Raw genomic sequence first — 57,671 nt, 5'->3', positions numbered from 1 at the left:
TTTGGATATTCTGTATACTTTCATAAGCTATAACAGTAGCTGAAGTTACCAAAAAGGCTACTACCACAAAGGTGATTAAAGGTTCTATTTTTCCGTGTCCGTACGGATGGTTTTTATCTGCGGGTCTTTTCGCATATTTCAACCCTAATAGCACTAAAAGCGAAGAAAAAATATCGGTAGTAGATTCAATTGCATCTGCTATTAATGCGTATGAGTTTCCAAAAATACCTGCTAGTCCTTTAATAATTGCCAAACTAGCATTGCTAAGAATACTAAAATAGGTGGTTTTTATAGCTAACTCTTCTTTACTCATTGAATTATGATATTACAATCTCTTTTTATGAGGTATTACGAAGGTACTTGAAAAGTATTGAAAAACCCTAGATTATACAATAGAAAATCTATTACTAAAAAAAGACTCGCCAGTTAGCGAGTCTTTTGGATAGTTAATAAAACTACCACTTTAACAACAATTAATATTTAATAACGAATGAAAAAATTAGTTCCAGCCTCCTCCTAAGGCTTTATATACTTTTACGTTTGCTAATAATTGATCTCTTTTAGTTTCTATAATTTCAATTTTAGATTCTAATGCTTCTCTTTGCGTTAACAACACTTCTGTATATTCTGCCCTTGCCGATTTAAACAGACGAATTGAAAGGTCTATAGATTCGTTTAACGCTTCTACTTGTTGCTTTTTTAAATCATAACTGTTTTTCAAGTTATCAATTTTCGAAAGCTCGTTCGCTACTTCTAAATACGCATTTAAAATAGCTCTTTCGTATTCGTAAACAGCTTGTAATTGTTTATTGTTGGCTGTTTTATAAGCTGCTTTTATAGCATTTCTATTGATTAAAGGTCCTACAATATCACCTGCTAAAGAATACACTAACGATTCTGGTGTTGATGTTAAAAACTTAGGTTTAAATGCTTGTAACCCCACTCCTGCTTTTATACCGATTGATGGATAAAAATTAGCTCGTGCTATTTTAGTATTTAATTTGGCTGCTGCTAATTCGTATTCAGCTCTCCTTAAATCGGGTCTGTTTTGTAACAGTTGTGATGGAATTCCTGCTTTTACTCCTTCAATAGGTTTATCTATAAAATTATCTGAGTTTCTTTCTATAGGTTGTGGGTATCTTCCTACTAAAAAGTTAATTTTATTTTCAGTTTCTACTATCTCTTGTTGAAGTTCATATAGGTGACTTTGGTTTTTAAGTACACTCGCTTCAAACCTACGTACTGCCAATTCAGTTGTTCTTGCAGCTTGTTTTTGAAGCTTCACCATTTGCAATGCATTTTTTTGAATTTCTAAGTTTTGTGAAACCATAGATAATTCATTATCTAATGCTACTAATTCGTAATATGAATTTGCAATTTCTGAAACCAAATTAGTTACCATAAAGTTTTTTCCTTCAACACTAGCTAAGTATTCTAGTACTGCTGCTTTCTTCTCATTTCGTAACTTCTTCCAAACATCTAACTCCCATGAAGCAGAAAGTCCTATTGAAAAATCAGTTAATGGCTCTGGAAATTTTTCATCTTCGCGAATATTTAAATTTTCTTCAACGGCTCCATTTCTAGTATACTTCCCTACCTTTTCTACTTCTGCCCCGGCATACATATTTACAAATGGTAAATACTCACCTTTTTTTGCCTTGATATTATTTTTTGAAATAGCTACTTGTTGTAACATTATGTTCAACTCTTGGTTGTTTGATAAAGCTGTATCTATCAGAGAAATTAAATGTGAGTCTGAAAAAAAGTCACGCCATTTAATAGTAGCTGTATTTAATGAATCTGCAGGTTGGTTCTTAAAATTCTCTGGTACCGCCTTATTTTCTTCTCTTACTACTTGATTTGATACACAAGAGCACAAAACTAAGAGGGTAAGCACACTTAAAAAGTGTGCTTTTTTTATTACAAATAAACTTCTTTGTTTAGTTTTCATTGTTTTCTCTTTTAATTATTTTCTTTAGAAGTTTTTTAAGCTCTGCTATTTTAGCTTTTGTTTTACTTCCTTCAACTTCATTTATTCTTATAAACTCTTCAGAAACTGGTTCGCTCGATTCGTCTTTAATTAAGCTTCTTCCATCACTCATTTTAGCAAATATGTAATAGAGACCTGGTATAATTAAAACTCCGAAAATTGTACCTATTAACATTCCTCCTAAAGCCGAACCACCAATAGTTCTGTTACCAATAGCCCCAGCTCCATGAGCTATAACTAACGGTATTAACCCTGCGATAAATGCAAATGAAGTCATTAAAATTGGTCTGAATCGTTCTTTAGCTCCTTCAATAGCTGCTTCAAAAATTGTAGCTCCCTGACTTCGTTTTAGTACCGCAAATTCTACAATTAACACTGCATTTTTACCTAATAAACCGACCAGCATTATTATACCAATTTGTGCATATACGTCATTAGCTAAGCCCATTAATTTTAATAGTGTAAATGACCCGTACACTCCTACTGGAAGTGAGAAAATTACAGCTAATGGCAGTATAAAACTTTCATATTGTGCTGCTAATACAAAATATACAAAGGCTAATACAATGATGAAAATATACACTGATTCATTACCTCTTCTTGCTTCATCGTAGGTAAGTCCTTCCCAAGCTACATCATAACCTCTTGGTAATTCTTTTGCTGCTACTTCTTTAATTGCGTTAATAGCATCTCCACTTGTGTATCCTGGTGCTGGTAACCCTCTAATAGCTGCTGAATTATATAAATTGTATCGTGTTATCTCATTAGGTCCCAGTTTTTTTTCTAAACTCATGAACGCTGAATAAGGCACCATTTCTCCTTCTTCATTTTTAACATATAGTTTTTCTAAATCTGAAGGAATTCTTCTGTATTCTGGTGCTGCTTGTGTATATACTTTAAAGAATCTACCAAAACGAATAAAACCTTGTTCATAGGTACTACCTATTAAAATGTTTAGGTTTTCCATGGCTTTACCAATGGTCACTCCTTTTTGCATCGCTTTTTTATTGTCGATTTTTAATTCGTACTGCGGATAGTTTGCAGAATAAAAAGTAAATAACCCTGTAAGCTCTTTTCGTTTTGATAACGATTCCATGAATTTGTTATTGATACGTTCAAACTCGTGGTAGTCTGTTGAGTTTGTTTTATCTAATAAACGCATTGAGAATCCTCCTGAAGATCCAAAACCTGGTACTGCTGGTGGTTCAAAATATTCTATAACCGCTCCTAAGTCTTTAGTTTCTTCTTCTAGTTCTTCCATGATTTCATGAACTGAATGATGACGTTCTGACCATGGTTTCAAATTAATTAAACAGGTACCTGCGTTTGACCCTCTACCTTCGGTCATAATTTCATATCCTGCTAAAGATGAAACTGACTCTACTCCCTCAGTTTCTTCACAAATTTGTTGTAGTTTTCTTGCTACTTCGTTTGTACGTTCTAAGGTAGCACCTGGTGGTGTTTGAATGATTGCGTAAATCATTCCTTGGTCTTCACTAGGAATAAAACCTGCTGGTAATGTTTTATTGGTAATAAATATTCCTGCACAGAAAGCTAGTAATACTCCAAAGGTTAACATTCTTCGTGCTACGATTCTGTTTAACACTTTTACATATCTTCCTGTAAGCTTTTCAAATCCTTTGTTAAACCAATCAATAAATTTATCTACTATTGATTTTTTTCTTTCTTTTCCGTGGTTGTTCTTCAACATCATTGCACACAATACTGGTGTTAATGTTAATGCTACCACTGCTGAAATAATGATAGATCCCGCCATTGTTATAGAGAACTGTCTGTAGAAAACTCCTACTGGCCCTGTCATAAATGAAATTGGCACAAATACAGAAACCATAACCAATGTAATTGCTAAAATAGCACCACCTATTTCTCCTAATGCTGCTTTAGATGCTTGATAAGGTGTTAGATGTTCTTTCTCCATTTTTAAATGGACTGCTTCTACAACTACAATAGCATCATCTACTACAATACCAATCGCTAACACTAATGCAAACAGGGTAATTAAGTTTATTGAAAGTCCAAAAAGCTGCATTATAAAGAAAGCTCCGATTAAGGATACTGGTACTGCTATAATTGGAATTAAGGTCGATCGTAAATCTCCCAAGAATAGGAATACCACAATTGCTACTAAAATAAAGGCATCTCTAAGTGTATGTATTACTTGTTCTATAGAGGCGTCTAAGAAGTTAGAAACGTCATAACTAATTTGAAAATCAATTCCTGGTGGTAGATCTTCTTTTAATTCTTTTAGTTTTTCTTTTACCGATTCTATTACATCACTACCATTACTTCCAAAGGTTTGTTTTAAAACAATAGATGCTGATGGATGCCCATCTAAGTTTGAGTAAATATCGAAGAACTCACTTCCTAATTTTACTTCGGCAACATCTTTTAGCTTTAAAATTTCTCCTTCTTCATTTGCTCGAATAATAATGTCTTTGTACTGATCTGGTTCGTTATACCTGTTTTGATAGGTAAGTACGTATTCTAGTGATTGTGATTTGATTCCTGAACTTCTTCCCAATCTTCCAGGTCTTGCCAAAATACTTTGGTCTTCCATCGCTTCTAAAATTTCTTCCGCAGAAATATTATAGGCTCTCATTCGGTCTGGTTTTAACCAAACTCTCATCGCATATTTTCTACTTCCTAAAATTTTAGCACTGGCGATACCGTTAATACGTTGAATCTCGGGTATCATTTTGGTGTACGCATAGTTGTATAGGAACTTTTCGTCATTATGTTTTTCTTTACTAAAAAGGTTCACATACATTAACATACTTGGTTGTACTGGAGTTATAATTACCCCTTCTCGTTGTACTAATTCAGGTAATAAAGGCATTACTTGATCTACCCTTGTTTTTACCCTAACTACCGCTTGGTTGGGATCTGTACCTGGTTCAAAAATTACACGTAAGGTTCCTTCTCCTGCACTTGTAGCATCAGAAGCGATATAACGCATTCCTTGTACTCCATTGATTGCTGTTTCTAGAGGAATTAGTGTTGAGTTTACCAATACATCTGCGCTTGAACCTGGGTACGCTATAAATATGTTTACCGTGGTTGGTGCAATTTGTGGAAACTGTGATATTGGGAGTTGTTTTATTGATAACAACCCTGTAAAAACAACTATTATCGAAATAACAATTGCTAGTACTGGTCTTTTTATAAATTGACTAAACATGTTTTGTTGAATTTTAGTTTCTTATTACTCTGCATATAAGTCTAAACTAGACATTACAGCATTTGGCTCTTTAAACTCAACATGTATCTTTTGTTGGTCTTTTACCATACGGATTCCTTCTAACAATATTTTATCGTTTTCTGTAAGTCCTTTTTCTACTATAAATAAGTGTGGTAATTCTGCTTCTACAGTAATTTCTCGTTGCTTTACTGTATTGTTTTTATCTACTACAAAAACATATTTTTTATCTAATACTTCAAAAGTGGCTTTTTGTGGAATTATTAAGGCTCCTTCGTATGGAACTTCCATTAAAATACTTCCTGTTTCTCCGTGTCTTAAAATTCCATCTGGATTTGGGAAAGTTGCTCTAAAGGCAATATTTCCTGTTTCATTGTTAAACTCTCCCTCAATCGTTTCTACTATTCCTTTTTGATTGAATGGTTTGTTATTTGCCATTAAAAGTGTTACTTCTTTTTTCTTGTCTTTATCTTGACTCATTATGTAGTCTAGATATTCTGTTTCTGGCACATTAAAATATACCCACATTTTACTGTTGTCTGATAGTGTTGTTAGGAGTTCTCCTTCATCTAACAAACTTCCTTTTCTAACATGTAAGTGGTCCATTATACCGTTAAATGGTGCCTTAATGCTTGTAAAACCTAGGTGTGTTTGTGCTAGCATTACTTCAGCTTTTGCTTTTTCGTAGTTTGCTTTTGCTAAGGCTAATTCGTTTTTAGAAACTACGTTTCCATCTGCTAATAATTCCGTGTTTTTATATTCAATTTCAGCAGCTTTTGCTTCTGCTTTTGCTTTTTGTAAATCTGCTTTATAAACATTTGCTGATATTTGAAACATGTTTTGTCCTTTTTTTACATGTTGTCCTTCATCAACAAATACTTTCTTTAAATATCCTTTTTCTAGTGCCCTAAGTTCTATGTGCTGAATGGCATGTATTTGACTTACATAATCTTTAGTTATTGATGTATCTTTTTTAATAGGATTAGTTACAAGAAACTTTGTTTCTGGATGTTTAGATTCCTTTTTTGATTCGCAGCTAATGTTAATTAATAGCGCAAATAGGCTCATGAAAATGAAGATTTTTTTCATTTTTATATGTATTTGTAAAGTTAGAGTGAGTGTTTAACCATTGAAAACCAATGGTCATTCTAAAAATTTAATTAAATTCTTATGCGTGAATAAATAAAGTAAGCTAAATGATAGGTTTAGGCATACTTTACCGAAGAGGGTATCAAATTATAAAAACTTGAAATTTTACATGGAGTTTTACTATAGCACTAAAAGTGTACTCTTTAAAGCGTTGTGCTTTTTCTTTTACTACACAAAACTGGCACTCAAAAAACTGCGCATGTAAGATGGCTGATAAGTAACTTCCGAATTTTGATAAATTTTCATCTACTTCATTTTCGTCTTGGGTTTTGTCTTCAATCTCGCTGATTTCAAAATAATTCTCCCTTTCAGAATCTTGATGCTGTTTATCAAAAGCTAAGTTAATGGTGTTTTGAGTAACAATTTGGGTCTCTACACAGGCTGAATTTAAAACAGGCACTGATATACTCTTATTAAAATTGTTATGATCTGCATATGATGTAGACCATCCTTTTAATAAGAATATTAATAGAAAAAGATATTTGTTAAATGTATTACTCATTTCGGTCGGCAAAATTATATATATAAATTCATTTAACAAACAAATAATATTGTAAAATATTTATAAAACAAAAAAACTCGCCAAATGGCGAGTTTTAATATTGTGTATTTGAAGATTTTAGAACTACTCTTTATATACTCCCATATTGGCATATTTGTCCATACGTTGAGCTATTAAGTCTTTCTCTTTTATATCTTTAAGTTCTTTGTAAGCTTTTATGATTTGTTCTTGCACAGCTTTAAAAGTTCCTTCACGATCAGAATGTGCACCTCCTAATGGTTCTTTGATGATATCGTCTACTATTTTTAGTTTCATACCATCTTCTGCTGTTAACTTTAATGCTTCAGCTGCTTTTTCTTTCTCTGACCAGCTACGCCATAATATTGAAGAACAGTTTTCTGGTGAAATAACTGAGTACCATGAGTTTTCTAACATATATACTCTGTCTCCTACTCCTATTCCTAAAGCTCCTCCTGAAGCTCCTTCTCCTATAATTATAGTAATAATTGGAGTTTTTAAGCGCGTCATTTCAAAAATATTACGAGCAATTGCCTCTCCTTGTCCTCTTTCTTCTGCTTCTAACCCTGGGTAAGCTCCTGGAGTATCAACAAAAGTAACTACAGGAATACCAAATTTTTCAGCCATGCGCATTAAACGTAATGCTTTACGGTATCCTTCTGGATTTGCCATACCAAAGTTACGATACTGACGTGTTTTGGTATTGTATCCTTTTTGCTGCCCGATAAACATAAAAGATTGATCTCCTATCTTACCTAAACCTCCAATCATCGCTTTATCATCTTTTACGCTACGATCTCCGTGTAACTCCATAAAAGTATCTCCACAAAGTGCTTTGATATAATCTAAAGTATAAGGACGGTTAGGGTGACGAGATAACTGTACACGTTGCCATGCAGTTAAATTCTTATATATATCTTTTTTAGCTTTCTCTAATTTTTTTTCAATCTTCTCACATGTAGCTGTTACGTCTACATCGCTTTCTTTTCCTATATCAAAACATTTTGCCAACTGATCTTCTAGCTCTTTTATTGGCATTTCAAAATCTAAATATTCCATTGTATTCTTGTATATAGTTTGATTTTCTAATTTACTAGTTAGTTGTTTGTAAAGGCAAACATACTAAAAAATTGTACAGTTTACCTTGATCCCTTTTCTTAAAATACTATTTTTTTATAATTTTCTTTTTTATAGAAGAGGCATTTTTAAGTACTCCATTCAGCAACACTACTATTAAAACAATACAGGCTCCATAATAAAACTCTGGATTCATTTGTTCTTTTTCTCCAAATATTAATAGTGCCAAGATAATAGCGTAAATAGGTTCTAAATTAATAGTAAGCATTACTGTATAAGGAGTTAAATACCTCATTACTTGCACTGAAGCAATAAAAGCATATGCTGTACAAATACTACTTAAAATTAATAAATATATCCAATCACTTGCTTGTAAATGGAAAAATTCTACTGAAAATTTTTGTGTTAATAATAAGTAAATCGTTACTCCTAAAACTCCGAATAATAGTTGATAAAATGAAATTGTATTGGCTTCATGTTTTTTTATAAACACACCATTTAACACCGAAAATAATGCGGATAGAAAGGCTGAAATTAATGCATAAATAATTCCAAGTGTATACTGACTTTCAAAATTAAATATAATGTACAAGCCTACTATTACTAACAGTCCTAAAACTATTTCGATTAATTTTATTCTTCTTTTAAAGAAAAAAGGCTCTATAAATGAGGCAAAAAAAGCTCCAGTACTCATCATAACTAAAGCTACTGATACATTTGATACTTTTATTGCTTTGAAAAAAGTTATCCAGTGTACTGCTATAATTACTCCTGAAATAGCAAACTTAGCTAATGCCTTTTTATCAACCCTAAACGACTTCTTTCTTATTACAAAATAGATAGCTATAAAGCCTACTGCTAATAGCATTCTGTACCAAACTAAAGGAACTGCATCAATTGATATTAATGCTCCTAATATTGCTGTAAACCCCCAAATAAAAACGATTAAATGTAAGTGTAGGTAGTTTTTTAATTTATCTCCTTGCATTGAAATATAAATAAATAGCGTATAAACCAAATACTATATTAGGTATCCAAACATTTAACAGGGCATTTGCTCCTGCTACAGCTCCTAATACTTCTGCTACTTTTAAAAAGAAAACATAAATAAACATAACGCTAATACCTATGGCTAAATTAACTCCTATACCTCCTCTACTTTTCCTATGTGCTAGCCCCACAGCTATTAATGTTAGTATGTAGCTGGCAATTGGTAAACTTGTTCTTTTGTATAGTTCTACTAAGTAAGCGTTTAAGTTTTTTATTCCTCTTTTTCTAGACACTTCAATAAACTTAACCAACTCTGGAGAGTTCATTTCTTGTGCCATAATATTCTTGTAATTAAAATCTTCTGGTGTAAATGTAAATGTGGTATCTAAGCTTCTTCCTGAAAAGATACTATCTCTTTCTTTAAAAATTTTTCGTTCTTTCCAGTTATATAGTTTAAATGTACTATCCTTTTCCTTCCAATTAATATTATCAGCAGTAAGTTTTCTTTTTAACTTAATACCGTCATATAGATCAATTGAAAAATTATATCCTGAGTTTCGCTTTAAATCAAAGTTTTGGATATATACATAGGTACTATCGTTAAGCTGCAAACTAAATTCGCGGATAGTAGTATCTGAATATTTCTTTTTCTTTAAATATTTTTTTTCAAAAGCTTTTCTTGTTTTACTACTTGATGGTACAAAAAAGTGATTCATTGATAACGCTACCGCACAAACAATAGTTGCTCCAATAAAATATGGGTATAAGAATCGTGTAAATGATACTTGAGAGCTATTAATTGCTACAATTTCTGTGTTACTTGCTAGCTTTGAAGTAAATAAAATAACTGCTATAAACAATGCTAATGGCATAAACGTATTAGCATAGTAAATAATGAAGTTTTTATAGTAGTCGTTAACTATTTCAAACAGTGTTAGATTTTCTTCTCGTAAAAATTTATCAACCTTTTCTGCAATATCAATAGCTACTGCAATAGGTATTAAAATAAGTAACGTAAACAAAAAAGTTGTTAAGTAACGTTTTAATATGTACCAATCTAGTATTTTCAAATTACAAACGTTTATCCATTTGTTTTACCATCTTGTCTTTCCATGAAGCAAAGTCTCCTGCTATAATATGTTTACGTGCTTCACGAACTAACCATAAATAAAATCCTAAGTTATGAATAGATGCTATTTGTTTTCCTAACATTTCTCTTGAAGCAAATAAGTGGCGTAAATAAGCTTTTGAATACATGTTATCAACCCAAGTAATACCCATTTCATCAATTGGAGAAAAATCTTTTTCCCACTTTTTATTTTTAATATTTATGCTACCGTGTGCTGTAAATAACATTCCATTACGTGCATTACGGGTTGGCATAACACAATCAAACATATCTACACCTAATGCAATATTTTCCAAAATATTAATAGGTGTACCCACTCCCATTAAATATCTAGGCTTGTCTTCCGGTAAAATTGCTGTTACCACTTCAGTCATGGCATACATTTCTTCTGCTGGTTCTCCTACTGATAATCCTCCAATAGCATTTCCTTCAGCTCCTGAATTTGCTATATACTCTGCTGATTGTTTACGTAGATCTTTATAAGTACTTCCTTGTACAATTGGAAATAAAGATTGGCTATATCCGTATTTTGGAGGGGTATTCTCAAAGTGTTTTATACAACGATCTAACCAGCGATGTGTCATATGCATAGATCGCTTTGCATAATTATAATCACAAGGATATGGTGTACATTCATCAAAAGCCATGATTATATCTGCTCCAATAGTACGCTGTGTTTCCATTACATTTTCTGGTGTAAAGAAATGCGTTGAACCATCTATATGGCTTTTAAATTTTACCCCTTCTTCATTTATCTTTCTTCTCCCTGATAAAGAATATACTTGGTAACCTCCACTATCCGTTAAAATATTTCGATCCCAATTCATAAACTTATGCAACCCTCCTGCTGCTTCTAAAGTTTCTAACTTTGGACGTAAGTATAAATGATACGTGTTTCCTAAAATTATATCAGGATTTATTTCGTCTTTTAATTCTGATTGATGTACTCCTTTTACTGTAGCTACTGTACCTACAGGCATAAATATTGGAGTTTCTATAGTTCCGTGATCAGTTGTAATAACACCTGCTCGTGCTTTACTTTTAGGATCGGTTATTTTTAAGTCAAATTGCATAAGTGGCAAAGATACACATGTAAGTTGAATGTTTAAAAGTAGAAAGTTAAAAGTTTCTTATTACTGTTTTTTAATTCTTTCTTCTTCTTCCAAACTTGGATTTAAAATCTGCTTTTTTCTTTGATTGAATAGTTTTTTGAGGAGAAGTTTTTTGAGTATTTTTCTCTGCTCCTTCATATGTTTTTGATGAGCCTGCTACTAGTTTATTAATTTCATCCATTTCTTTAGATGATAATTCACGCCACTCTCCTACCTTTAAGTTTCCTAAAGTTACATTCATAATACGTGTGCGCTTTAGTTTTTTTACTTCGTATCCTAAGTATTCACACATACGTCTTATTTGACGGTTTAAGCCTTGTACTAAAGTTATTTTAAATACATTATCATTTACACGCTCTACTTTACATTTCTTTGTTACGGTTCCTAAAATTGGTATTCCGTTACTCATTCTCTTTATAAAGCGTTCATTGATTGGCTTATTAACTGTAACTATGTATTCTTTCTCGTGGTTATTTCCTGCGCGTAGAATTTTGTTTACGATATCTCCATCATTGGTTAAAAATATTAATCCTTCTGATGGTTTATCTAATCGACCAATAGGAAACAGTCGTTGTGGGTGTCCTACAAACTTTACTATGTTTTTACGCTCTTTACTATCTGTAGTACAAACAATACCTACTGGTTTGTTTAACGCTATATATATAGTTTTTGGTTTTGCTTTTAACGGTTTTCCATCAATTTTTACCACATCTCCTTCATTAACTCTATTTCCTAACTGGGTAGGTTTTCCGTTTATGGTTACTCTTCCTTCTGTAATAAAGCGTTCTGCTTCACGACGTGAACAAATACCTGTACTACTTATAAACTTATTAAGATTTATTGATGTGTCATTATTTTTTTCCATTAGTACAAAGAAAAAGAAAATCCTCAAGCTAACACTTGAGGATTTCATAATTTATATGTTTTTCTTATTAAAACATGATCATTTTTTGTGTACAACGTGCTAAACTTGGTCTTCTTTCATAGTCAAACCCAAGTGTTATCATATGTGTACCATAGTTATATTCTTGTGTCTTATTCATGTTAATACTAAATCCGTACGACAAGTATAGGTTGTTCTTTTTTAAACCAAATAATGGTGCAATAGCGTTTGGTTGAAAAAACTGATCGTTTAAGAATGTATAACTTACCCCAGCCCAAACATATCCGTCTCTAATTCCTTTTCTGGCTTTAACGTTCATATCTGTTCTAGATCGTTTATCTGCTTCTCTATACTCTACTAACATTGAAGGCTCTAATTCAAAATTTCTACTTAACCTTGTAAAAGTATAAGAAGTAAAAACTGTATACTTTCTTAATACTTCTGGTTCACCAGTTTGAAAATCTTCAATTTCCTTATTTAGAATATTTACCGCGTTAAGACTTATACTAAATCGTTCGTAACGATATAATAGACCTACATCAAAATTTGAGTTATTTAATGTTCTATTTGGTACTACTTGTCCTGAATTATTCTCAGAAGTATCAATACCAAATTGAATAAAACTATAACTTAAAGCGAATGATAAAAAACTATCGTGAAAGTCACTTAATGTTAAGTGACTTGCAAACGATAATTTTGCTCCTTTATGAGTTGTATATCCATTTTTATCATTAAATAAAGTAATACCACCACCAAAAGTGTCTGCTATACGAGCTTCAACTGTTAACGATTGCGTGTCTGGTGCATCTTTAACTCCAATCCATTGGCTTACTCCATTTAATCTAACCTGTAACCCAGTACCAATACCTGCATAAGTTGGAGATATTAAAAACGGGTTATCAGCTAAATGACTCACATATTGTGGTAATTCTACTTCTTGTGCAGTAACTTTTACACTACTTAATACTACACATAAAATTAATATTATTTTTCTCATTTCTGTTATTATCTATATAGTGTAAAGTGTCCCATTATTTTCTTCTCTTGACCAGATAACTCTTTAAAGTAAATTGTATACCAATAATCTCCAGATGGTAGTGGTGTACCTTCGTAAGTACCATCCCATCCTTCTACAGTACCTTTAAAGTCTGCAATATTACGTGCATATCTATCATAAATATATACTTTGATATCATGATAATCTTCTACTTCACGAGGATACCAGTAATCATTTATTCCATCTCCATCTGGTGTAAATAAGTTTGGAACAAAAATAGAAATATACTCTCCCCTAACAGTTAAGGTAACCTCACAACCTCTAGCATCTCTTACCGTAATGGTATAATCTTTTGTTTGTAAGATTAAGAACTCATTATCTGGTCCAAAATCACCTCCATCTACACTGTACTCATAAGGTGGTAAACCAAAGTCAGCATTTGCTATTAATGTATTCTTAACTGAATCATCAATTTCTAAGGTTAATGGTTGATAATCCACTATATCTATTGGACTAGTAGTAGAACTTTGAGAACAAGAACTTATTGTGTGGGTAGCTGTAACATAATAACCTGATCCTGCTGGTACATCAATAAATTCTCCTGTAGTATTTGTAGCTATTAGTGTATTTGCACCGTCATATAATGTATATGACATGTTATTTCTGTAAGCTTCGTCTACTATTGCTAAGATAATATTACCTGTTGGACAAGTATATTCAAAATCTACTGTTAATTGTATATCTACTGGTTCACCTGTAGTTACTCTTATAGGATCTACTACGTTACATCCTGCTTCATCTCTAACTGTGATAAAGTACGATGTACCTCCTTGAATGTTTTCATTTGCTCCTAATACTATTGAGTTTGTAGTGTACTGAGTTGGTAACTCAACATTATTAATACTTACATAATAAGGTTGTGTACCTCCTTGTACATTTAACTCAATTGTTGGTGTAGGATCATCAATACACACTTGTTCAGTAACTCCTACTAATGTTGCTGTAAATTCATCTGGTTGTGTTACTTCAACTCTTATAGGGTCTAAATAACATCCTACAACGTCTTTTACAGTAATCCAATACACACCTGCTCTTAAGTTTTCAAATACATTGTTTTTTACAAACTTAGTTTCAGGGAAGTCAGGACTACTTGGATCTGAAGCAATGTTGAACTCGTAATCATTGTTACCTCCTTCTGCATTAACTGTAATAGTACCATCGTTACCTCCAAAACATGTAACTGGTGTTGATCTTACTGTAGCTGCTAATATCTCTGGTTCAGTAATTGTGTGTTCACCTGTTATAGCATAACACTCTACACCAAATCTATTCGTACTTCTTACATTTATTTTATAAGTACCAACATTTAAATCACTAAATGTGTTTGATGGTTGCCAACTGCTTAAAGGTGCATCGTTTCCATCTAATAATTGGTATTCATAGTTTGCGAAACCTCCTTGTACATTAGCAGATAATACTGCATTACTATCTCCATTACAGGTAATAAATGCTGAATCTATGTTTAATGTCGCTACTAAAGGCTCATAAGCTCCAACTGTTACTGTAGCTGGTTCAGAAACACATAACTCACTATCTCTAACATAGAATTGGTGTACTCCTGCGTCTACATTAAATGTATTTGTGTTTCCAAAGGTTATTCCGTCCATACTATACATATAAGGACCTGTACCTCCTGCTCCTGTAACTTCTATAACTCCCTGAGGATCATTACATGTAATATCTACTGTAATTTCTGCTGAAGCAACTACTTCGATAGGATCTATGATATCTACTGGGCCTAAAAGACCATCACAAGAATATCCATCTGCTACTTTTACTGAATATCCAACTCCTGCTGGTAAATTTGTAAAGATAGGTGATGACTGACTTGCACTTTCTGTTCCATCAGGATATACTAACACATAACTATATGTTATACTAGGGTCTTGTGTTTGACCTCCAGCTATATTAGTTACTTCAATAGTTGCTGTATATTCTCCTTCACAAAGGTTCGGCGTGACATTTAAGTTTCCTGTAATCGTTGTTCCTGGTATTAATGTAAAGGTTGTTGTCTCTGTACATCCATTAACATCTCTAACAGTTGCTGTATAATCTCCTGCTGTTAAACCAGTAATAATTGCATTGTTATCAAATGGCTGAACTGTTAAACCTGAAGTGTTATTTACCAATTCATACTGATAAGCTCCCCAACCTCCATTAGCTGTTAACTTAACTCCTCCTGAGTTTGGTGGTGTACACTTTAAGTATGTTAAATCACTTGCTAATGTTAAATCGTTATCTGGTTGAGTAATCTCAAAGTTTACTGTTTGAGATGTACAGAATGGTGTATTTGGCATTGTAACCTGTACATAATACTCTCCCGGAGCTATACCTGAAATGGTAGTAGGTGTTCCTCCTGTTCCATTTCCTGTAATACCTGTTGATGTTCCTCCAATAGTGAACACCTCATAATCATACACATCTGTATAAGGAGTATCAGGACTAAAGTATATATCTACACTTCCTGTACCTCCAAAACATGCTCTTTCAATATTTGTTAAGAATATATCGAAAGAAGGAGTCTCTTGTACTGTATGATATGCTTCTAAAATACAGCCTGTTGCTGGATTTAAAATAGCTATTGTATAACTATCAGTTGCCAATCCTGTAAACACAGCTACATCAGTTGCTGTTGCAGGTATTACTGTTGTTGTGTACCCTGTATTAGTTCCTGTAATTGTATACTCTACATTCGCTATATCTGGATTTACTTTAACAGTAATATCTTCTCCTGTACTACAATCAATAGCTTTTGTTACTGTAATTGTAGCATCAGTCATTGATGTAAACGGATCGATAGTAACTACTCGAGACACAAAACAATCTGTGTTTTCATCATATACTTTTACAGTATAATCTCCTCCTGCTAAGTCAGTTGATATATAAGTAAAGTTACTATCATCTTGTAATACATTACCCGTTGCATCTTCAAAAACAACTCGTACATAGTTTCCTGTACCTCCTGTAATCGCTCCTTTATCTACTACTATTTTTGCAGTATTAACTGTATTACCTGTTGTACATGCAAACTGTGTTACTGTAATAGCGTTTGAGATATCGATCACTGGATTCTCATCTATTGTTAGACTCATTGTTGTATTACAACCATTAGAACCTGTTCCTACTATAGAGTAAGTTCCTGCTGGTAAGCCTGTAAATGTTACATTTGAGTTTGAAGATACTCCACTTGCTCCATTTGGATCAGGACTTATTGTATAAGTCAATGGTAAAATTCCATTATCTGTAGGTGAAACTGTAATCTCTCCATCTGAACTTCCAAAACAAATATCGTTTACAGTTACTGTTGGAGTAAATGTTGGTCTTATTTCTGGTTGAATTACGATATCTTTCGATACGTCACAAGCTGGTGTTGCATCTAAATCGCGTACCGTAACTGTATAAGTTTGCGGAGTGTCATTCGCACTAGGAATTGTAACCGTAAACGGATCACTTGTTACTACAACATTCGTCATCAACGATCCATCTACAGAACCTGAAACATCATACGTGTAATTGCTCGTTCCTGAAGTCCAATTCACTAAATCAACTGTTACAATTCCGTCTGGTGATACTGAACAATCTACTTTTTTAGTTTCTACTAATGAGAAGTTTACATCTGGATTAATTGTAACATCTGTTGGTGTACCTGCATCACATCCGTTTGAGTCTACCACATTTACAGTATACGTATCTGCTGGTAAATTACTAAAGGTATGAGTAGTAGCCGTTAAAATTTGAGTTTCTACAACACCTCCTGCATTTGATAAAGTATAGGTATAAGTTCCTGTACCTCCTGCTGCTGTTACCTCAATACTACCTCCTACAGATGTATCACATACATTATCATTATGAGTTACATTGAATGTTACTGGTGTTGGATTAACTACGGTTACCGTAGTGGAACGTGGACATCCGTTTCCATCTCTTACACGTACCCTATAATCACCTGGAGGGATTCCTTCAAATATATTATCACTACTATAAACAAAGCCTCCATAAGCTACATTAGGGGTAGATTGTAATTCTAATTGATACTCATAGTTACCCCAACCACCTGTTGCTGTTCCTGTAATCGTAGCATCAGAACCATTTGTACAACTTACTAATGGATTAACTACAGCAGAAGGTATTAATGATGCATCTGGTTGATAAATGGTAAATACTTCAGTAGTTGATTGACAATACGGAGAATTAATCATCGTAATCGTTATATAATAACTACCCGCTGGTAAATTATTTACTGGTGTTGGTGCATTAACTCCTTGATGAGGAATATTTAGACCTGTTGAACTTAAATCAATTGTAGTATTTGTTGTTGCATCAAATAACTCAAAATCGTATTGACCTCCATATGGAGTTGATGGACTAAACTCTAAAACAACACTTCCATCATCATTCTCTCTACAAGTTTCATTTTGAACATCTGTTACCAAAATATCAAACACTGGTTCTGGTTCAACGGTGTAATATGTTACTAACTCACATCCTGTTGTTGGGTTCTCTATCGTTATTTCATAATCTCCTGTTGGTAGATTATCAAAATCACCAGTGGTATTGGTTACTGGTCCGTATCCATTACTTGTTCCTTCAATAGTAATGTTAGCTACTACCGGTGTTGTAGATGTGTATGTTACTGTAATATCTTCTCCTGTTGAACAAGTTATTGCATTATCTAACGTAACTACAGGATTACTTAATTCATTAAATGGTTGAATTGTTGCTGAAGTTGTTCCTGAACATCCTTGATCATCATAAACTGTAATATCTACTGTTCCTCCTGAAGTATTAGTTGTTGTAAATATAAAGTTACTTGAATCTAATATCTCTGCTGACCCTGAATTTGGAGTGTACGTAAAAACAACTCGTGTATAAGTACCAGAACCTCCAGCTGTACCTGATGGCAACTCTACACTTGCAACGTTAACAGTATTACCTGTTGTACATGCAAATTCTGTAACATTTGGTGCACTTGGTGCTACTGGTGCATATTCAGTTACTACAATTCCAGTAATTGTTGTTGTACATCCGTTTGTTCCTGTACCTGTAATATCATACGTTCCTGGTGGTAAATCTGTAAATGTACTATCTCCGTCATAAGTTCCTGCTATAGGACTAATAGTATAGGTTATTGGTAAAATTCCATTATCTATAGCTGTTAATGTTATAATACCCGAATTATCTCCTGAACATAAACTTGCTGTTACTTCTGGAGTAAAGTCTGGTCTTATTTCTGGTTGAATTTCAATAGTTCTTGAAACATCACATATTGGTGTTGCATCTAAATCGCGTACCGTAACTGTATAAGTTTGCGGAGTGTCATTCGCACTAGGAATTGTAACCGTAAACGGATCACTTGTTACTACAACATTCGTCATCAACGATCCATCTACAGAACCTGAAACATCATACGTGTAATTGCTCGTTCCTGAAGTCCAATTTACTAAGTCTACAGTTACTTCTCCATCAGGAGATGCAGAACAATCTACTTTTTTAGTTTCTACTAATGAGAAGTTCACATCTGGATTAATTGTAACATTTGTTGGTGTTCCTGCATCACATCCGTTTGAGTCTACCACATTTACTGTATAAATATCTGCTGGTAAATTCGTAAATGTATAGGTTGTTGCTGTTAAAATTTGTGTTTCAACAACCCCACCTGCATTTGATAAAGTATAGGTATAAGTTCCTGTACCTCCTGCTGCAGTTACCTCAATGCTACCTCCTACTGAAGTATCACATACATTGTCAATATGATTAACTGTAAATGTTACTAGTGTTGGGTTTGCAACGATAACCTGACTACTTGCTTCACAATACGTTCCTGCTACTCCATCTTTATCCCTTACTACAACTGTATAATCTCCAGCAGGCAAGCCTGTAAAAATATTGTTAGAGCTATATGTGTTTCCTGCATAAGCGACTCCTGGGTTTGAAGTCTCCTCTAATTGGTATACATAAGTACCCCAACCTCCTGTTGCTGTTGCTGTAATGGTAGCATCTGAACCATTATTACAACTTACTACTGGGTTTACAACTCCTGATACCGATAATGGATTAATTGGTTCTGAAATTGTAAAGTTTGCACTTTGTGCCTCACAGAATGGAGAATTAGCTCCCATGTCTATTCTTACATAGTAAGTACCTGCTGATAATCCTGTAATTGTTGTTGGAGTACCTCCTGTACCTGCGCCTGTAACTGATGTTGCTGTTCCTGTTGAAGTATACACCGTATAGGTATAACCACTAGTGTATGGTGTACTTGGACTAAAGCTTAAAACAGCACTCCCATTACTATCTCCTTGACAATCTACATCTTCTATATCTGTTATAATAATATCAAAGGTAGGCTCATCATCAACAGTGTAGTATGTTACCAACTCACATCCTGTTGTAGGGTGTGCTATTGTTATTTCATAATCTCCTGTCGGTAGATTATCAAAATCTCCAGAAGTTACACTGTTTTGTGTTACAGCCGCATAACTATTACCATTAATTCCTTCAATTGTAATATTAGCTGCAGTGCCTAAAGTTGAAGTATATGTAACTGTAATATCTGCACCTGCACTACATGTAATTGCTGTGTCTAATGTTACAATAGGGTCTGAAAGCGCATCAAAAGGAGCAATCGTTGCAGTAGTTGTTCCTGTACAACCTTTATCATCATACACATCTATATTTACAGTTCCTCCTGCGGTATTTGATGTCGTAAATGTGAAGTTATTTGAATCTTGAATTTCATCAGCACTTCCATCTGCAGGATCATAAGTAAATACTACTCGTGTATAAGTTCCTGAACCTCCTGCAGTACCTGCTGGCAATTCTACACTTGCAACGTTAACAGTATTACCTGTTGTACATGCAAATTCTGTAACATTTGGTGTACTTGGTACTACTGGTGCATATTCAGTTACTACAATTCCAGTAATTGTTGTTGTACATCCGTTTGTTCCTGTACCTGTAATATCATACGTTCCTGGTGGTAAATCTGAAATTACATTTCCTGCAATTGTTCCTGCTGCTGGACTAATGGTATAAGTTATTGGTAAAATTCCATTGTCGGTAGCAGTTAATGTTATAATACCCGAATTATCTCCTGAACATAAGCTATTTTCAGTTACATAGGTAAAACTAGGTTCAACAGGATCTTGAACAGTAATTGCTTTTATTTCTGAACAGCCAGAATTCACATCTGTAACAGTTACATTATGTACTCCTGGGGCAAGTGAAACTACAGTAGTTGAAGTTGCAGGTGAGGTTATTGTTCCTGTTTCTCCAGTATCAAATGAATAATTATAATTTCCTCCAGCACCTGAAGTTACATTTATCTCTACCTCTCCATCATTACCTGGTATACAAGTAGCATTTTGAGTTACAGTTAAGTTAAAATCTATGTCAGGATTTACAATTATTCCATTTGAAGTATCTGTACACCCATTAGCATCTCTAACTACAACGTCATAACTTCCTGGAGTTAATCCTTGAGCTACATATGAAGTATTTGTTGTTGGTGATGTAAATGTTGTACCTCCGTCAATTGAATAACTATAAGGGGCCGTACCATTATTTACATTAATTGTTATTGTTTTATTTACATCACAGCTTGCTGGAATTGCAGAAACAATATTTGGTGAAGGGCTTAGAGTTAAAGCCACTGTACCTAAGCTTACTGGACCACAACCATTTGTATCTTGAACAAAAGCTTCAACTGTGACTGGTGAACCAGTTACAGTACCTGCTGCAACAGTTATTGTATTCCCAGATAAAACTCCTGTTCCATTTGTTACATTAAAAGTGTAAGTATATCCAGGGAAACCTCCTACTACATTTTCAATTCTTACTAAACCATCTACACTACATGTAATATCTCTTACTTTGGTTACTTGACCTGAGATTTCTGTTCCTTCTATAATCTCTACATCTTGAGCTCCAAACTCACAAACTACACCTCCAGTGTTTGATAAAACAATATAATATGTACCCGGAGCTAAACCAGTTACAACAATATCTGCAAAACCACTCTGAGCAATATTAGTATAACCTGCTACTGCTGAGCCTACATTTGTTGTTGCATCTCTTTCATACAATGTCCAAGTAAAATCATTCGATAAATCTCCACTAGTATTATCTATTGAATAAGTTATCTGTCCTGAATTTGCTCCAAAACACGCTTGGTTGTTTACGGTAGCTGTAATTGGTACAGTAGGTGTAAAATCAATATAAAGATCTTCATTATTTTTTTCAATACAGTCATCTGATGGATCAACTGTCCCTTTTGTATCTTTAACAAAAAATTCATACGTTAATCCTGGTATTAAGCCTGTAAAAGTATATGTTCTGTCTGGATCACCAAGTGTTCCATTATTAAGTGCATCAGGTCCAACCCAACCTGAAGGGGAGTTAATGGCAAATTCAAACTCACTAGTTACACCACCTCCTAATGCTTCTACAGTTACTGAAAAACCAACTGAACAGTTACTTGGGTTTGCTATAGGATCTACAATTAAACCAGTAACATTGTAAGCTATTTCATAAGGCCCATAAGGCTCTAAACATAGTGTGGTACCAGTTCCATCAATTGTTTGTAATACAGGGTGTACTACGTCTCCAGAGTTTAATCCTCTTATTTGACCATTCGTATCAGTAAAGTTTGTCCATGTAACACCATTATCTAAACTATACTGTAACGTATTAGGTAAATAAGTTGCAGGATCTATATTAATAAAATTAAACCCTGTTTGAGATGCATCAGCAATACAACCTGGTGGTAAAACATCTTCAATATCCATTACAATTGCTGGTGGATCTGTTAATGTTATTATTTCAGTATCCGTACAACCTAAAGTATCAGTTATTGTAATTGTATAAGTTTCAGGAGTTAAATTATCAAAACTTATACTAGACCCTACAAAATTATTAATTGTGTTTGTATATCCTCCTCCACTATCAGAAATTGTAATTGTATAAGGAGACTCTCCAGTATTTGCTAAAATCGATACATCAATACTTCCTGTATCTCCATTACAAGTTGGTTCATTTGCTGTTCCTGTAATTTCAACTGGTGTTACGGTGTCTATAACTACATTTTGAATAACATATTCACAATATGGCGCTACTCCATTATTGTCTCTAACATAAACATCGTAAGTATCTGCTCCTCTTACAACTGGATTTGTTGTACTAAAAGGTCCTGCCGGTGAACCATCAGTTACTACTGAAAACACGTAGGTTCCCGCTCCTGTTCCTCCTGAAGGATTTATTAGAATTTCTCCATCATTACAACTTGCATTCGTAACATCTGCAGTAGCTAATAATGTTGGATTTATAGTCACTGGTGTGCTAGCCGTACAACCTCTACCGTCTTGTACATATACTGTGTAATTACCATCCGATAATCCTGAAAAAGTATAGGTGTTTGATGTTAATGGTGTTGGTTGTTGCCATGTTGTACCGTTTAAACTGAAAATATAATCATCATTACCTGTAGTAACTGTTACTACAATTTGTCCATTAGTTCCATCATAACATTGAGGTTCAGCTGTAAATGTAATTGTTTCAATAGCATCTACTGTCACTGAAACCGGAGCAGATGTACATCCTAGCCTATCTGTTGCTACTACAGTATAAGTTCCTGCTGGTATATCTGTAAACTCTGTAGTTGTAGTTCCTTGTGAACCTCCTCCATTATCAAATAACTCATATGTATATGGTCCTCCATTTCCATTACTCGCTGTTGGGGTTATTGTTGCCCCTGTTGCTGGATTACACGTTACTTCTTTCGTTACAGGTGCTGTTACCGTAATCGCTGTTGGATCTGATAACGTAACACTTGCTAACGGTACATCACATCCTGAAGCCACTCCTGTTGGGCGTATTTGAATATTATGTGTTCCTGCTGAAAATCCTGGTATTGCAAATGGATTTGCTCCAGAATTTACCCAAGTAGCTCCTCCATCTGTTGAATAATCAAAAGAAGCTGGGGCTCCTGATGGGAAAGAAGCTTCAACTGTAATTGTTCCGTCTGAGTCTCCAATACATGTTGGGTTCGTTTGTCCTATAACTGCTGCCGTAAATTCTTGACTTGGCTCTACATTTACTGTAATATCTGTTGTACAACTACTTCCATAACCTACAGATATTGTATGAGCTCCTACAGATACATTATTAAATACATTATTCCCTGTTTGTGGTGTTCCTCCATCTAATGTATATGTATAAGTCGCATCTAATGGTGTTATTGTTATATTCCCTGTTCCATCACAATTATATGCTACAGAGCTACTTAATACTGGCTCTGTTGGTAAATCTAAAATAGTTGCTTGATTTAAGTCTAAAATACATCCATTGGCATCTACTACTCTAGTATCATATGTACCAGGTGACAAGTTTGTTACTGTTGTACTTCCTGCTTGTGTATAGTTAGTATCTGTCGTTAACTTATAAAAGTATAGATAATTTGGTGTTCCTCCTGTTGGAGCTGTAAAAGTAATGGTTCCTAAAACAGTTCCTGAAGGACTACACATTAAATCTGTTGATGATACACTTCCTCCTGTTAATGCTGATGGTACTGTAATAGTCTCTGTTGATGCTGCTGATGTACAGCCATTAGCATCTATTACAGTTACTTGATAAGTTCCATCGCCTAAACCTGTAAAGGTGTAATTTACATCTGTTAATGGTCCTTGTGCTGGTGGTGCTCCTGGTCCTGTTACTGTTACTGTATATGGTGCAGTACCATTGGCTACAGTTACATTAATTGTTCCTGTATCTGTACTACAGTCAGGTTGTACTGCTGATGTTGTAAGTGTTGGATCTGCTATTTGATTTACTGTTACTGTAGTCATAAACTCACAGTAATTAGCTCCTCCATTCTTATCTCTTACATATACAGTATATGTACCTGAAGGTACATTTACTGGACTTGTCGTTGTCGTTATTGGTGCAATAGCACTTGATGTCTCTTCTATATAATATTGATAAGTTCCATCACCTCCACTTGGGGTAATTACGATTTGACCATCATTACATGTTGCACTTACTGTAGTAACTGTTGCTGTTACCTGTGGAAGAATTGTTGCTGATTGTGTATCACTACATCCTTTACCATCTTGTACAGTTATATCATACGTACCATCGGTTAAGCCTGTAAATGTATATTCTGTTGGCGTTGCCGCATTAGGTGTTTGCCATGTAGTACCGTTATCTAAACTAAATTGGTAATCATCATTACCTGAAGTTACATTAATCGTTAATGTACCATTAGATCCATCGTAACAAACTACTGGTGTTACAGTAAAAGCAACTATTGTTACTGGGTTTACTGTCACTGAAACTGGAGCAGATGTACATCCTAGCCTATCTGTTGCTACCACAGTATAAGTTCCTGCTGCGACATCTGTAAATGGACTTGTAGTTGACACTGAAGTATTTGTTGAATCAAATAATTCATAGGTATATGGTCCTCCATTCCCATTACTCGCTGTTGGGGTTATTGTTGCCCCTGTTGCTGGATTACACGTTACTTCTTTTGTTACAGGTGCTGTTACTGTAATCGCTGTTGGATCTGATAACGTAACACTTGCTAACGGTACATCACATCCTGAAGCCACTCCTGTTGGGCGTATTTGAATATTATGTGTTCCTGCTGAAAATCCTGGTATTGCAAATGGATTTGCTCCTGAATTTACCCAAGTAGCTCCTCCATCTGTTGAATAATCAAAAGAAGCTGGGGCTCCTGATGGGAAAGAAGCTTCAACTGTAATTGTTCCGTCTGAGTCTCCAATACATGTTGGGTTCGTTTGTCCTATAACTGCTGCCGTAAATTCTTGACTTGGCTCTACATTTACTGTAATATCTGTTGTACAACTACTTCCATAACCTACAGATATTGTATGAGCTCCTACAGATACATTATTAAATACATTATTCCCTGTTTGTGATGTTCCTCCATCTAATGTATATGTATAAGTCGCATCTAATGGTGTTATTGTTATATTCCCTGTTCCATCACAATTATATGCTACAGAGCTACTTAATACTGGCTCTGTTGGTAAATCTAAAATAGTTGCTTGATTTAAGTCTAAAATACATCCATTGGCATCTACCACTCTAGTATCATATGTACCAGGTGACAAGTTTGTTACTGTTGTACTTCCTGCTTGTGTATAGTTAGTATCTGTCGTTAACTTATAGAAGTATAGATAATTTGGTGTTCCTCCTGTTGGAGCTGTAAAAGTAATGGTTCCTAAAACAGTTCCTGAAGGACTACACATTAAATCTGTTGATGATACACTTCCTCCTGTTAATGCTGATGGTACTGTAATAGTCTCTGTTGAAGCTGCTGATATACAGCCATTAGCATCTGTTACAGTTACTTGATAAGTTCCATCGCCTAAACCTGTAAAGGTGTAATTTACATCTGTTAATGGTCCTTGTGCTGGTGGTGCTCCTGGTCCTGTTACTGTTACTGTATATGGTGCAGTACCATTGGCTACAGTTACATTAATTGTTCCTGTATCTGTACTACAGTCAGGTTGTACTGCTGATGTTGTAAGTGTTGGATCTGCTATTTGATTTACTGTTACTGTAGTCATAAACTCACAGTAATTAGCTCCTCCATTCTTATCTCTTACATATACAGTATATGTACCTGAAGGTACATTTACTGGACTTGTCGTTGTCGTTATTGGTGTAATAGCACTTGATGTCTCTTCTATATAATATTGATAAGTTCCATCACCTCCACTTGGGGTAATTACGATTTGACCATCATTACATGTTGCACTTACTGTAGTAACTGTTGCTGTTACCTGTGGAAGAATTGTTGCTGATTGTGTATCACTACATCCTTTACCATCTTGTACGGTAACATCATAAGTGCCATCTGTTAATCCTGTAAAAATGTATTCTGTTGGTGTTGCCGCATTAGGTGTTTGCCATGTCGCTCCACCATCTAAACTAAACTGGTAATCATCATTACCTGAAGTTACATTAACCGTGAGTGTTCCATTACTACCATCATAACATGTTACTGGTGTTACCGTAAAATCTACAGAAGCTGGTTCTACTATAGGCACACTAACTGGTACACAGTTAGTTCTATTAATATTAATTTGTACATCATCAATAAAGTTTCCTACAGTGTTATTTCCTCCTGCTGTCGACAATGCATCAAATGCAATAACCGTAGTTGACTGTCCTACAGGAACAGTATATGTACCTGAATATACCCCCCATGCAGAAGTACCATCACTCATAGTTTCAACAACTGAAGCGGTAGCTAAATCACTTCCTATTTTTACAGTTGCTACATCCGTACCACTTCTACCTCTGTGTGCTACAGACCAATTGATTACGTCTCCTGGTTGTGTACAATACTCTTGATATAAAGAAGAAACCGCATTTGCATTTAATTCTGCAAAGGCATTACCTTCATGAGCAGAAACTCCATTAAAACCGTTATACCAAATTTCAATCAAATTATCTGAAGCTGTGGAATCCCAACCTGGAACTAAATCTTCATTCATTTGCTGGTATGTTGTTGCTGAATTAGCAGGTAACTCAAACCCTCCATTTTCAAATAAATTTGCCGTACACCCACATTCATTACAGCTTCTACTATCTCTAACCATTACAATGTAATCAGTTGCTCTTGGTGGTACATTTGAAAACACTGGAGATGACTGCCAAGTAGCCCCTCCATCAATACTAAACGTATAAGGAGGAATTCCTCCTGTAGCTGAAGCTGTTATTGTTCCTGTTGCTGTATTACAAGTTACTTCTTGAGTTGCTGAAGCAGAAAGTGTTAATTCCTCAGGTTGATTAATAACAACATTTCCTAAATCTATTGGACAAGTTTGCCCGTTAGCTGTTTCTCTTATAAATATGTTATATGTTCCTGCAGCCAATCCTACAACTCTATATGGATTATCAGCAGTCATTGACCAAGTTGTTCCTCCATCTGTAGAATACTCAAAGCTTCCTCCAATAACGTTATTAGCTGAAATAGTAACAGTTCCATTGTCTGATCCATAACATTCACTATCTGTAGATCCTACAATACTTCCTGAGAACTCATTTCCTGCATTTACTGTTACCGTTGTACTTTCTATACAGCTACCTCCATATGTTACTTCAACTGTATGTGCGCCAACAGCAACATTATCAAATACCCCTGTATTATTAGAGTTTCCGTTTAATGTATAGGTATATGTTCCAGCAGGTGTAGCTGTTATAGTTATGTTTCCTGTACCATCACAATTGTATACTACTGAACTCGTTACTCTTGGTGCAGATGGTAAACCATCTATTACTACATTATTTAAATCTAAAGAACAACCATTTGAATCTACTGCTCTTGTGTTATACGTTCCTGCAGAAAGTCCTGTAACAGGATTATTTGCTGCTAATGTATAAGTTGATTCGCTACTTAACTTATAATAGTATGTATAATTAGGTGTTCCTCCTGTAGGTACTGTAAAGGTTATAGTACCAGACGTAGTTCCACCAGATGAGTTACACTCTAAATCTGTTCCTACTGCACTACCTCCACTTAACGCTTGAGGTTCAGTAATTGTAGCACTTAATTGATAAGTACATTGATAGGTGTTTTTTGAGGCTCTAATATCAATAGTATAAGAACCAGCTGATAAACCTGAGAATACACCTGTATTATTCGTTGTAGAAAAACCATCTATACTATACTCTAAAGTATACCCTGTAGCATCTCCTCCTGTTAACGTTACTTGTATGGTACCATTATTATCTCCATTACATGCAATATTTGTTGGTGTTGCTGTAAACTGCAATGCTGGTTCAACTACAACAGTAGCTTCCGCTGTCGCACTACAGTTATTATCATCTCTTACTTCAAAAACATACGTTCCCTCACTTCCCATTGGAACTTCGTAGGTTGTGTCAGTAAAATACACTTTATCAACATCAGCAACTGGGTTACCATTTACTGAAATGACAGCATATTCGTATGGTGAAGTTCCTTCACTTGGTGTTAGTGTTATAATTCCTGAAGAACTACCATTTTCACAAGTAATATTTTTTGTGGTAATTGCTGACAATGTAATTGGCTCAGGTAGAGTTATTACTCTTGTTTCGTTTGCCGAACATCCACCTTCTGTGGTTACTAGAATTTCATACGTACCACTCTCAGTTATTGTATATCTTTGGTCATTACTATCAATAAAGCCATTAGACCCAGCCATATACACATTATCCTTTCTTATCTCATAAGAATATCTACCAGATACATTTCCTATTTGTACTGTAAGCTCTGATGCTCCTCCACATGTATCAATGTTTGTAAGTACATTTAAATCAATATCTAAGCTTTGTATATTTACACTATCTGTAACATAATTACAAGATCCGTTAGAACCAACCTGACGAATTGTTACAGTATAATCTCCTGGATTAGTTATTGAGAAAGTATTACTTGTTTGAAAAGCAGTCGTTGAACCATTGCCAGATAAACTATACTCATACCCATCAGGTACTCCATTAACTACAATACTTCCGTTTGTTCCACATAAAATATCTGTTGGTACAACAGTAGGAGTTAATGAGTTTCTAAATACATTAAAATAATATGTTCTTGGACATGTACCATCGTATAAAACTTCTAATTTATAAGCTCCTGTTTCACCGAAAGATTGAGTTAAATCTGTACCTAACGATCCCCAAGAGCAACCAGTAGATGTAGGTGCACAATCTTCTGTTTCAAAGTTATATCCACAACCACCATCACCGTTTAATTTAAACCATTCGACAGTTGTATTAGATCCTGCAAAAGGTAAAGTAATGTCTCTAGTTTCTGTTGTATTTCCACATAGATAAATTTCAGCTAACTCTGTAGTATTACTAGTACAAGAAGTATTGAATCTATCTGCAAAAGGTGGTGCCAATGGATTTGACACATTTGCAAAACTTATTACTTCTATGATTTCTGGCTTTGTAATACAACCCAAAGTAGTTGTTTTAGTTACTGTATATACACCAGCACTGCTAACTGTAATACTTTGAGTGCTTCCTAAAAACTGACCGTTTTCATCTTCCCAACTATAGGTATCAAAACCGTCACCTGCAGTTAACTCAATACTTCCGCCACAAAGTACTTCTTCTCTTCTGAAATCACAATCATCTAAATTAACTAAGAAGTTTGAAGAACCTACAATTCCAAAGTCACAACTATCAAAACCAGAATAACTAGGTTCATTGTTTACTACAACTCCACCTTTAACTCCCTCATATCTTGCGAAAGCTTGGTTTTGTACTACATTTGAACATACATCTCTTAACTCATTACAGTCAGAAACTACTTGTACATGCAAACGGATATTATATTCTGCTCCATTTTCTCGTACCATATCATCTGGTATACCAAACTCTACTTGCGCTCTAAAACCATTAGCCGCAGAAGGTCCTTCATAGCCTACAATTGATACTCCTGCTGGTAAATCGATGTCGAAACGCATACCGTTATATACTGTTCCTCCTGTAGAAGTTTCTAATAAATCTACATTTTTAGGTAATCTATCCGTTATAATCGTATTCGTAGCATCATCTGTACCTACATTTTGAAAACTTATATTATACCATAATTCACTACCTAAACCTACAGGTGTTCCTTGTATATCATTTCCACTCCCATCTAAAACCGATTTGACCATTTGCAATTCCGGTTCAATTATTTCAACCGCCAAAGCATTTAAAAAAGGCCAATAAACATCTCCACTTGTGGTAAATCTAACGTTAGCAGAATTTTGTCCATTTGTAATAACACTATTATTAGTATTACTTAGTTCATATAAGTCTACGTCAAAACCTAAGGTGTTTTCACTATCTGGAATACGAGAAGTTAAATATTGATCATTTATACTTATAGACCCATTAAAAAAGTTATAACTTGGATTTATATTTGGTGTTGATTGACTTACATAGTTACCATAAATATCCTCTATTTGAAATCTATCTCCTGAAATACTTCTATCTCCCTCTAAGGTCGCAGCTAACAAGCTAACTCTTACTGGTGCTGGGTTTGATGGATTTCCAACAGGTACCGTAGTAAAACCAGAGTATGATAATTCCACATCATTATTTCCATCAACATCAGCATAACCATCAAAAATAGCTATGTTTTTACTTGATAATGTTTGGTTTTCATAAATTACTACCATGGTCCAACCTGCAGAGCCTCCTAGACCATTTGGGTCATTACCTCTTGTAGCTCTGATGTTTGCCCCTACATAAGTACCATTATGTCCTTCTGGGTCAACAGCTGAAAGTCCCTGAATATCAGATGTAATATCCTTATAGTAAACATAACTAAAGCCTTGATCATAAACTGTTTCGTCTGCAGTAATATCTTGATAAACTCCCCCTGGTAATTTGAATTTAATTTGATTTGGATTTCCTGATCTATTATCATAATTCCATGTTTCATATGGATAAACACCAGCCCAGTATAACCCAGCATATACTACTCTTGAACAAGTAGGTAAACTTAAAACATCCGAACTTGATGAAAATGTAGACGCATCACTATCTATATCGATATATTGCATATTGAGATTTCCATTTGAACTAGAACCATCATACGGATACTCAGGATCATATTGATTACCTCTATCTCTACTTAGAACATTATTGGCTATAAATGTAATATCTCCTTTTATATTTATACCACCTGAAGTACCATCAGGTTTTATAGTACGTTGGTTAAAACCAGCTGCTAACTTGGCAGCTGTATTTTGAGTCTCTAATGATAAGGATGCTTTTAAGTTAGCATAACCCTTTGCCTCATTTATAACTCTTGAAGTTGTTTCTGGTTCTTCTTGCGAAAAACTAAAAAAGGTTTGTAATACAAGTATTAGTAAAGTAATTATTCTTTTCATAATTTCAATTGGGGGAATTAATTAATCAAGTTCTTAAGTTATGTATTCTATTTTATCTGTACGATTGCTTTACGATCGTAAAAGGCTCCATTTAAATTTGTATTGTACATTTTTATCGCTTCTGCTCTATCTGTTGTTTTAAAAATGTAAACATGCATAAACCCTGTTTTTGGATCAACAAAATAATCTGCATCTATATCATCATTTCGTAATTCATCTACATTTCTATCTGCTAATGCTTTTTTTGAGTTAACATATACTCTTAAATAGTATCCTGGTTCTACTCCTTCAGCCTCCATTGGGTAAACTTTGGCTGGCGGTTGTGTTTTTGGTTCTTCATAGCTACTCAGTGAGCCTCCTAAAGTAATTTTAACCACATAGACAGGATCTTTTGTTGCTTTTTTAACTTTTATGGTTGAATTATCTTTCTTCTCATCATTCTTTTCAAATAATCGAGTTTTATCATTAAAATTATCAACCTCTTCTTCTGCATCTTCTTCTTTTGCAAACCTATCGAGGTAAACATAATATAACTTTTTCTTAGGCTCAAATACATATTTTGCTTCAATATCTAATCGAGACCATTTATCTATTAGCGCTTCTGCATTTTCTTTACTTCTAAACTGGTCAGAAACTACATAATACATTGTACCTCCACCTCCTGAGCGCGTTATTGTACTCTTACGCCACGGTGTATTTAATCTTCTTTTTAACGAAGTATCTTTTGCTTGAACTGTATCTTTTATTATTACAGTATTTGTAGTTGTTTTTGGCGCTGGTTGATTTTTCAATAAACGTAACACTTCATCAACCTTTTTATTTAAAATATCAATAGAATCTTGCGCTTTTTGAATTTCATCAGATAAATCGTTGTGTTCTGGATTTTTATATTCAATTTCTTTCTTTGGAGCTCGTTCTGGAAGGTTTACTTTTACGTTACCAGTTCTTCTTTTAGGACGCTCTCTTGTAAACGATTTTTTTCCAAAATTATAAATCAACCCTATTTCATTAGTTGCAGCAAAACTGCTCTTTTCATAGGTAAAACCAATTGCTAACTTATCAGACAAGTTTACTCCAACACCTGCTGAGATACCGTACGTTTTATCATAACCTGCTTTTACCCAACCTGCTTTAGGTAAATCTACAATAGCATTTGCTCCATAACCAAATTCACCATCTCCTGGCTTTCTTGCCATTGCTAACATTCGTATATCAGCTCCTTCAAAAAGTCCTTTTGCATAGGTTAATTCATGTGAATACATTAAATGCCCTGAAAATGTTTTTTCTCCAAAAGAAGTAGCCATTTCACTCTTTTTCAAGTTAAAATCTACTAGATTCTCAAAAAACACTCCTACATCAAACTTTCCAATAGATAATGTTATAGCTGGTTGAAAATTAACGATAGGAAGATCTTGGTAATTTGAAATTTGAGGATCTGGTTCTGCTGAATTTACCTTTAAACCATCTGCACTTCTTCTACTATACAGGAAGTTAAATCCAAAAGTTAAATCCATCGTTTCATTTAACTGTAAACGGTGCGCATAGTTAGCTAAGGCACCAAAATCTTTAAAAACTCCAACTTCTTGTTGATAAATAGCAAGACCTGCTCCTACATTTTCCCGCATTTTTCCTGAGTATGTAGCCAAATATAATCTTGGATTATCTTCAAATTCTACATTACTATTTCTTACGATTGCAGAAAGCGATGTTTTATTTTCTCTTAACGCAGAAAAAGTCGGCACGGTTAAAAAGCGATTAAACTTCATGAAGTTACGTGAACTAAAGCTACTATATTGCTGTTCACCACCAGAAAATTGTGCTTGTACCACAAACACATTTAATACTAAAATAATAAGTAAAGTAATTTTTCTAATCATCTAAAATTTAATCTATTACTGATATCGTCCCTGCTTTAATCAGCTTGCCCTCTCTAATAATCTTATAATAAAATATTTTTTGATTGCCTAAACTCTCTACAGGCCAATCGTTTTTGTAATCAGTTGTTTTTAAAATTTCTTTTCCCCCTGAATTATACAATATTATCTCCACACTAGGTTGATATGCATATGAATTTGACAATTTCCAAGTATCATTAATTCCATCTTGGTTAGGAGACACAATATTAGGCACTATAATTTGTCCATCAGGTTCTACTACTTCTATTGTCTTATATAATGTACAGTTACCTACTTTTACTTGCACTGTATAAAAACCTAATTCAGTTACCTCTAACTGTTCTGTTGTTGACAACAAAGCTCCTGAAGTACCTTCTCCTTGATACCATTCGTAATTTTCTCCACCAGCTGCCACAACTATAGCTGAACCGCCCTCTTCCAACACAACAATTTCTGATGGAGTAACTGTTACTGCTGAATCATCAAAAGGAATTACATTTATAGGTGCTAATTCATTGTTACAGCTTGAATCTGAATATTGTAACACATACTCACCTACTTCAGTTACTACTAATGTTTGAGGGTCTGAAGGGGTTACATCTTCATCACCATCTTTTATCCATTGATAAGTATAACTCATATTAAAGTTATCTATTGTGTAAACAATAGAAGAACCTGCACATAAAGAATTTGAAGTTGATGTAGAAGATACCTGAGGTACCTCTACTAACTTTACATCAATAGCATTAGAATCACCACTCTTTCCAGTATTTGTACTTACTGTTAATATATATGAACCATTATCAGCATATGAATTGACAGTATACTCTTCACTTGTTCCTCCTGTAGAAACCCCACCTTTTTTCCAGTCAAAGTTTAGCATCGCTATTTGATCGGAAGTTAAATCATACTCGTTTCCATCTTCTGCTATAGCTTTTACACCTACCATACTTAACTTAGTAGTAGCTGAATTACACTCTTCATAATCTGTAGCAGTTCTAATTACTACATTAAGTGAATCTACAGCTAATAATACAAACTCTTCTGAATCAACTACTGCATCACAAGCCGACCCTGTACTTTTTGTAACTCTTGCAAAGTAAGTTCCTGCTGTTGTTGCATCAATACATAATTGATCTTGTACTGCTGTTCCTAATGTTTGTCCGTTTCTAAACCATTCAATAGTTACATCTTCAACAGGTGTAGCATCATGACTTATACACAGCTCTTTTGATTCTCCAAATAATATAACTCTTTTCAGTGCACCTTCATTAGTTACCGTGTATCCTGCATCTGTTTGTTGTTGTAGTACAACATCATTTGAAACTGTAGTACACGTTCCTGCTTCTATTTCTAAACGGTATGTACCAAATTGCCCTACAGTTGGTGTAGTATATGTTGGATCGTTTGAAGATTGTTTTAATTCATCATCTAAATACCAATTATATATATAAGTAGTATTGGTCGCATTTGCTTCAAATGTATGAGATTGGTCTCCACAAATTTCAATAGTCGAAGCCCCTTTAATTTGCGTATCTGCTCCACTAAGACCATCAACGGTTAAAAACCTTGACTTTGGCCCTCCACATAAACCATAATCAATCACAACATAATACACCCCTGTTTCTGCTATCGTATATTTAGGTTCTTGTGTAGTAGCTACCAACTCATCAGTACCACCATTTCTTCTATACCATAAATACTCTCCAATAACATCAGTATCTAAAGCTACTTCTCTAGTTTCTCCATTACATAATGTAAATGAATTACCATTATTTATAGATAATTCTCCTTCTACAAACATGTCATAATACGCTTCAAACGAAGCTGTTTGTACTGTTTGAACAGGTTCCTGACTTGTAGTTACACGTATTACATAATTCTTACCATAAGTTCCTTCTTGCAACTGAAAACTGATATTATCCATACCTTGACCTTTGTTATAGTCATTTGCAGCTGTACTGATAAGTGTTCTTAACGTTTTTACTTTAGATGGATCTGAAAAAGATCCATTTTCATCAGAAAGTTCTATTGTAAAAGTATTAGTATCTTCAAAAATTCCAGTAAAACTTATATCTAAAGAATAGTCTGCCCCTCCTACTTGATCACAAAGAGCTCTATTACTCACCCCCACTAAATCATTAACAACAACACTTTCAAGCACTTGAGCGCTTGAATTTATACACAGTAGAAATGATGCTAAAAGTAATAATATGCTTTTAGTGCTTCTTTTCATTTAAGGGATTCTTTTAAGGGTGTCAAATTTATAGTTTTTCTTAACAAAACTATAATAAAACTAATAAAATTAATAGGGAAATATATAAAATCTATTTTTAACAGGCAACTAAAGTTTTTTTCTCTATTAAAACATCTTAGTTTTTCATCGTAAATCTATACTAGCCAACACATTAAAACCACATCGTTGGTTAGTTCTTTTTGGACTAATAAACTCGCTACCTATATTAAAATTCTAATGTATATTTGCTATCTATTTTTTTGAATCATGACAAAGAAAATCACCATAGCCATTGACGGTTTTTCATCTACAGGAAAAAGCACTATAGCAAAGCAATTAGCCAAAGAATTGACCTATATTTATGTTGATACAGGCGCTATGTATAGAGCTGTAACTTTATATGCTATGCAGCATAATTATATTTCTGAAAATCATTTTAATTCAGAAAAGTTAATTGCTGACTTACATAATATTTCTTTGTCTTTTACATTTAATGAAGAACTTGGTTTTGCTGAAATGTTTTTAAACGGAACCAATGTTGAAAGAGAAATTAGAACCATTGAAGTTTCTAAATTCGTAAGTAAAGTTGCTGAAATTTCTGAAATTAGAAAAAAGTTAGTTCGTGAGCAGCAGGAAATGGGTAAAAACAAGGGGATTGTTATGGATGGTCGCGATATTGGAACTGTAGTTTTTCCTGATGCTGAATTAAAATTATTTATGACTGCTTCTGCCGACAAACGCGCTACGCGTCGCTACAAAGAATTATTAGATCGTGGTGATAATGTAAATTATGAAGAAATTTTACAAAATGTACAAGAGCGAGACAGAATAGATTCTACCCGAGAAGATTCTCCTTTAGTTATGGCAGACGATGCTATTGAGTTTGATAATTCTGATATGGGACTTAAAGAACAATTTGAACGCATTATGAGTTTAGTTAACGCTAGAATTCAATAAAAACTACTTTTAATTATTAGTATAATAAACCCACAAGAATTTTGTGGGTTTATTTTTGCTTTTTTTATGTAAAGTTGTAAATTTCTTACATGAAAAATCTTCGAAAAATAATCAACGTTACTCAAATACGAAAAGCTGACGAACACACTATTACTAAAAAAGGAATTACCTCTTTTGCTTTGATGGGGCAAGCATCTTTAGCGTTTGTAAAAGCCATTGAGCCTTTATTAAATCGCTCTCTAAAAATTGCCATTGTTAGTGGTGTTGGTAATAATGGTGGTGATGGATTTGCTATTACTAGAATTTTAAGAAGTAAAAAATATACTGTACAACCTTTTTTAGTTCAGTTTAAAGATACACTTAGCCCAGATTGTGATATTAATTTTCAAAAGCTTGATGATACCATTATTATAAAGTCTATTAGTGAAGTTCCTGATTTTTCTGAATATGACGTGATTATTGATGCTATTTTTGGTTTTGGGCTTTCCAAGCCTATTACTGGTTTTATAAAACATGTTATTGAAAGCATTAATAATGCTAAAAAAACTGTGTATGCTGTTGATGTTCCTTCAGGATTATATTGTGACAAGTTACCTGATTCAGAAACTGTTGTACAGGCAGATTTAGCCGTAAGTTTTCAACGACCAAAATTTTCTTTCTTTTTTCCTGAAAATGGAATGTTTGTAAAAAATTGGAAAACGGTTGATATTGGCTTAGATGAAGATTTTATTCAGCAACAAGAGAGCAACTATTACATTCTAAACGAAAAAATTACTGATCTTTTAATATCTCGAACTCGCCAATCTCACAAAGGAAATTATGGTCATGCAATGTTAATAGCTGGTTCTTACGGAAAAATGGGTGCTGCCGTACTATCTTCTAAAGCTTGCTTACGAAGTGGTGCAGGCTTGTTAACTAGTTATATACCTAAGTGCGGGTATCAAATTATACAATCTTCTATTCCAGAAGCAATGTGCCTAACCGATGAGAATGAAGAATTCGTGACCCAACTCCCAGAAATTTTCAAATACGACATTCTCGGGATAGGTCCTGGAATAGGTGTTAACGAAAAAACGACACAACTTGTGAAAAAATTAGTATCGGAAAGTAATAGTCCGTTAGTAATAGATGCCGATGCCATTAATATTATTGCTCAAAACGAAGAATTAAAATCGTTACTTCCTAAAAACTCTATCTTAACTCCACATATTAAAGAGTTTGATAGATTGGTTGGAAAATCTGACACCTCAACTGAACGTTTTCAGAAACAACTTGAGTTTTCTGCAAAATATCAATGTATCGTAGTTCTAAAAAATGCATATACTGTAATTTCTTCTCCTGAAGGAAATTTGTACTTCAACACTTCTGGAAACCAAGGAATGGCAACAGGTGGTAGCGGTGATGTACTCACAGGAATCATAACTGGATTATTAGCACAAAACTACACTCCTTTACACGCCGCTTTGTTAGGCGTATTTTTCCACGGAAAAGCAGGTGACGAAGCCGCTTGTAAAAAAGGATACAAAGCGTTAATTGCTTCTGATATTATTGATGCTTTACGAATAGAAAAAAGTTAGTTGTCTTTAGAAAATGTTTGGATTAGTGTTGCTAATAACATTACTAATCCACATCCTAAAGCATTTAACCATAAATAAGGTAGCAAGTCAATATACCAAACTACTATAATAATTAATTGTGTAATTATTGCTGCAACAAATACCGCATTCCCTTTTACATATTTTATAAAAAAGGCTAATAAAAAAATCCCCAGCACGTTTCCGTAGAAAATGGAACCTATAATATTTACGAGTTGAATTAAATTATCAAATAAATTAGCTACACAGGCGACTAAAATTGCTAAAATCCCCCAACCTAAAGTGAACCATTTTGACATTTTCACATAATGCTCTTCACTATATTCTATTTTGGTATTGCGTTTGTACAAGTCAATTGCTGTTGTACCTCCTAAAGCGTTTAATTCAGATGCTGTAGAAGACATTGCTGCTGATAAAATTACCGCTAATAGTAAACCTATTAATCCTTTAGGTAAATTATTTAGAATAAAGTGAATAAACACATAATCTTTATCGTTTGTTTCTACTAACGGATCTACTTCTGAAATAATAGTTTTCGCTTCCTCCTTTAGTACTTTATCTTGTTCATTAAACTCTTGAATCTGTGCTACATTATCAGGAGTTAACCCTTCAAAAATCAGCGCTTTTTTTCTTCCTTCAATAAAACGATGTTGCTCTTCTAATTTTACATATTGTTCTATTGTTTCAAGGTTGGAATTTGCTATTGCTTCTCCTGATTTTGGGTTAAAATTTAATGGTGACGGATTAAACTGATAAAATACAAACACCATTACTCCTACTAACAGAATAAAAAACTGCATCGGTACTTTTAACAGCCCATTAAAAATCAATCCTAATTGACTTTCTCTTAATGATTTCCCTGATAAATAGCGCTGTACTTGGCTTTGATCAGTTCCGAAGTAAGATAACATTAAAAATGTTCCTCCTAAAATACCTGTCCAAACAGTATAACGGTTATTTAAATCCCAAGAAAAGTCTAGTACTTTCATTTTATCAGAAGCACCTGCAATTTCTAGTGCTTTGGTAAATGTAATATCGTCTGGTAAATATTGTAATATCAAGTAAAAAGCAACAAACATTCCTGCGAAAATTACAGCCATTTGTTGTTTTTGAGTAACACTTACTGCTTTAGTTCCTCCTGAAACAGTGTAAATAATTACCAAAACACCTATTATAATATTTAGCGTAACTAAATCCCAACCTAAAACTGCTGACAAAATAATAGCTGGGGCAAAAATGGTAATTCCTGCAGCTAATCCACGTTGAATTAAAAACAGAATTGCAGTTAAGGTTCGAGTTTTTTGATCGAACCTTCCCTCTAAATATTCGTAAGCTGTGTAAACTTTTAATCGGTGATAAATAGGAATAAACACCAAACAGATAATTACCATTGCTATTGGTAACCCGAAGTAAAACTGTACAAAGCCCATTCCGCTATGAAACGCTTGTCCTGGAGTAGATAAAAAAGTAATGGCACTGGCTTGTGTTGCCATAACCGACAAACCAATCGTCCACCATTTACTTTCGTTTCCTCCTTTTATATAATCTTCTACATTTTTACTTCCTCTGGTTTTCCAAGCTCCATATAAAACAATAAACAATAAGGTTATTGAAAGAACAATCCAATCTACTATTTGCATGGTTTACTTTGTATATATGTTAGTGATTATATAAAATAACACGATGTATACTAAATTAGCCACTAAGACTAACGTGTATTCTTCTTTCCATACATACTTTTTATCCATACTTTGTTTGTTTATTAGTTGATTATTGTTTTGGTTTTTCGTAAAAACTATTGGCTAAAGATGCTTCGTTTAACAAAGGCATTTTAAACTGAATTGGTTCTCTTGCTGGTTCTGTTGGTTGCCCGTTTTCATCTTTAGCATACCAAGTTATGGATTTTGGCAACAACAAACCGTTAACATTTTCCCAATCGTTGTATCTTATAATTTTATACGCATCTGTTGGTTCTTTACTAAAAAAGGTAACCGTATACCCTAACCAAGCCATTTGTTTTGTTTCTGGATGGTAAAATATAAAATAATTATCATCTGGTGAAGTTCCAACGTTGGCTTTGTATGAAATTTTTATTCCTGGGTAGGTTACTCCTTTATAAATTAGTGGATTTGTTTCTGAATATACAATACCATCATCTGCTAACACAAAAGGCATTGCATAGAAATAAAAATATAGATTATAATAAAACTTAGGATTCCCTTTAAAAGCTGTTGAATCTTGTTGTTGTAACCACACTTCTTTTCCGTCAAATCCTAAAGAATATTCTGGTGAATTTACTACTGTTTTTCGTGAATGTAAATCTGTAGTATGCTCTTCATTTTTTAGTGTGAATGACAATGTTTTCATTTTCTTCCATTGTTCAATTCCTCCATGTTTTTTTAAAACCTCTTCTAAAGCTTTTGGATATTTTAACGTTGCTACTTCTTCTTTTTTACTTGTTTCCTTTTTAACTTCTTTTTTACATGCTATTGAAACAAGAGTTATAGCTATTAGTACTAGTATTTTTTTCATGATAATTGATTTGTTCTAATTGGTCGAAACTGCCACTAAAAATTACAGTAAAAATAAAAAACTCTCTAAAATACATTTAGAGAGTTTGATGTTAACTATAAAAATTGAATGAATTATTCATCCGTTAAGGCTTCCATAAAAGCTATTAGGTCTTTAATTTCTTTTTCTGACAAATTTAATTTATCTGATGGTAACGTTTGATTTGGAACTTTATACCCTAATCCTTGTCCACCACCTTTATTATAAAAATCAACTACTTGTTCTAAGGTTTCATATACCCCATTATGCATATAGGGAGCCGTTTTGGATACATTACGAACGGTAGAAGTTTTGAAAAAGTATTTTCGTTCTTCAGTTTTAAATATATTATAGGCACCTAAATCATCATCTAACTCTGTTTCTTCTAAATTTGGAACTCCTATAGACTCTACCTCAGTCTCAGTAAAATTAGGTGGAACTGTTCCGTTAAACACAGGTGGAAAGTGGCAGGTCGCGCATTTTGCTTTTCCCATAAAAAGGTTAAAACCATTGATTTCAGAAGTTGTTAAAGTGTTTTCTTTATTATTAATGTTTTTATCAAACTTTGAACTAAAGTCTCCTAAACTTCTAATGTAATTTGCCATCGCGTTTCTGATATTAAAATCAGTTACTTTTCCATATAAATCAGTAAATGATTTTGTATATACACTATCACTTTTTACAGTTTCTGCCAAGTTTTCTAAATTGGTATGAAACTCATTTTTATTTTCAACAACTCCAACAATTTGTCCTTCTAAACTTCCCGCTCTTCCATCATGAAAAAAAGTTTGTTGATAAGCTGCATATGGTAATGTTGGTGTATTTCTTTTTTGCTTCGAAAAAGTTGCTAATCCATCAGTAAAAGCTTTATCCTTAATATGACAAGTAGCACAGCTCATAACGCCATTTTTTGATAGGCTTTTATCATTAAATAACTTTTTTCCTAAAGCTATTTTCTCATCAGACATAGCTTTCTCTAACTGATGATAGTCATTAAAAAAATCAACATTAAATGTTTCTTTAGAAAATAATGAAGTAATGTTATTATTGAACGCCATAGTTAATGGAAATTTTACTTTCCAATCTTCTGAGGTTTTTACCAACAGCTCTAATTGTTTATGTATGTGATTTTTTATAAAATTATAGCGGTTAAACGACTCAAAATCGCCTTTTTGTAATACTTTTTGAGCTATTTGTAACTCATTTAAAAAATCGCTATATAAACTGTCTTTTGAAAACTCACTTTTATACGTATTTATAATAAAAAATAAGGTTTCGTAATTTGTTTTTGCTTCTATTAATGATTGTTCTAATACTGGTGAGTCAAAACCTGTAATTCCCACCAAAGCTATACGAGCAATTTGATCGCGTAACAACCACAAAATATGATGCTTTTTTAAATACAATGTATTGTTTGCCGCTATTAGTTTTAGTCTATTTTTGGTTATATTTACAGCATCTTTTAAAGCAACAACCTCAACTTCATTTTCATGCAACAACTCTTCTATAACCTGAAAACCAAAAGGGTTTCTTATGTTTATGTTTGTAGCATCTTCTTCATCTATTCTTAAAAGATTAGGACTATTTAAACTCTTATAATTTTCTTTATCAACGAATGATAAAATAGGCTCTATTAACTTAAACTCTCTTCTTGCTAATTTGTATTTTTTCAGTTTTTCTGAGACCTCTTCAACAGCATTAATTTCTTCTAAATTTGAAATACAGCTGTCAAGATGTTTTGAATAGTATTCCTGAACTCTAGCTACTAAAGCTTGATTATCAACTTTTGTATAACTCGCTGTTTTTTCTTGTTTACAACTAATTATAGATACTAGAAAAAGACACATGATAACATGTGCCTTTTTTATTTTTTTAAAATTGTTTGTCATTATCTATCTAATCCTTGAACTACATATAATTGACTTCCTTCCTTTCTTGTTTCTGCTGCGTCATTTGCCATAGGATCAGTAAACGCTCCTCCGTCGGCAGGTTCCCAACCATGATTTTGAGTAATTAATAAAAATGTATTGCTTACTCCGATAGTTTCAGAAATATCAATCATTCCTGTAATTTCCCAAGCTTTATCTTGATAAGATGCTCCATAACCTTTAGCAGATGCTGCAACTTGGTCACACTCTAACACCTTCTTTAACTCTCCAGTTTTTAAGTTGTATTGATATAAACTAGCTGCATGATTCTTTTCTCCATCAAAATATCCGTTTGGATCTTCTTGAATATATGCATAGTTTTCAGTTACTACAATATTATCAGGGCTATGGAAAAGTTTTGCTTTACCATCTAACTTATCACCATCTAATACACATGTAATTTTAGCTGTTCCAGTAGGGTCGTTTTCATTTAACTCTACTTTATAAACACGTCCATAAATAGTTCCTTTTCCTACTAAACCTTCTTTTTTACGACCTGTTACACAAAAATAAATTTCACGATTGTTTTTAGCTGAACCTCTTCTCCAATCAATATCTTCTAAACGAGAGAATCCCATCACTCCTTTTTCTTTAGCTTCAGCATCTAATAAATCGATATTCTTTTCAGTTAACTCAACAAAAGAAGCGTTATAAGTTGTACCCTCTTTCATATCTACTTCATAAGTAACACCTTCATTAGTTACTTTTAAACCATATAATTTACCTCCTTCTAAATCTCCTCTATCTCCTACATACATTCCTAATTGCCCTGAAGGAACCATATTATCTCCATGATCATCACCTATAAATACAACTGTTTTATCAGTATAAGCCTCTTTACTTAATGGCACTGCATTTTCAGTAACCCATTGCCCCATAGCTGTCAACATTCTTGGAGAACTTGCCGCTGAAGCTTCTTTAAAAGGATCGGTAGCAAAAACCCCTTGAGGTCCATCTCCCCATTCTCCTCCTGATAAATATAAAGGACCAAAACCATGTTCTTCTTGTGTTATTAACGTCCCTGAACATTGAGCAGAACCTCCTGTTGCTATAGCGTTTAAAATATACTCACCATGAACTGGTTTAAAAGTTTTATCTAATTTAATACGAGCAATAGAGTAATCTGCCTCAATATTATTTATTAAAGTATAAGTACCATCTGAGTTTCTCATTAATCCAGCCCCATCAGCCATAGAACCATACACAAAGTTTGGAGTATCTTCTAATTTATCTTCAGATGATAATAAAGGAAAAATGTTTACTCCAGAAAACTCTGATTCTAATTTTAAGAAGTTGGGAGTTTTAGAATGTGCTTTTAATTCTATTGAATCTCCATGGTTAGGTGTACTATCAGAGTCACACGATGTTAAAGCTATTGCACTACAAACACCTAAGAACCCTAATTTAAGTAAGTTTTTCATTATTCTGTTAATTTTTGTTTTATACCCGCAAATCAACAACACTAACTTTAAGAAGTTCTTAGCTGTAGTTTAAATCTATCTCATCAAAAGGTTATTAACTTTAACTAAACTTAAACAACTCTAAACAACAATTTTCGTAAAATCCTGTAAACACTAGTTATTACCATTACAGTCCTTAACCATCTCTTAACTTACTTAACTCATATTACTTCTTGGTACACCTCTTTTTCTAACAAAAAAAAAAAAAGAGCACCTTTAAAAGGTACTCTTAGTTTGCATCAAATTTTTACTTTGGTTAGAGTAAAAAAGTCATTTTGTTTTTCTTTTTCTTCATAGAACTTTCCCTACGACGTGATATAATTCCCCATTTTATATCTTAACCTTATTGAAGGTTTAAATTTTAACCGAGACAAAAATAAACCGTCTAATTTTCTTTTTGGTAAGTCAGTGACTTACTTTTAGTAAGTCACTGACTTACTTTTTCATCAAAATGGAGTAAAAAAGGTCCTAAAAGCTAAAAATATTGTTAAAACAATAATTATTTAAAATTTTATATATTTGCTTTTCATGAAAAAAATGAATTTACATATAGCACAAGAGCTTGTGAGCTTAACATGTGGTTTTCGCGGGAATCCTGATGAAGGAATCTTTCGAAACAGGACGTTGTATGTTAATTATAATGAAAACTCAAATATGATTTGATTATAAAAACTAATAATATATAAAGCGTCCAATTAATTTTGGACGCTTTTTTTTTATATTTTTTTGAAAAATGAAATTTTAATTTAAAACATATTAAAAACTCTTAATTGAACTCTAAGAACCTAACGTACAAAACGTTACAAAAACACTACTTATCTGGATATTATCCGGACAGCCTCCCCTTACCTTAAAATCAGTTTAACTACCTGATTATCAATATATTAAACAGCAAAAACACTTGTTTTATTGTAAAAATTTCGTATATTTGTACCATACTTATTAAGATATACTTAATTAGTATTATTAATAAATAATAATTTAAAACTATGGTATTAACTAACATAAACAGAAGTATCAGCTTAGCTTACAGAAAAGAGGCTGATTACATAACAAAAAAAGACAAGGATGTTTATTGTGGAGCAAAATATTTAATGAGGAATTAGCAATTATTCTACACTTATATATAACACAAAAGCGTCTTTTTAAAAAAGACGCTTTTTTTTTATTAAAAAACACATTTTTAACAAGTTAAAACTTGTATAATTCGTTTTTTTTCACTATATTAAGGAGACAAAATAAATGCTATGAAAACATTAAAATTGCACATACTAAATGAAAAAGGACGTTTACTCATTAAACAAGAACGCTTACTAAAATCATCTTCATTATTAATAATGTTGTCACTATTTTAGAATCAGAAATCAACTAGCGTTCATTTAAAAAAATTGCAAACGCTTCCTTTATGACAAAGTAGAATTCCCTGAAGTCTGTTGTACTCAATAGGCCTTAGTAGTAACGCATCTTCATGAATTGATGTTTCTATCAATTTAATTCTACCTACTACCCAAACACTTGGGTTAGATGACTATTGCCTCATTTAAAAAATGATGTAATACACACGAAAATTTATTTCGATGCTATACGAGCTGCACATGCGGCTAGGAAGACTATTGTCAAAATTTAAAAATTGAAATTATGAGAACTTTAAAATTTACACTACTAATATGCACGTTATTTTTGTTAACTACAAGTTGTACAGACTTAACAGAAGATATTGTACCAAACAACAACGATAATCATATAAAACTAGTTTCAGTAACAAGTCCACCTCCTTACTTAGGTGGAGATACAGGTGGTGGTAATGATGGAGGTGATGGTACAAAAGGAAATTAAACTTATATTTACAAGCTTTTAACAAAATGTTAGAAGCTTTTTTTAGTTATCTCAAAAAACAATACTCTTGAAACCTCTAAAAGTAAATTTATTCTTTTTATTTTTTATTCTAACAAGCTCTGTTTATAGCTTTTTCTTACCGTACTCTAAATTACAACAAGTAGACAGCATTAAAATATGGCTAAATTCAATTAATAATGAAAAGTTAGACACTGTTAGTAGGAGAAAAATATTATTCAAAGCGTATAACTATATCCAAAAGAATCAAAAGAGTCAAAATCACTTAAGCACCATATCTTACGAATACTACAAGCTAAAAGACTCAATATCTTTTCTCAAGATTAATCAAAAGGCTGTAGAGTCAGCAAACAAAACAAAGGACTATTACTCACTGGGTGACGCTCATTGGAATTATGCTACTTATTATGTAAAGCTGGGTAAATACAGTAAGGGTTATGCTCATTTTAATCTAGCCTATGAAGCTTTCGAAAAAGGTAACTTTGAATATGAAAAAGCTAAAATGTTATTTGGAATGGCACATATTAAAGGCCGCTACAGAGATTATTTAGGTAGTGAAATCTTAATTATTAAAGCTTTAAAAATTTATAAAAGCTTAAAAAAACATCAGGATTTATACTTATCATACAACCATCTTGGTCTTCTGCAATTTGATATTAAAGAATATGACAAAGCTATATTCTATTACAAAACAGCTCTAAAACATTATTCCAACCTAAGTAAAAAAAATAGAAGTAGAAAATACATAACTATTTTCAATAATATAGGAAATGCTTACCTTAAAAAGAAGAACTACAAAAAAGCTATAGAAAATTTCAAAAAAGAACTTGGTAATATATTAAAAAAAGAGCAATACGCAAGAGTATTAGACAATATTTCTTACTGTAAACTTCTAGCAAGAGACACCCTAGGTATAAAACAAAATTTTCACAAAGCTTTAAATATTAGAGATAGTTTAGGTAATAACGAAGGGATTCTAACTTCAAAAATCCATATTTCAGATTATTATAAATATACCAAAGATACTACTAAGGCTATGCAATATGCTAAAGAAGCCAATTTGCTTGCCAAAGAGTTAAAAAATGGGGGAGATTATTTAACTACTTTAAAACAACTTGCCAATTTAGACAAACAAAATTCTAAAAAATATTTAGATAGATATATAGTGTTTAACGATAGTTTAATTAGTGCTGAGCGAAGAATACAAAATAAGTTTACTCGTATTGAGTTTGAAACAGATGAATATATTGAAGAAACGGAGCGTTTAAGTCAACAACGTGTATGGATTATTGTAACTAGTTTTGCGGGTCTGTTAGTTCTTAGCTTACTATATTTTTTACGTGTACAAAAAGTAAGAAATGAAAAATTAAAACTAGAAGCAGAACAACAAAAAGCTAACGAAGAAGTATATGTGTTAACATTACAACAACAAGCTAAATTAGAAGAAGAGCGTGTTAACGAACGTAACCGTATTTCGGCTGAACTTCATGATGGTGTTTTAGGGAAACTTTTTGGTACTCGTGTTAATCTAGGCTTCTTGGCAATGCAAATGAAACCTGAAACTCAAGAAAAACATCAGGCTTTTTTAGATGAGTTACAAGAAATAGAAAAGGAAATTAGAGATGTTTCCCACAGGTTAAGTGATAATTTTGATAGTGCTAATATTAATTTTACAACTATTTTAACTCAACTCTTAAAAGACAGAAGTACCATTGGTAACTTTAGCTATCAATTTGATTTTGATAAAACTATTCCTTGGAGTGAAATTAGTGAGGTTACAAAAGCTAATGTTTACCGTATAATACAGGAAGCTTTACAAAACATTATAAAGCATGCAAAGGCAAAAAATGTTATCTTAGACGTCTCATTTAATAAAAAAGAGCTTATTATTTCGTTAAAAGATGACGGAATTGGTTTTAATACCGAGAAAAAGAAAAAGGGAATTGGTATAAAAAATATTACAGCAAGAGTAAAAAAACTAGGTGGTAATTTAGAGTTTATTTCTAAAGAAAACCAAGGAACTACGCTTGTCATTATAACCCCTTTTAATACGACAAATGGAAAACAAAAAGTATAACGCTTTAATAATTGACGATCACCCCTTAATATCAGAAGCTTATAAAAGCGCTTTTACTTATATTGAAAGTCAAGGTGAAAACATTTCTTTTCAGGTACAAATAGCAAATAATTGTGGTGCTGCTGATGAAATTATAGAGACATATTCCTCTTATAATCAACCAATTGAAATTATCTTTTTAGATATTAGCCTCCCTCCTATGGAAGAAAAAGGTATTTTATCTGGTGAAGATTTAGGTTTGATTATAAATGAAAAACTACCTGAATCTAAAATTATCATTTCTACTACTTTTAACGATAATTACCGAGTACACAGTATTTTAAAAAATGTAAATCCTGATGGTTTTTTAGTTAAAAACGACATTACTCCTGTAGAATTAGTACATGCTATTAAAGAAGTTCTTAGCGACCCTCCATATTACAGTAAAACTGTAATGAAAATGATGAGAAGTCAAGTTTCTAATGAATACTTTTTAGATGATTTAGATAGAAAAATCTTATATGAATTATCTATTGGTAATCGTGTAAATAAATTACCTAACATCCTTCCATTATCATTAGCTGCTGTTCAAAAAAGAAAACGACAAATGGCTAAAGTGTTTGGGGTTGATAATTCTGATGATCGTGATTTAATTTTAATAGCAAAAGAAAAAGGATTCTTATAAGAACCCTTTTTCACTATTTTTATAACCTGTTATCAATTATACTTTTTACAACCTCTGGGTTTAATAGCGTAGAGACATCTCCTAAATTATCTAATTCGTTGTGTGCTATCTTTCTAAGAATACGACGCATAATTTTTCCTGAACGCGTTTTAGGCAACCCTTCAGTAAACTGAATTTTATCCAACTTAGCAATTGGACCAATATGTTCCGTAATAATTTGATTTATTTCTTTGTATAAATTGTCTTGGTTTCTTGTTTCTCCTGCTTCTTTTAAAATCACATAACCATATAAGGCATTCCCTTTTACATCATGTGGAAAACCTACAATAGCACTTTCAGCTACGGCTGGATGTTCATTTACTGCATCTTCAATAGGTGCGGTTCCTAAGTTATGACCTGAAACTATAATTACATCATCTACCCTACCTGTAATTCGATAATATCCCACCTCATCACGAAGCGCTCCATCACCTGTAAAATACATATCATCGAATGCTGAGAAATACGTTTCCTTATAACGCTGATGGTTTCCCCATATAGTTCTTGCCATAGATGGCCAAGGATATTTTATGCACAATCTTCCGTCAACTTGATTTCCTTTTACTTCTTTTCCGTTTTCATCCATTAACGCTATTTGAATTCCTGGTAAAGGTAATGTTGCATAAGTTGGTTTTGTTGGAGTGATGTATGGTAATGGTGAAACCATTATCCCACCAGTTTCTGTTTGCCACCAAGTATCTACAATTGGGCTTTTCTTTTTACCTACATTATCGTTATACCAGTGCCACGCTTCTTCATTAATAGGCTCCCCAACCGTTCCTAAAACTTTTATTGAGGATAAATCGTGACTATCTACAAAATCCAAGTTTTCTTTTGCTAATGCTCTGATTGCTGTTGGTGCTGTATAAAATTGATTTATGTTGTGTTTTTCAACAATTTCCCAAAAACGACCAAAGTCTGGATAACTAGGAACACCTTCAAACATTACAGTTGTAGCTCCGTTTGCTAAGGGACCGTACACAATATAACTGTGCCCTGTAATCCAACCAATATCTGCTGTACACCAATACACATCGTTTTCTTTATAATTAAAAACATTTTTAAATGTATAAGCTGTGTACACCATATAACCAGCTGTAGTATGTAACATTCCTTTTGGACTTCCTGTTGAACCTGAAGTATATAAAATGAATAATGGATCTTCAGCGTCCATAATCTCTGGAACACAGTCTTGATAAGCTTCTTCTAGCAAAGGTTCTAACCACTTATCACGTCCTTCTTTTAACTTAATATCTGAATTAATTCTTTTGACTACTAATACATTTTCTATAGTAGGACAATTTTCTAATGCCTCATCAACAATACTTTTTAAATCAATTGTTTTAGCTCCTCTATAAGAACCATCTGAAGTAATTACCATTTTTGCTTCGCAATCATTAACTCTAGTAGCTAATGCTGTTGACGAAAATCCTGCAAAAACAACCGAATGCACTGCTCCAATTCGAGCACAAGCTAAAACTGAAATAGCCAATTCTGGAATCATTGGTAAGTAGATACAAACTCTATCTCCTTTTTTAATTCCATGGTCTTTTAACACATTAGCGAATTTACAAACACGTTTGTGTAATTCTTTATAAGATATATGTTCGGCTTCTTCATTTGGATTATTTGGTTCAAATAAAATGGCAGTTTTATCTCCTCTAATATGCAAATGACGATCTATACAGTTTTCTGTAATATTTAGTTTTGCTCCTTCAAACCATTTAAACTCAGTTTTCTCAAAATCATAGTCTAAAACGGTATCCCATTTTTTTCTCCAAACAAAGTGTTCTTCTGCTATTTCTTCCCAAAATAACTCTGGATTTCTTACGGACTTTCTATATACTTGAAAATATTCTTCTAGGTTTTTTACGTGGTAATTACTCATTCTTATACTTCTTTTATTTTAGCTTAAGCTACTAAAATAAATCATTTTTAATTGTTTATCAACTTATTAGTTCTTCTTCTTAAAACACATACTAATCTTCATCTTCTTGTTGCAATAATCGTGAATGCACGATAAAGCGAACTCCTAAAGGAATTTCTAATGAAAAACTTGATCCTCTTCCTTCAGTTATATCAATCGTTAAGTGCGTATGCTTCCAATATTCATATTGATCTTTATTCATATAAAAAGGAACTTCATCTAACACACCTAACAAAATATCACTTTCATCTAAATACATTTCATCTTTAGGAAAAATCATTGGAGACGAACCATCACAACATCCTCCACTTTGATGAAAAATCAATGCTCCATGCTGTTTTTTTAGTTTTTCAACTATTTCTTTTGCCGCTTCTGTTATTGCTACTCTTTGCATATTCTATTTTTAAATTATAAAATACTGGGCCTATATCAGCCCAGTATTTTCAAACAACTAAAAGAACCCTAACTTGTTTTTATCATACGATATCAACATGTTCTTAGTTTGACGATAGTGGTCCATCATCATTAAGTGGGTTTCTCTACCAAATCCTGATTTTTTATAACCTCCAAATGGTGCATGTGCTGGATATGAGTGATAACAATTAACCCAAACTCTACCTGCTTTAATAGCTCTTGGAATTTGATATAACTGATGTGCATCACGCGTCCAAACTCCTGCCCCTAATCCGTACATCGTATCGTTTGCTATTTCTAGCGCTTCAGCTTCATCTTTGAATTTTGTTACACATACTACTGGACCAAAAATTTCTTCTTGAAATACACGCATTTTGTTATGTCCTTCTAAAATAGTTGGTTTAATATAGAATCCATTCGCTAGTTCTCCCTCTAATTTATTAGCTCCTCCCCCGCATAATACTTTCGCTCCTTCTTCTTTTCCTATATTAATATAAGCTTGTATTTTTTCATATTGATCGTTTGATGCTTGTGCACCTACCATCGTATTTACATCGTACGGACTATTTTGAACAATAGCTTTTGTTCTTGCTACTACTCGCTCCATAAACTTATCATAAATATCCTCTTGTACTAAGATACGCGAAGGGCAGGTACATACTTCTCCTTGATTAAAAGCAAACAACACTGCACCTTCAATTGCTTTATCTAAAAATGCATCGTCTTCATCCATTACACTATTAAAGAAGATATTTGGAGACTTACCTCCTAACTCCATCGTTACTGGGTTTAAGTTTTTAGAAGCGTATTGCATAATTAACTGCCCTGTAGTAGTTTCTCCTGTAAATGCTACTTTATCTATTCTAGGGCTCGATGCTAATGGCTTACCTGCCTCTGGTCCAAAACCATGTATTACATTAATAACCCCAGGAGGAAAAACATCTGCTATTTTCTCCATTAAAAGTGTTGCTGATGATGGAGTTTGTTCTGCTGGTTTTAATATTACACAGTTACCTGTTGCTAGTGCTGGAGGTAGCTTCCATGACAACATTAAAAGAGGAAAATTCCAAGGAATAATTTGTCCAACAACCCCTAAAGGCTCTTTAATGTTCATTGATAAGGTATTTTGGTCAAGCTCGGTAGCACTACCCTCTTCTGCTCTAATTGCTGCAGCAAAATAACGCCAATGATCTGCTGCTAAAGGAACATCTGCATTTAATGTTTCTCGTATTGGTTTTCCATTATCACACGTTTCTACTAATGCAAACTCTTCTAAATTTGCCTCAATAATATCTGCTACTTTATTTAATAAAGATGCTCTCTCTGCAGCTGAAGTGTTCCCCCAGCTTTCTTTGGCTGCGTTTGCTGCATCCAATGCTAATTCAACATCTTCTTTTTGTGATCTAGGATATTTTGCTATAATGCTATTATCAATTGGAGATGTATTTTCAAAATATTCTCCTCCTAATGGAGACACAAACTTTCCATTGATAAAATTTGCATAAGTGTCTTTAAATTTTGGTTTCGTGTAACTCATAAAACTTTGTATTTTTGTTTTTTACTTAAATCAACTATCGAAATAACACTTCCTTAATTAACACATATTAAAAATGAATATTTCGTAATTTTTGTAAAATTAAAATATCATATAGTCAATATATTGAACGTATTTATTAAATTGTAACACATATCTATTATCTTAAAAAATACATAGATAGAATTTTGTACTATTGATTATGAACCATTTATTAAGTCGACATAAAGAAAGTAGAAAACTCACTACTTTAATTGAGAACAGAACTACGTATAATGCTGAATATGCTGAGTTGAATATTTTTGAGACTCATAAAAGTGCAGAGCAGATATCTTTAACTTTTGATTTTCCTGTTATTGCAAGTATGCTTACTGGAAAAAAAGTAATGCATTTAGAAGGTATGGAACCTTTTGATTTCTTTCCTGGTGAATCTGTAGTAATGCCGACTAACAAAGAAATGATTATCGATTTTCCTTTAGCTGAAAAGAATAATCCTACTCAGTGTTTGGCTTTAGGTATTGACTCTAATAAGATTGATGAGATAGTAGAAAAGTTTAATCATAATGTAGCTATTGAACGTGAAAACAATAATTGGAAGCTAAATGAAACTTCTTCTCACCTAGTACACAATACAGATATTAATCATTTAGTAGGACGTTTGGTACACACTTTTACTGAACAAAATAAGTCTAAAGACATTCTTCTTGATTTAATGATTCAAGAACTTATTGTGAGATTATTACAAACTAAGGCTAAAGCTTTTATCTTAAATGATCCTTCTGGCACGCTTACAGATACACGTATAGGAATGGTTATTAAGTTTATAAAAAACAATCTTACCAATAAAGATATTACTGTTGAATTGTTAGCTAAGAAAGCTTGTATGAGTACATCTCATTTTCATAAAAAGTTTAAAAACACCTTAGGAATTTCTCCTATTGACTATATAAACTCTGAAAAGATTAAATTTTCTAAGAAACTTATAAAACAATCTAAAAACCTGCGAATCTCTGAAATAGCTTACAAATCTGGTTTTAATAACATTAGCTATTTCAACAGACAGTTTAAAAAAATGGAGATGATTACTCCTCAGCAGTTTAAAAAGTCTTTTCTAAAAGAGTAAATCATCAACTTTTTTCAAAAAACTTTTATCGTTACATTTGTTTAATATGATGATATCTCTTTTTTTAGATGTTTTAAGTACTAATTGGTACATAATTTTACTTTTCTTTATCGTAGCTGTTCTATACTCCTCTGTAGGGTTTGGTGGAGGTTCTAGTTACTTAGCTGTCTTAGCACTTACTGGTTTACTTTTTACACAAATTAGAGCTACTGCTTTACTATGTAATGTAATGGTTGTTACGGGTAATGTTTTACTGTATATGCAACAAAAACAATATAACTGGAAAAAAGTTATTCCGCTTACTTTATTTAGCATTCCTATGGCTTTTTTAGGTGGCTATTTAAGAATAAGTCAAACTTTTTTCTTTATTCTCTTAGGTTTCACACTACTCTTTGCTGCTATTACCATGTGGATTTCTAACAAAGTAGTTACCAATAACAGTAAAACTAAAGATTTAAACTTGTCAAAAAATGCTGGTTATGGCGGAATCATTGGCTTTATTTCAGGAATGGTTGGTATTGGTGGTGGTATTTTCCTAGCTCCGTTACTTCATTTAACCAATTGGGATACTCCTAAAAAAATAGCTGCTACAGCAAGTTTTTTTATTTTGGTAAATTCAATATCTGGCTTGATAGGTCAGTATACAAATCCTGAGTTTTCTATTGATTGGACACTAACTTCTAGTTTGTTAATTACCGTTTTTATTGGCGGGCAAATTGGTAGTAGAATGAGTAATCAATTCTTTACTCCCTCTCAACTAAAAAAGGCAACCGCTATTTTGATTGCCTTTGTAAGTATTCGGATTTTAATTAAGTATTTATTCTAATTTCGCTTTTTAGCTCCTTTCATTGCCTTTAGCTTTGGTTATAGCTGTAGACATACCTTTTTCTTTTTTTATTCTGTTTTGAAAGATTGCTATTTTCTTTCCTTTTTTTTCTGAAAACTTATACGTGTAAAACCCGTCTTCAAAAGAAAACTCATTTGGTGAAGTTGGATAAATCTTAAATTTACTTGAACTCCCTTTTCTTTGACTATACAGTTGGTTATTTTCCATCGTAATTAAACGAATTCCTCCATCTTCAAATTTATAAGCACCTATCCATTTTTGCAACTCTTCTTTTGATAAAGAAACGGCATTATTACCTGAAGAAAAAGGTTTATTAATAGCCAAAGCTGCTATTTTTATAGTCAAAGCTGTTGGTGATTTACAACCACAATTAGAAAATACAATTACATACACATCTTCACTAGGTACATATACTCCCATAGATTTATATCCAGGAATTGAGCCACCGTGTTCCAAAGTTGGTACTCCGTTTATTTCGTTAAAACTCCAACCATATCCATAATTTATTTTCTTACCATTATTCAGTGTGTAATTGGTAAACGCTTTATCAATTGTTTCTTTTTTTACTAATGTATTATTACGAATGGCTGTTTGCCACTTTAACATATCATCTACATTAGACATGATTGAACCTGCTGCATAAGGTAATGTCATACTTATATATTGAGCATTTGAATATTCTCCATTTCTCTTTCGATAACCTGCTGCTCTGTTTTTAATTAATTTTGTATGGCTTCCGTAATAAGAAGAATTCATATTTAGCTTCTTAAAAATTTGTTCTTCAATAAATTTCGGATAACTCCTTCCACTTACTTTTTCAACAATATATCCTAAAATAAAATATCCAGAATTATTGTATTTATACTTTTCTCCTGGTTCAAAATCCATTGGCTCATTCTTAAAAAAATCAATAAATTTTAAAGGTTCTACATCTTTAGTTGTCACCTTTCCAAACTTTTGCATTGATGTATAACTTTTAATTCCCGATGTATGTGTTAATAAGTGATGAACAGTAATTTGTTTTCCGTTCGTTGGATAATCAGGTATAAACTTAGTTATATCATCTTCTAAACTTAGCTTACCTTCTTCTAAAAGCATTAATATTGAAACTGATGTAAATTGTTTTGTTATTGAACCTACTTCAAAAACATTTTCTGGCACCATATCCACATCAAGCTCTAAATTAGCTTTTCCAAAAGCTTTTCTATAAATAACATTTCCTTTTTTAGCAACCAAAGCTACTGCTCCGGTTTCATTACTTTTGAATTGTGTTTGTAAAATTTCATCAACCTTTGATGTCAAATTTTGAGCAGACACTAAACTTATTAATAAAAAGCAAAAAGAGAAGAGTAATATTTGTTTTAGTTGAATTCGGTTTTTCATTTGATTTGTTTTCATGATTATTACACTTAGGACGACATAAGCGAAAATAGGTTACATCATTTTTTACTAAAAACAAAAAAAAGCAACGTAAATACGTTGCCCTTTCATCCCCAAAACATAGATAACTATTTCTTAGCCTAACCAAGCATTCATCATCCACAATGTTTTTTCTTGTTCTGCTATAAAGTCACTCATCATTGAGTTTGTACCCTCATCTTCAGCTTTATCAGACAAATCAAGAATTGTACGTTCTATTTTTAATAATTCTGATAGTGAGTCAATAATTAACTTTACCGCTTCAACATCATTTGAAATATTTTTTCCTACTGGTACTCTTGATACACTAGTGTAATCTTCAAAAGTATGTAATGGCGTTCCTTGTAATGTTAAAATACGTTCTGCAATTAAGTCTACTTTTTCTTGTGCATCTGTATAAAATTCTTCAAACTTCATATGTAACTCAAAGAAGTTTTTCCCTTTAATATTCCAGTGTAACCCTCTTGCATTTTGGTAATACACTTGAAAATTTGCTAGTAATGTATTTAACTCGTTTACTAAGTTTTCGGTTTTTTGTTTATCTAATCCTAAAATTGTAGTTGACATATTGTTTTGATTTTAAGTTTTTTACTTTTTCTACTACAAATTTAGGGCAAGTTTTAACAGTTTTACTATAAAGGTAATCGATTGTTTTAATATCTTTATCGAAAATTATTATTGAAATGACTATAACACAATTAAAATATACACTAGCTGTTGCTGAATATAAAAATTTCACCATAGCGGCAGAACATTGCTTTGTTACACAACCAACGTTGAGTATGCAAATTCAGAAATTAGAAGAAGAATTAGATGCTAAGATTTTTAATCGCTCTAAAAAACCCATTGAATTAACTGAAGTTGGTAAGCGTATTGTAGACCAAGCCAAAGTTATTGTTGATGAGAGTAATCGTATTATAGATATTGTACACCAACAAAAAGGGTATGTTGGTGGTGAGTTCAGACTAGGTATTATTCCTACAATTATGCCTACGTTGCTTCCTATGTTTTTAAAAACTTTTAGCAAGAACTATCCTAAAGTTCAATTAGTTATTGAAGAGTTAACTACAGAGGAAATTGTTAGAAAATTAATGGATGGCTATATCGACGCTGCCATTGCTGCTACTCCATTAGAAAATGAAGCTATAAAAGAGCGTGTTCTATATTATGAACCTTTTGTTGGCTTGGTTCCTAGCGAACATCGTTTGTTTAAACAAAAGAAATTAAAAGTTGATGATTTAGAAGTTGATGATATTTTATTGTTAGAAGACGGACATTGTTTTAAAGACAGTGTAATTAATCTTTGTAGAACAAATAAAAGGAGTTCAACACATCACTTTCAATTAGAAAGTGGAAGTTTTGATACATTGATAAAGTTATCTAAAGACGGTTTAGGAATGACATTACTTCCTTACTTAAATACTTTGGACTTAAATGAACGAGACAAAACTCATTTAAGAGAGTTTGAAACTCCTTCTCCTGCACGTGAGGTTAGCTTGATTTATCATAAATCTCAATTAAAAATGCAATTGATAGAAGCTTTAAAAACTACAATTGATAGTGTTATTAGAGGTGCTATTGCTTTTAGTGATGTAGAAATTATAAGTCCACTTCAGAAAAAATAAACTTCTTTAAGCTAACATTTTAAATAACTGACCTAGCTATGGGATGGAAAATATCATGCGTAATTATTAACTCTAACAAAGAAGTAGAGAAAGAAAAACTCTTAAATAGTATCGGTTTTCATAATCTAAAAAAAATAGTTCCTAAAACGTTTGAAGAGGTTATGTTACCTCCAGATAATACCGTTTATATTACAAAATACAAAGGTAATTGGGTAATATGTGAACAAGAGTTGCCCATAAAATCATTTGAAGAAAACACTTCCAATGAGGAAAATACATTATCTGATTTTTTCCCTGATACTGAAATATGTTCTATTGCTCTTCAAAGCACTGTTAATTTTTGGGGGTATTCTCTTACTAAAAATAATCAAAAATTAAGAGTTAAAGGAGGAACATCAGAACTAGGCACTTTTATTGATTTCGGTAAACCTCTTAAAGAAGAAGAAAAACTATTATCTAAGTCAAAAATAGATGAAAATGGGAATAGACTTTATAATTTC

General features: G+C 33.0%; 32 protein-coding genes (2 of these 32 cut by a window edge). 9 read left to right on the top strand and 23 right to left on the bottom strand.

Annotation, left to right across the window (positions count from 1 at the left end; translation table 11 throughout):
- From VBY68_RS01125 to VBY68_RS01060, 14 genes are all read right to left on the bottom strand, one after another.
- A protein-coding gene (locus tag VBY68_RS01125) for a cation diffusion facilitator family transporter (protein WP_028891021.1) crosses the window boundary here: on the bottom strand, window positions 1-313 show its 5' portion. The gene continues 560 nt to the left of window position 1, outside the view; only the first 313 of its 873 coding nucleotides appear in the window; the start codon lies at window positions 311-313; the stop codon falls past the left edge of the window.
- Window positions 314-499: 186 nt separating this feature from the next.
- The gene (locus tag VBY68_RS01120; RefSeq protein ID WP_415268594.1) at window positions 500-1,951 is read right to left on the bottom strand and encodes a TolC family protein; all 1,452 of its coding nucleotides are present in this window, start codon (window positions 1,949-1,951) and stop codon (window positions 500-502) included.
- A complete protein-coding gene (locus VBY68_RS01115; RefSeq protein ID WP_415268593.1) occupies window positions 1,941-5,189 on the bottom strand; it encodes an efflux RND transporter permease subunit in 3,249 nt (1,082 codons plus the stop codon). Before VBY68_RS01115 ends, VBY68_RS01120 begins: the two co-directional genes overlap by 11 nt.
- A gap of 24 nt (window positions 5,190-5,213) precedes the next feature.
- Window positions 5,214-6,296, bottom strand: coding sequence for an efflux RND transporter periplasmic adaptor subunit (locus VBY68_RS01110; RefSeq protein ID WP_099216119.1), 1,083 nt, complete (start codon window positions 6,294-6,296; stop codon window positions 5,214-5,216).
- A gap of 142 nt (window positions 6,297-6,438) precedes the next feature.
- On the bottom strand, window positions 6,439-6,858 hold the full coding sequence (locus tag VBY68_RS01105; RefSeq protein ID WP_099216120.1) for a hypothetical protein: 420 nt from the start codon (window positions 6,856-6,858) through the stop codon (window positions 6,439-6,441).
- 123 nt (window positions 6,859-6,981) lie between these two features.
- A complete protein-coding gene (locus VBY68_RS01100; RefSeq protein WP_099216121.1) occupies window positions 6,982-7,935 on the bottom strand; it encodes an acetyl-CoA carboxylase carboxyltransferase subunit alpha in 954 nt (317 codons plus the stop codon).
- Window positions 7,936-8,041: 106 nt separating this feature from the next.
- Entirely contained in the window at window positions 8,042-8,941 is a 900-nt protein-coding gene (locus tag VBY68_RS01095) for a DMT family transporter (protein ID WP_099216122.1), read from the bottom strand.
- Window positions 8,928-10,013, bottom strand: coding sequence for an LptF/LptG family permease (locus VBY68_RS01090; protein WP_099216123.1), 1,086 nt, complete (start codon window positions 10,011-10,013; stop codon window positions 8,928-8,930). The genes VBY68_RS01095 and VBY68_RS01090 overlap by 14 nt, the downstream gene beginning before the upstream one ends.
- Window position 10,014: 1 nt before the next feature.
- Window positions 10,015-11,145: a tRNA guanosine(34) transglycosylase Tgt gene (gene tgt, locus VBY68_RS01085; protein ID WP_121147486.1), complete on the bottom strand. Its 1,131-nt coding sequence runs from the start codon at window positions 11,143-11,145 to the stop codon at window positions 10,015-10,017.
- 70 nt (window positions 11,146-11,215) lie between these two features.
- On the bottom strand, window positions 11,216-12,049 hold the full coding sequence (gene rluF, locus VBY68_RS01080; protein WP_273695325.1) for a 23S rRNA pseudouridine(2604) synthase RluF: 834 nt from the start codon (window positions 12,047-12,049) through the stop codon (window positions 11,216-11,218).
- A 67-nt stretch (window positions 12,050-12,116) separates the two neighbouring features.
- Window positions 12,117-13,064, bottom strand: coding sequence for a PorP/SprF family type IX secretion system membrane protein (locus VBY68_RS01075; protein WP_099216126.1), 948 nt, complete (start codon window positions 13,062-13,064; stop codon window positions 12,117-12,119).
- Between the two features lie 8 nt (window positions 13,065-13,072).
- The gene (locus VBY68_RS01070; RefSeq protein ID WP_415268592.1) at window positions 13,073-31,027 is read right to left on the bottom strand and encodes a T9SS type B sorting domain-containing protein; all 17,955 of its coding nucleotides are present in this window, start codon (window positions 31,025-31,027) and stop codon (window positions 13,073-13,075) included.
- Window positions 31,028-31,074: 47 nt separating this feature from the next.
- Window positions 31,075-32,904, bottom strand: coding sequence for a PorP/SprF family type IX secretion system membrane protein (locus tag VBY68_RS01065; RefSeq protein WP_415268591.1), 1,830 nt, complete (start codon window positions 32,902-32,904; stop codon window positions 31,075-31,077).
- A 7-nt stretch (window positions 32,905-32,911) separates the two neighbouring features.
- Window positions 32,912-35,158, bottom strand: a complete 2,247-nt coding sequence (locus VBY68_RS01060) for a T9SS type B sorting domain-containing protein (RefSeq protein ID WP_415268590.1) — start codon at window positions 35,156-35,158, stop codon at window positions 32,912-32,914.
- Between the two features lie 267 nt (window positions 35,159-35,425).
- Here VBY68_RS01060 and cmk point away from each other — a divergent pair, with 267 nt between their 5' ends.
- Both cmk and VBY68_RS01050 read left to right on the top strand, forming a co-directional pair.
- Window positions 35,426-36,115, top strand: coding sequence for a (d)CMP kinase (gene cmk, locus VBY68_RS01055; RefSeq protein WP_415268589.1), 690 nt, complete (start codon window positions 35,426-35,428; stop codon window positions 36,113-36,115).
- A gap of 89 nt (window positions 36,116-36,204) precedes the next feature.
- Window positions 36,205-37,692, top strand: a complete 1,488-nt coding sequence (locus tag VBY68_RS01050) for an NAD(P)H-hydrate dehydratase (RefSeq protein WP_415268588.1) — start codon at window positions 36,205-36,207, stop codon at window positions 37,690-37,692.
- Here the strand turns inward: VBY68_RS01050 and VBY68_RS01045 are convergent.
- The 4 genes from VBY68_RS01045 to VBY68_RS01030 all read right to left on the bottom strand — a co-directional run bounded on the left by VBY68_RS01045 (window position 37,689) and on the right by VBY68_RS01030 (window position 43,609).
- Window positions 37,689-39,350 (bottom strand): sodium:solute symporter family protein, encoded by a 1,662-nt coding sequence (locus VBY68_RS01045; RefSeq protein WP_273693815.1) that lies wholly within the window; start codon window positions 39,348-39,350, stop codon window positions 37,689-37,691. The two genes, VBY68_RS01050 and VBY68_RS01045, sit on opposite strands and share 4 nt — an antisense overlap.
- Before the next feature lie 130 nt (window positions 39,351-39,480).
- Window positions 39,481-40,242 (bottom strand): DUF6503 family protein, encoded by a 762-nt coding sequence (locus tag VBY68_RS01040; RefSeq protein ID WP_028891005.1) that lies wholly within the window; start codon window positions 40,240-40,242, stop codon window positions 39,481-39,483.
- Between the two features lie 113 nt (window positions 40,243-40,355).
- The gene (locus tag VBY68_RS01035) at window positions 40,356-42,107 is read right to left on the bottom strand and encodes a cytochrome-c peroxidase (protein WP_415268587.1); all 1,752 of its coding nucleotides are present in this window, start codon (window positions 42,105-42,107) and stop codon (window positions 40,356-40,358) included.
- A gap of 41 nt (window positions 42,108-42,148) precedes the next feature.
- Window positions 42,149-43,609 (bottom strand): alkaline phosphatase PhoX, encoded by a 1,461-nt coding sequence (locus tag VBY68_RS01030; RefSeq protein ID WP_415268586.1) that lies wholly within the window; start codon window positions 43,607-43,609, stop codon window positions 42,149-42,151.
- A gap of 1,677 nt (window positions 43,610-45,286) precedes the next feature.
- Between VBY68_RS01030 and VBY68_RS01025 the strand changes: the two genes are divergently transcribed.
- The 3 genes from VBY68_RS01025 to VBY68_RS01015 all read left to right on the top strand — a co-directional run bounded on the left by VBY68_RS01025 (window position 45,287) and on the right by VBY68_RS01015 (window position 48,243).
- The gene (locus tag VBY68_RS01025) at window positions 45,287-45,484 is read left to right on the top strand and encodes a hypothetical protein (RefSeq protein WP_415268585.1); all 198 of its coding nucleotides are present in this window, start codon (window positions 45,287-45,289) and stop codon (window positions 45,482-45,484) included.
- 67 nt (window positions 45,485-45,551) lie between these two features.
- A complete protein-coding gene (locus tag VBY68_RS01020) occupies window positions 45,552-47,579 on the top strand; it encodes a tetratricopeptide repeat-containing sensor histidine kinase (RefSeq protein WP_415268584.1) in 2,028 nt (675 codons plus the stop codon).
- Entirely contained in the window at window positions 47,560-48,243 is a 684-nt protein-coding gene (locus VBY68_RS01015; RefSeq protein ID WP_415268583.1) for a response regulator, read from the top strand. The genes VBY68_RS01020 and VBY68_RS01015 overlap by 20 nt, the downstream gene beginning before the upstream one ends.
- A 19-nt stretch (window positions 48,244-48,262) precedes the next feature.
- On the opposite strand, the gene acs is transcribed toward VBY68_RS01015, so the two are convergent.
- From acs to VBY68_RS01000, 3 genes are all read right to left on the bottom strand, one after another.
- On the bottom strand, window positions 48,263-50,170 hold the full coding sequence (acs, locus tag VBY68_RS01010; RefSeq protein ID WP_415268582.1) for an acetate--CoA ligase: 1,908 nt from the start codon (window positions 50,168-50,170) through the stop codon (window positions 48,263-48,265).
- 91 nt (window positions 50,171-50,261) lie between these two features.
- Complete coding sequence (locus tag VBY68_RS01005; protein ID WP_121147497.1) at window positions 50,262-50,603, bottom strand: DUF779 domain-containing protein; 342 nt, start codon at window positions 50,601-50,603, stop codon at window positions 50,262-50,264.
- A gap of 57 nt (window positions 50,604-50,660) precedes the next feature.
- A complete protein-coding gene (locus VBY68_RS01000; protein ID WP_121147498.1) occupies window positions 50,661-52,160 on the bottom strand; it encodes an aldehyde dehydrogenase family protein in 1,500 nt (499 codons plus the stop codon).
- A 199-nt stretch (window positions 52,161-52,359) separates the two neighbouring features.
- Between VBY68_RS01000 and VBY68_RS00995 the strand changes: the two genes are divergently transcribed.
- Both VBY68_RS00995 and VBY68_RS00990 read left to right on the top strand, forming a co-directional pair.
- Complete coding sequence (locus tag VBY68_RS00995) at window positions 52,360-53,280, top strand: AraC family transcriptional regulator (RefSeq protein ID WP_124590053.1); 921 nt, start codon at window positions 52,360-52,362, stop codon at window positions 53,278-53,280.
- 46 nt (window positions 53,281-53,326) lie between these two features.
- The gene (locus VBY68_RS00990; RefSeq protein ID WP_124590056.1) at window positions 53,327-54,106 is read left to right on the top strand and encodes a sulfite exporter TauE/SafE family protein; all 780 of its coding nucleotides are present in this window, start codon (window positions 53,327-53,329) and stop codon (window positions 54,104-54,106) included.
- A 9-nt stretch (window positions 54,107-54,115) separates the two neighbouring features.
- On the opposite strand, the gene VBY68_RS00985 is transcribed toward VBY68_RS00990, so the two are convergent.
- Complete coding sequence (locus VBY68_RS00985) at window positions 54,116-55,525, bottom strand: serine hydrolase domain-containing protein (RefSeq protein ID WP_415268581.1); 1,410 nt, start codon at window positions 55,523-55,525, stop codon at window positions 54,116-54,118.
- Between the two features lie 117 nt (window positions 55,526-55,642).
- The gene (locus tag VBY68_RS00980) at window positions 55,643-56,113 is read right to left on the bottom strand and encodes a Dps family protein (RefSeq protein WP_099213733.1); all 471 of its coding nucleotides are present in this window, start codon (window positions 56,111-56,113) and stop codon (window positions 55,643-55,645) included.
- 116 nt (window positions 56,114-56,229) lie between these two features.
- Here VBY68_RS00980 and VBY68_RS00975 point away from each other — a divergent pair, with 116 nt between their 5' ends.
- Window positions 56,230-57,171: a hydrogen peroxide-inducible genes activator gene (locus VBY68_RS00975; RefSeq protein WP_415268580.1), complete on the top strand. Its 942-nt coding sequence runs from the start codon at window positions 56,230-56,232 to the stop codon at window positions 57,169-57,171.
- Window positions 57,172-57,209: 38 nt separating this feature from the next.
- A protein-coding gene (locus tag VBY68_RS00970) for a DUF6928 family protein (protein ID WP_415268579.1) crosses the window boundary here: on the top strand, window positions 57,210-57,671 show its 5' portion. 285 nt of this gene lie beyond the right edge of the window; only the first 462 of its 747 coding nucleotides appear in the window; its start codon is at window positions 57,210-57,212; its stop codon lies off the right edge, out of view.

It is taken from the genome of Tenacibaculum ascidiaceicola, from assembly GCF_047470925.1.
GTDB lineage: Bacteria > Bacteroidota > Bacteroidia > Flavobacteriales > Flavobacteriaceae > Polaribacter > Polaribacter discolor.
The sequence above is the reverse complement of the archived record's forward strand: the minus strand, read 5'-3'. Positions and strand labels throughout refer to the sequence as shown.

Excerpts from the sequence above, each read along its gene's own strand:
- VBY68_RS01120 (WP_415268594.1), bottom strand. The coding sequence starts at position 1,951 with ATGAAAACTAAACAAAGAAGTTTATTTGTAATAAAAAAAGCACACTTT.
- VBY68_RS01115 (WP_415268593.1), bottom strand. The coding sequence starts at position 5,189 with ATGTTTAGTCAATTTATAAAAAGACCAGTACTAGCAATTGTTATTTCG.
- VBY68_RS01110 (WP_099216119.1), bottom strand. The coding sequence starts at position 6,296 with ATGAAAAAAATCTTCATTTTCATGAGCCTATTTGCGCTATTAATTAAC.
- VBY68_RS01105 (WP_099216120.1), bottom strand. The coding sequence starts at position 6,858 with ATGAGTAATACATTTAACAAATATCTTTTTCTATTAATATTCTTATTA.
- VBY68_RS01100 (WP_099216121.1), bottom strand. The coding sequence starts at position 7,935 with ATGGAATATTTAGATTTTGAAATGCCAATAAAAGAGCTAGAAGATCAG.
- VBY68_RS01095 (WP_099216122.1), bottom strand. The coding sequence starts at position 8,941 with ATGCAAGGAGATAAATTAAAAAACTACCTACACTTACATTTAATCGTT.
- tgt (WP_121147486.1), bottom strand. The coding sequence starts at position 11,145 with ATGCAATTTGACTTAAAAATAACCGATCCTAAAAGTAAAGCACGAGCA.
- rluF (WP_273695325.1), bottom strand. The coding sequence starts at position 12,049 with ATGGAAAAAAATAATGACACATCAATAAATCTTAATAAGTTTATAAGT.
- VBY68_RS01075 (WP_099216126.1), bottom strand. The coding sequence starts at position 13,064 with ATGAGAAAAATAATATTAATTTTATGTGTAGTATTAAGTAGTGTAAAA.
- VBY68_RS01070 (WP_415268592.1), bottom strand. The coding sequence starts at position 31,027 with ATGAAAAGAATAATTACTTTACTAATACTTGTATTACAAACCTTTTTT.
- VBY68_RS01065 (WP_415268591.1), bottom strand. The coding sequence starts at position 32,904 with ATGATTAGAAAAATTACTTTACTTATTATTTTAGTATTAAATGTGTTT.
- VBY68_RS01060 (WP_415268590.1), bottom strand. The coding sequence starts at position 35,158 with ATGAAAAGAAGCACTAAAAGCATATTATTACTTTTAGCATCATTTCTA.
- cmk (WP_415268589.1), top strand. The coding sequence starts at position 35,426 with ATGACAAAGAAAATCACCATAGCCATTGACGGTTTTTCATCTACAGGA.
- VBY68_RS01050 (WP_415268588.1), top strand. The coding sequence starts at position 36,205 with ATGAAAAATCTTCGAAAAATAATCAACGTTACTCAAATACGAAAAGCT.
- VBY68_RS01045 (WP_273693815.1), bottom strand. The coding sequence starts at position 39,350 with ATGCAAATAGTAGATTGGATTGTTCTTTCAATAACCTTATTGTTTATT.
- VBY68_RS01040 (WP_028891005.1), bottom strand. The coding sequence starts at position 40,242 with ATGAAAAAAATACTAGTACTAATAGCTATAACTCTTGTTTCAATAGCA.
- VBY68_RS01035 (WP_415268587.1), bottom strand. The coding sequence starts at position 42,107 with ATGTGTCTTTTTCTAGTATCTATAATTAGTTGTAAACAAGAAAAAACA.
- VBY68_RS01030 (WP_415268586.1), bottom strand. The coding sequence starts at position 43,609 with ATGAAAAACTTACTTAAATTAGGGTTCTTAGGTGTTTGTAGTGCAATA.
- VBY68_RS01025 (WP_415268585.1), top strand. The coding sequence starts at position 45,287 with ATGAGAACTTTAAAATTTACACTACTAATATGCACGTTATTTTTGTTA.
- VBY68_RS01015 (WP_415268583.1), top strand. The coding sequence starts at position 47,560 with ATGGAAAACAAAAAGTATAACGCTTTAATAATTGACGATCACCCCTTA.
- acs (WP_415268582.1), bottom strand. The coding sequence starts at position 50,170 with ATGAGTAATTACCACGTAAAAAACCTAGAAGAATATTTTCAAGTATAT.
- VBY68_RS01005 (WP_121147497.1), bottom strand. The coding sequence starts at position 50,603 with ATGCAAAGAGTAGCAATAACAGAAGCGGCAAAAGAAATAGTTGAAAAA.
- VBY68_RS01000 (WP_121147498.1), bottom strand. The coding sequence starts at position 52,160 with ATGAGTTACACGAAACCAAAATTTAAAGACACTTATGCAAATTTTATC.
- VBY68_RS00995 (WP_124590053.1), top strand. The coding sequence starts at position 52,360 with ATGAACCATTTATTAAGTCGACATAAAGAAAGTAGAAAACTCACTACT.
- VBY68_RS00990 (WP_124590056.1), top strand. The coding sequence starts at position 53,327 with ATGATGATATCTCTTTTTTTAGATGTTTTAAGTACTAATTGGTACATA.
- VBY68_RS00985 (WP_415268581.1), bottom strand. The coding sequence starts at position 55,525 with ATGAAAACAAATCAAATGAAAAACCGAATTCAACTAAAACAAATATTA.
- VBY68_RS00980 (WP_099213733.1), bottom strand. The coding sequence starts at position 56,113 with ATGTCAACTACAATTTTAGGATTAGATAAACAAAAAACCGAAAACTTA.
- VBY68_RS00975 (WP_415268580.1), top strand. The coding sequence starts at position 56,230 with ATGACTATAACACAATTAAAATATACACTAGCTGTTGCTGAATATAAA.